49 protein-coding genes and 4 pseudogenes are annotated in these 57,213 nt (G+C 60.5%); 34 read left to right on the forward strand and 19 right to left on the reverse strand.

Annotation, left to right across the window (positions count from 1 at the left end; genetic code table 11):
• A pseudogene (locus AXW79_RS22955) lies at window positions 1-112 on the forward strand (IS630 family transposase); the annotation flags it as partial.
• A gap of 115 nt (window positions 113-227) precedes the next feature.
• Complete coding sequence (locus AXW79_RS13810; RefSeq protein ID WP_005313062.1) at window positions 228-1,136, forward strand: hydrogen peroxide-inducible genes activator; 909 nt, start codon at window positions 228-230, stop codon at window positions 1,134-1,136.
• Window positions 1,137-1,205: 69 nt separating this feature from the next.
• On the opposite strand, the gene ahh1 is transcribed toward AXW79_RS13810, so the two are convergent.
• A complete protein-coding gene (gene ahh1 / locus AXW79_RS13815) occupies window positions 1,206-3,071 on the reverse strand; it encodes a hemolysin Ahh1 (protein ID WP_005313060.1) in 1,866 nt (621 codons plus the stop codon).
• An 884-nt stretch (window positions 3,072-3,955) separates the two neighbouring features.
• On the opposite strand from ahh1, the gene AXW79_RS13820 reads away from it, so the two are divergent.
• Entirely contained in the window at window positions 3,956-4,393 is a 438-nt protein-coding gene (locus tag AXW79_RS13820) for a C40 family peptidase (protein ID WP_005313057.1), read from the forward strand.
• A gap of 69 nt (window positions 4,394-4,462) precedes the next feature.
• Here the strand turns inward: AXW79_RS13820 and AXW79_RS13825 are convergent, their stop codons facing one another.
• On the reverse strand, window positions 4,463-4,756 hold the full coding sequence (locus tag AXW79_RS13825; protein ID WP_005313055.1) for a hypothetical protein: 294 nt from the start codon (window positions 4,754-4,756) through the stop codon (window positions 4,463-4,465).
• A 213-nt stretch (window positions 4,757-4,969) separates the two neighbouring features.
• Here AXW79_RS13825 and AXW79_RS13830 point away from each other — a divergent pair, with 213 nt between their 5' ends.
• The 4 genes from AXW79_RS13830 to AXW79_RS13845 are packed head-to-tail and all read left to right on the forward strand — an operon-like array spanning window position 4,970 to window position 8,727.
• Window positions 4,970-6,403: a coniferyl aldehyde dehydrogenase gene (locus tag AXW79_RS13830; RefSeq protein ID WP_005313052.1), complete on the forward strand. Its 1,434-nt coding sequence runs from the start codon at window positions 4,970-4,972 to the stop codon at window positions 6,401-6,403.
• Between the two features lie 20 nt (window positions 6,404-6,423).
• Window positions 6,424-7,026 (forward strand): TetR/AcrR family transcriptional regulator, encoded by a 603-nt coding sequence (locus tag AXW79_RS13835; protein WP_005313049.1) that lies wholly within the window; start codon window positions 6,424-6,426, stop codon window positions 7,024-7,026.
• Window positions 7,007-7,525 (forward strand): SCP2 sterol-binding domain-containing protein, encoded by a 519-nt coding sequence (locus AXW79_RS13840; protein WP_005313047.1) that lies wholly within the window; start codon window positions 7,007-7,009, stop codon window positions 7,523-7,525. Before AXW79_RS13835 ends, AXW79_RS13840 begins: the two co-directional genes overlap by 20 nt.
• A gap of 17 nt (window positions 7,526-7,542) precedes the next feature.
• Entirely contained in the window at window positions 7,543-8,727 is a 1,185-nt protein-coding gene (locus AXW79_RS13845; RefSeq protein WP_005313044.1) for an iron-containing alcohol dehydrogenase, read from the forward strand.
• A gap of 34 nt (window positions 8,728-8,761) precedes the next feature.
• On the opposite strand, the gene AXW79_RS13850 is transcribed toward AXW79_RS13845, so the two are convergent.
• Complete coding sequence (locus AXW79_RS13850; protein ID WP_005313042.1) at window positions 8,762-9,043, reverse strand: hypothetical protein; 282 nt, start codon at window positions 9,041-9,043, stop codon at window positions 8,762-8,764.
• Window positions 9,044-9,211: 168 nt separating this feature from the next.
• A complete protein-coding gene (cysM, locus tag AXW79_RS13855) occupies window positions 9,212-10,126 on the reverse strand; it encodes a cysteine synthase CysM (RefSeq protein ID WP_011898927.1) in 915 nt (304 codons plus the stop codon).
• 134 nt (window positions 10,127-10,260) lie between these two features.
• On the opposite strand from cysM, the gene AXW79_RS13860 reads away from it, so the two are divergent.
• From AXW79_RS13860 to AXW79_RS22305, 6 genes are all read left to right on the forward strand, one after another.
• Window positions 10,261-10,518, forward strand: coding sequence for a GNAT family N-acetyltransferase (locus tag AXW79_RS13860; RefSeq protein WP_005313036.1), 258 nt, complete (start codon window positions 10,261-10,263; stop codon window positions 10,516-10,518).
• Window positions 10,508-11,101, forward strand: a complete 594-nt coding sequence (locus AXW79_RS13865) for a nucleotidyltransferase family protein (protein ID WP_005313033.1) — start codon at window positions 10,508-10,510, stop codon at window positions 11,099-11,101. The genes AXW79_RS13860 and AXW79_RS13865 overlap by 11 nt, the downstream gene beginning before the upstream one ends.
• Window positions 11,102-11,171: 70 nt before the next feature.
• Window positions 11,172-12,890: a SulP family inorganic anion transporter gene (locus AXW79_RS13870; protein WP_005313031.1), complete on the forward strand. Its 1,719-nt coding sequence runs from the start codon at window positions 11,172-11,174 to the stop codon at window positions 12,888-12,890.
• A 135-nt stretch (window positions 12,891-13,025) separates the two neighbouring features.
• On the forward strand, window positions 13,026-14,372 hold the full coding sequence (locus AXW79_RS13875) for an MATE family efflux transporter (protein WP_005313025.1): 1,347 nt from the start codon (window positions 13,026-13,028) through the stop codon (window positions 14,370-14,372).
• Window positions 14,373-14,383: 11 nt separating this feature from the next.
• On the forward strand, window positions 14,384-14,974 hold the full coding sequence (locus AXW79_RS13880) for a hypothetical protein (RefSeq protein ID WP_005313022.1): 591 nt from the start codon (window positions 14,384-14,386) through the stop codon (window positions 14,972-14,974).
• A 285-nt stretch (window positions 14,975-15,259) separates the two neighbouring features.
• Window positions 15,260-15,475: a YdcH family protein gene (locus AXW79_RS22305; protein ID WP_005313020.1), complete on the forward strand. Its 216-nt coding sequence runs from the start codon at window positions 15,260-15,262 to the stop codon at window positions 15,473-15,475.
• A gap of 180 nt (window positions 15,476-15,655) precedes the next feature.
• Here AXW79_RS22305 and nifJ read toward each other — a convergent pair.
• Window positions 15,656-19,250 (reverse strand): annotated as a pseudogene (gene nifJ, locus AXW79_RS13890) (pyruvate:ferredoxin (flavodoxin) oxidoreductase).
• Window positions 19,247-20,844, reverse strand: a pseudogene (locus AXW79_RS13895) (NAD(P)-binding protein). Before AXW79_RS13895 ends, nifJ begins: the two co-directional pseudogenes overlap by 4 nt.
• A 352-nt stretch (window positions 20,845-21,196) precedes the next feature.
• Between AXW79_RS13895 and AXW79_RS13900 the strand changes: the two are divergent.
• Complete coding sequence (locus AXW79_RS13900; RefSeq protein WP_005313017.1) at window positions 21,197-23,032, forward strand: MOSC N-terminal beta barrel domain-containing protein; 1,836 nt, start codon at window positions 21,197-21,199, stop codon at window positions 23,030-23,032.
• 210 nt (window positions 23,033-23,242) lie between these two features.
• Complete coding sequence (locus AXW79_RS13905; protein WP_005313015.1) at window positions 23,243-24,955, forward strand: methyl-accepting chemotaxis protein; 1,713 nt, start codon at window positions 23,243-23,245, stop codon at window positions 24,953-24,955.
• 76 nt (window positions 24,956-25,031) lie between these two features.
• Here the strand turns inward: AXW79_RS13905 and htpX are convergent, their stop codons facing one another.
• The 5 genes from htpX to bioB form a co-directional block, all read right to left on the reverse strand.
• Window positions 25,032-25,904 (reverse strand): protease HtpX, encoded by an 873-nt coding sequence (gene htpX, locus AXW79_RS13910; RefSeq protein WP_005313012.1) that lies wholly within the window; start codon window positions 25,902-25,904, stop codon window positions 25,032-25,034.
• A 114-nt stretch (window positions 25,905-26,018) separates the two neighbouring features.
• Window positions 26,019-26,699: a dethiobiotin synthase gene (bioD, locus tag AXW79_RS13915; RefSeq protein ID WP_005313009.1), complete on the reverse strand. Its 681-nt coding sequence runs from the start codon at window positions 26,697-26,699 to the stop codon at window positions 26,019-26,021.
• Window positions 26,700-26,842: 143 nt separating this feature from the next.
• Window positions 26,843-27,658: a malonyl-ACP O-methyltransferase BioC gene (gene bioC / locus AXW79_RS13920; protein WP_085941631.1), complete on the reverse strand. Its 816-nt coding sequence runs from the start codon at window positions 27,656-27,658 to the stop codon at window positions 26,843-26,845.
• A complete protein-coding gene (gene bioF, locus AXW79_RS13925) occupies window positions 27,648-28,844 on the reverse strand; it encodes an 8-amino-7-oxononanoate synthase (protein ID WP_005313003.1) in 1,197 nt (398 codons plus the stop codon). The genes bioC and bioF overlap by 11 nt, the downstream gene beginning before the upstream one ends.
• Window positions 28,841-29,929 (reverse strand): biotin synthase BioB, encoded by a 1,089-nt coding sequence (bioB, locus tag AXW79_RS13930; RefSeq protein ID WP_005313000.1) that lies wholly within the window; start codon window positions 29,927-29,929, stop codon window positions 28,841-28,843. Before bioB ends, bioF begins: the two co-directional genes overlap by 4 nt.
• A gap of 192 nt (window positions 29,930-30,121) precedes the next feature.
• On the opposite strand from bioB, the gene bioA reads away from it, so the two are divergent.
• Window positions 30,122-31,396, forward strand: coding sequence for an adenosylmethionine--8-amino-7-oxononanoate transaminase (gene bioA / locus AXW79_RS13935; protein ID WP_005312997.1), 1,275 nt, complete (start codon window positions 30,122-30,124; stop codon window positions 31,394-31,396).
• 135 nt (window positions 31,397-31,531) lie between these two features.
• Window positions 31,532-32,344 (forward strand): HAMP domain-containing protein, encoded by an 813-nt coding sequence (locus AXW79_RS13940; protein ID WP_005312995.1) that lies wholly within the window; start codon window positions 31,532-31,534, stop codon window positions 32,342-32,344.
• Here the strand turns inward: AXW79_RS13940 and AXW79_RS13945 are convergent.
• Window positions 32,341-32,691: a hypothetical protein gene (locus tag AXW79_RS13945; protein ID WP_011898929.1), complete on the reverse strand. Its 351-nt coding sequence runs from the start codon at window positions 32,689-32,691 to the stop codon at window positions 32,341-32,343. The genes AXW79_RS13940 and AXW79_RS13945 overlap by 4 nt on opposite strands.
• Before the next feature lie 194 nt (window positions 32,692-32,885).
• On the opposite strand from AXW79_RS13945, the gene asnS reads away from it, so the two are divergent.
• The 12 genes from asnS to AXW79_RS14000 all read left to right on the forward strand — a co-directional run bounded on the left by asnS (window position 32,886) and on the right by AXW79_RS14000 (window position 45,651).
• On the forward strand, window positions 32,886-34,286 hold the full coding sequence (gene asnS / locus AXW79_RS13950; protein ID WP_005312990.1) for an asparagine--tRNA ligase: 1,401 nt from the start codon (window positions 32,886-32,888) through the stop codon (window positions 34,284-34,286).
• A gap of 367 nt (window positions 34,287-34,653) precedes the next feature.
• Entirely contained in the window at window positions 34,654-35,997 is a 1,344-nt protein-coding gene (locus tag AXW79_RS13955; protein WP_005312988.1) for an anaerobic C4-dicarboxylate transporter, read from the forward strand.
• Window positions 35,998-36,158: 161 nt separating this feature from the next.
• Window positions 36,159-36,815 carry a Dph6-related ATP pyrophosphatase gene (locus tag AXW79_RS13960; RefSeq protein WP_005312985.1) on the forward strand — a complete coding sequence of 219 codons (657 nt, stop codon included), beginning with the start codon at window positions 36,159-36,161 and terminating at the stop codon, window positions 36,813-36,815.
• A gap of 359 nt (window positions 36,816-37,174) precedes the next feature.
• Window positions 37,175-37,489 (forward strand): hypothetical protein, encoded by a 315-nt coding sequence (locus AXW79_RS13965; protein WP_005312982.1) that lies wholly within the window; start codon window positions 37,175-37,177, stop codon window positions 37,487-37,489.
• Between the two features lie 314 nt (window positions 37,490-37,803).
• Entirely contained in the window at window positions 37,804-38,715 is a 912-nt protein-coding gene (locus AXW79_RS13970; protein ID WP_011898932.1) for a LysR family transcriptional regulator, read from the forward strand.
• A gap of 216 nt (window positions 38,716-38,931) precedes the next feature.
• Entirely contained in the window at window positions 38,932-39,282 is a 351-nt protein-coding gene (locus AXW79_RS13975) for an ArsC family reductase (RefSeq protein WP_005312972.1), read from the forward strand.
• A gap of 19 nt (window positions 39,283-39,301) precedes the next feature.
• Entirely contained in the window at window positions 39,302-40,429 is a 1,128-nt protein-coding gene (dapE, locus tag AXW79_RS13980) for a succinyl-diaminopimelate desuccinylase (RefSeq protein WP_005312969.1), read from the forward strand.
• Window positions 40,426-41,115: a M15 family metallopeptidase gene (locus AXW79_RS13985; RefSeq protein WP_005312966.1), complete on the forward strand. Its 690-nt coding sequence runs from the start codon at window positions 40,426-40,428 to the stop codon at window positions 41,113-41,115. The genes dapE and AXW79_RS13985 overlap by 4 nt, the downstream gene beginning before the upstream one ends.
• A complete protein-coding gene (locus tag AXW79_RS23345) occupies window positions 41,112-41,258 on the forward strand; it encodes a hypothetical protein (protein ID WP_005312963.1) in 147 nt (48 codons plus the stop codon). Before AXW79_RS13985 ends, AXW79_RS23345 begins: the two co-directional genes overlap by 4 nt.
• 279 nt (window positions 41,259-41,537) lie before the next feature.
• Window positions 41,538-43,265 carry a potassium/proton antiporter gene (locus AXW79_RS13990; RefSeq protein ID WP_005312960.1) on the forward strand — a complete coding sequence of 576 codons (1,728 nt, stop codon included), beginning with the start codon at window positions 41,538-41,540 and terminating at the stop codon, window positions 43,263-43,265.
• A 41-nt stretch (window positions 43,266-43,306) separates the two neighbouring features.
• Window positions 43,307-44,410 (forward strand): beta-N-acetylglucosaminidase domain-containing protein, encoded by a 1,104-nt coding sequence (locus AXW79_RS13995; RefSeq protein ID WP_005312957.1) that lies wholly within the window; start codon window positions 43,307-43,309, stop codon window positions 44,408-44,410.
• Window positions 44,411-44,442: 32 nt separating this feature from the next.
• Window positions 44,443-45,651 (forward strand): cation:proton antiporter, encoded by a 1,209-nt coding sequence (locus AXW79_RS14000; protein ID WP_005312954.1) that lies wholly within the window; start codon window positions 44,443-44,445, stop codon window positions 45,649-45,651.
• A 181-nt stretch (window positions 45,652-45,832) separates the two neighbouring features.
• Here AXW79_RS14000 and AXW79_RS14005 read toward each other — a convergent pair.
• Both AXW79_RS14005 and AXW79_RS14010 read right to left on the reverse strand, forming a co-directional pair.
• Window positions 45,833-46,625 (reverse strand): annotated as a pseudogene (locus AXW79_RS14005) (DUF1460 domain-containing protein).
• A gap of 363 nt (window positions 46,626-46,988) precedes the next feature.
• Window positions 46,989-47,621 (reverse strand): LysE family translocator, encoded by a 633-nt coding sequence (locus tag AXW79_RS14010; protein ID WP_005312948.1) that lies wholly within the window; start codon window positions 47,619-47,621, stop codon window positions 46,989-46,991.
• A 165-nt stretch (window positions 47,622-47,786) separates the two neighbouring features.
• On the opposite strand from AXW79_RS14010, the gene AXW79_RS14015 reads away from it, so the two are divergent.
• The 3 genes from AXW79_RS14015 to AXW79_RS14025 all read left to right on the forward strand — a co-directional run bounded on the left by AXW79_RS14015 (window position 47,787) and on the right by AXW79_RS14025 (window position 50,410).
• Complete coding sequence (locus AXW79_RS14015; protein WP_005312940.1) at window positions 47,787-49,409, forward strand: methyl-accepting chemotaxis protein; 1,623 nt, start codon at window positions 47,787-47,789, stop codon at window positions 49,407-49,409.
• A 177-nt stretch (window positions 49,410-49,586) separates the two neighbouring features.
• The gene (locus AXW79_RS14020) at window positions 49,587-50,117 is read left to right on the forward strand and encodes a DUF1523 family protein (RefSeq protein ID WP_005312938.1); all 531 of its coding nucleotides are present in this window, start codon (window positions 49,587-49,589) and stop codon (window positions 50,115-50,117) included.
• The gene (locus AXW79_RS14025) at window positions 50,114-50,410 is read left to right on the forward strand and encodes a winged helix-turn-helix domain-containing protein (protein WP_005312935.1); all 297 of its coding nucleotides are present in this window, start codon (window positions 50,114-50,116) and stop codon (window positions 50,408-50,410) included. Before AXW79_RS14020 ends, AXW79_RS14025 begins: the two co-directional genes overlap by 4 nt.
• A gap of 97 nt (window positions 50,411-50,507) precedes the next feature.
• Here AXW79_RS14025 and AXW79_RS14030 read toward each other — a convergent pair whose 3' ends face one another.
• Together AXW79_RS14030 and rihA are read right to left on the reverse strand one after the other, a co-directional pair.
• Complete coding sequence (locus tag AXW79_RS14030; protein ID WP_005312932.1) at window positions 50,508-50,978, reverse strand: hypothetical protein; 471 nt, start codon at window positions 50,976-50,978, stop codon at window positions 50,508-50,510.
• 33 nt (window positions 50,979-51,011) lie between these two features.
• Window positions 51,012-51,947 (reverse strand): pyrimidine-specific ribonucleoside hydrolase RihA, encoded by a 936-nt coding sequence (gene rihA / locus AXW79_RS14035; RefSeq protein ID WP_005312929.1) that lies wholly within the window; start codon window positions 51,945-51,947, stop codon window positions 51,012-51,014.
• 175 nt (window positions 51,948-52,122) lie between these two features.
• On the opposite strand from rihA, the gene AXW79_RS14040 reads away from it, so the two are divergent.
• Window positions 52,123-52,854: an RluA family pseudouridine synthase gene (locus AXW79_RS14040; RefSeq protein ID WP_170321057.1), complete on the forward strand. Its 732-nt coding sequence runs from the start codon at window positions 52,123-52,125 to the stop codon at window positions 52,852-52,854.
• A 150-nt stretch (window positions 52,855-53,004) separates the two neighbouring features.
• Here the strand turns inward: AXW79_RS14040 and udp are convergent, their stop codons facing one another.
• Entirely contained in the window at window positions 53,005-53,760 is a 756-nt protein-coding gene (gene udp, locus AXW79_RS14045; protein WP_005312923.1) for a uridine phosphorylase, read from the reverse strand.
• 392 nt (window positions 53,761-54,152) lie between these two features.
• On the opposite strand from udp, the gene yiaY reads away from it, so the two are divergent.
• Window positions 54,153-55,304, forward strand: coding sequence for an L-threonine dehydrogenase (gene yiaY, locus AXW79_RS14050; protein ID WP_005312915.1), 1,152 nt, complete (start codon window positions 54,153-54,155; stop codon window positions 55,302-55,304).
• A gap of 53 nt (window positions 55,305-55,357) precedes the next feature.
• Here the strand turns inward: yiaY and AXW79_RS14055 are convergent, their stop codons facing one another.
• Together AXW79_RS14055 and AXW79_RS14060 are read right to left on the reverse strand one after the other, a co-directional pair.
• Complete coding sequence (locus AXW79_RS14055) at window positions 55,358-56,740, reverse strand: vWA domain-containing protein (protein WP_005312912.1); 1,383 nt, start codon at window positions 56,738-56,740, stop codon at window positions 55,358-55,360.
• Window positions 56,741-57,213, reverse strand: a 473-nt coding sequence (locus tag AXW79_RS14060) for a pilus assembly protein FlpK (protein ID WP_155736221.1), incomplete at its 5' end; no start/stop codon positions are given.

Raw genomic sequence — 57,213 nt, forward strand, 5'->3', positions numbered from 1 at the left:
CACGCGCAATAATCAATGCAGAGGGATGGCCAACCTGCTGGCTCGAGTGAAATACTTCATGGATACCGTGTCTCCTTTCCCAGGGAATGTCTATGGCACAGCGAAGGTGTAGCACTAGTAGGATCAGTTATTTAGAGCCAAGTCCGTCTAATTCAAGCGACAAACCCTATACCCAGTGGTAGATTAGTTAAATCAAATTAAATAGATAGCATTCATCGGGTTTTCCTATGCAACGTTGGCCCAGCCTGAAACAGCTGCAATATCTGGTCGCTCTCGACGAGCACAAGAACTTCAATCGCGCCGCCAAGGCCTGTCATGTCAGCCAGTCCACCCTGAGTACCGGGATCCAGACGCTGGAAGACATGATGAACCTGCAACTGGTGGAGCGGGACCACAAGAGCTTCATTATGACCCCGGTCGGCATGGAAATCGTCGAGCGAGCTCGCAATTTGCTCTCGGATGCGCGAGATCTGATGGAGCTGGGGCAACATCAGGGCGGCGTCATGCACGGCACAGTCCGGCTCGGCTGCATCCCCACCATAGCCCCCTTCCTGCTCAGCAAGCTGCTGCAGGAGTGCGGCAAGGCTTATCCTGAACTGGAATTGTTGCTGCGTGAAGACACCACCACCAACCTGCTCAAGCAACTGGAGCAGGGTCAGCTCGACTTGCTGATCCTGGCGTTGCCGGTGGAGATCGGCGGCTTCCACTGCAAGATGGTTGGCCAGGATCCCTTCCACATGGTGATGCCCGCCAGCATGGCGGCCGGTCTGCATACGCCGTTCGACTACAAGGAGCTGCCCAACCAGAGCATCTTCCTGCTGGAACGGGAGCACTGCCTCACCGAACATGCGGTCAGCGCCTGTCGGCTGCGGGACAAGAGCAAGATAAACCCCTTTGCCGCCACCAGCCTGCACACCCTGGTACAGATGGTCGGTGCCGGGCTTGGCACCACCTTCCTGCCCCAGATGGCAATAGATTCCGGCATTCTCGACAACACCGACCTGGTGGCCATTCCCCTGCCGGGTGAAAAGCCGTATCGCGAGATAGGCCTGGTGTGGCGCCCCAGCACCACCCGGGTACAGACCTTCTACAAGCTGGCCGAGCTGCTCACTCCGCTCATAGAGCCCAAGACCTGAGTCACATTTTGACCCACAAAAACGCCGGCAGCTTGCCGGCGTTTTCATTGGTTCAGACACATCGGCAGATCAGTTGCCGGCCGGTGGCCCGAAGATGCGGGTATAGGAGGTCAGGGTCCGTACGCTCACATCCGCCGGATTGCCGTTCTCGTCATAGAGCGCCAGCTCACCGGTCTGCTTGTTGTGGCCGAGCAGCTGATGAGCACTCAGGTTGCTCAGCGCATCGCTGTCCGCCTTCCACTCCCAGCGCTGGCCCAGACTCAGACTGCAGCTCTGCAACTGGCCGAGGTTGTTGCCATCGAGGCAGCGACGGGTATCCAGCGCACTGACATAACGGCCGTACTGGTCATAGATAAAGGACTGGGCTGCCGAAGTCTCGTCACAGGTCACGGCACTCAGGCCATGCTCGGCGCCGGCGCTCAGGCAACGGTTGTCAAAGCCCCCCAGCTGCAGGTTGACCGGGCGTCCGCCGGTAAATACCGGATGGTTCCAATCCACCTTGAAGCTGGTTGAGGCGGTCACCCGTCTGCGCTTGTCGACATCCTCGAACCCCTGGAAGGAGACATGCCCTCCCACCACGTAATAGTGCTTGTAGATACCGGTGTAGATGGGGCGGATGTTGACCGAAGAGTCGATCTTGAACTCGGTACTGCCCGTCTCGTCGGGCGCCGCCTTGTAGATGACATCCAGATTCGGCACGAAGCCCTTGTAACTCAGCGGCTGGATGCGGTTGTGATCCACATCGTACCCCATGCCCCAGACGGTGGCGGTCTTGGAGGAGAGCAGTGACTCCGCCGTCGCGTATTGATCCCGCACCCAACTGAAACTCACCTTCTGGGCACTCGGCGCCGAGCGTTCGACCCGATAATCCTGAGTGTTGTAGGCAAGCTGACGCTGCTGGCTGAACTTGGCTGACGCCTCCAGCTTGGCCTTGGGCCCATCCTTGTTCACTTCAACCCCGCCGGTCACCCCCACCTCGAAACCCGAGATCTCGCGATGCTCATACTTGCTGTTGAGGTTGGTCGGCAGACTCTTGAGCACAGCCGCCTTGGTATTGGAAGCGTCGATGGTGAAGCGATAATCCTGGGCGATGGCATCGGTGGCATAGTCCCGCGCCCAGCCATCGAGCAGCAGATAATCTGCGATGTTCTCGCTCCAGGTGAGGTCCTCATTGAGCTGAATACCGGCACCTGCCGACTCGTCATCCAGCGAGATCCGCACTATCTTGGCATCCGGCGTAGCTGACCCCGTGTTGCCAAATTGCAGGGAGCGCTCCAGATTCACCCGATAGACCAGCGAGATGTTTGGCGAGTCACAAAAGAGGCGAGCCCCCCGATCCCAGGTGCGTGAGCGCAGGAAGGTACACTCGCCATCGCTGATCTTGCGATTGACGTTGAGATAAAAAGCCACGTGAGGCAGGCCCGCTTCCGCCGTCGCGGTTTGCGTCAGGGAGCGCTTGTGGCGTTTGCCCTGCCCTGCCAAGGTGTCGATTCGCTCCATCACCTGATAGAAGGCAGGATCATCCGCGCCCCCCAGCGGGGTAAACAGCAGCTCCCCCTTGTAGGCGGAGACCAGCACCCAGTCGGCATCAAACGAGATGCCTGCCAGCTGCTCCATGGCTTTTCTGGCCTGTTGCCGTTCGGCCTTGTCAGTGATGCCGCTGAAATCGATGAAGATACGCTCCCCCTGCCCCAGCACACGCTCGCGCAACTGGTCACGGGTCAACGCCTTGGCGGCCTGTTGTTCATCCAGCCAGCTGCTGGCGTTGAGGTAGACCAGTCCCTGCTCCGATTGCAGGCTGGCCAGCATGGCGGTGCCCTGATCGGTGCGTTCACCTATGTCTTCGGCATGAACGCTGCCAGCCAGCAAGGCCAGCGCGAGCAGACTGAGGGCGGGAATATGAGTGACTAATTTGCGTGGTTTATTGTTTTTCATTGTTATCTCCTGATCGAATCCCGCCAGACTATTTCCCCATGCAGTGAAATAGCATAACCCTGTTATCAATGGTTATATGGAGGCGTTATTCTCTTTGCCAGCCAAGCTATATCTTCCATTTTTCTCGCTGTGAATTAACAACGGATTGATGGGTGATATTTCATATGGCAGCGCAAGGACCGCAATGCAGTCCAGGGTGGACGACTCGGCGTTCGCCGATGCTATTACACGGTTGTCGCGCTCTGGTGCGCGCCCCATTTATGATGCGGGTGACATCTGTCATGAATCTCGCCATCACGGATATGACATACTGGCCTGACTCATATGTCTATCGTGTCTGCCTTGCCTGTAACCCTGATTGCACGGGCGACAGGGTGCGAGGAAACACTGACTGCTATGGGCTTGCGATCATGATGCTGCCCTCCTCTTTGCTGGTGGAATTATTCCTCTGGCGCCATAATTAATCAATGCCAGCCAGGGGTTAATATTATTTACAGCCTGTTACAAAATAATTCCCTATATATCCAGCTTGACACTGTCATTTCTTCATTCAGGTAATCCGCATGACTATATATATTACGCAGGAACATCATAACGAATTAACCTGAAATCAGAACGTGACACAGATCACGCAGTGACGTCAACAAGGATAATAATATACTTATTTAAATCGTATTAGAATAAACGCGTTAATATTGAAATGCTCATTCAAGTAAGCCAGATGATATTATTCAATTAGTGGTACTTGATGGTATAAATGAAATCCATACGACCCCCTTTATACTCGACATGCCTTGTTAAAATGGGTTTTATCACGGCCAAGGCTATGTTCGAGCCCCAAACCCCGTTTATGATGAGCGAGTCGTCGAGTCGAAGGAGCCCCCATGCATTGCAAGTTACTGCTGGCCCTGTTGCTGGCCGCCTGTTCCAGCACGCCCGAACCGCCGCCACCTCGTCAAAGCAGTGCCTTCGACAGCTTTTATCAGCAGTGGCGTGGTGTGCCCTATCGCATGGGCGGATCCAGCCGGGCGGGCCTCGACTGCTCCGCCTTCACCCAGCTTGCCTACAGCCAGGTACTGGGCTTCAACCTGCCCAGAACCACAGAATCCCAGGCCAGTCTCGGCACGCCGGTCGATCGCTACCGGCTGCAACACGGGGATCTGGTCTTCTTCAAGACCGGCTGGCAGCAATACCATGTCGGTGTCTATACCGGTGCCGGAGAGTTTATCCACGCCTCCACCAGCAAGGGCGTGATCCGCTCGCGCCTCGACAATGTCTACTGGAACAGTCGCTACTGGCAGGCTCGCCGCCTGACGCAGTGAGCCCCGCTCGCCATGAGAAATGAGAAAGGCCCGTGACGGGCCTTTCTCATTGTTTGTCTGTTTGCAGACTCAGTGCTTGCGATGCCAGCGCGGCGAGGTGGCTTTCTCACCCCAGGGGGTCACGCATGGCAAGAGTGCCCCCTCGATCACCACATCGCTGCTGGCCAGCGCCTCGGCAATCTTCTGGTGCAGCACCCGCAACAGACGCCCCTCCTGCTCGGCCAGGGAGTGGCCCGCGGCAAAGAACTCGCGCTGATGTTGCAGTGCCAGCTTCTGGGCAAACTCATAGGTATTGAAGCAATCAGGCATCCGCTCGACCACATCATCAAGCCGGGCCAACAAGCTGTTCAGTTCCCTGGTCATATCGCTCACTCCTTGTAGGTTGATAATCAAAAACTACCCCTTATTGGATAAACCACCAACCCTCAAACCCTGAAAGTGTGGTGGGTCGCACAGTTAACAGGTGAGTCATCCGCGACCCTGTGCCAAGCCAGATGAGATAACTTTACAGCCGGTTAACAAGCCGCTAGATTTAGACCGACCAATCAGTCGGTCAATTAACACGCGGGGTAGGCCATGGACCTGGTTCAGTTGCAAGAGAGCACCACAGACAAGTTGTCGCTACCAAACAAGCTGGCCAGGCTCAGACAAGCCTGTCAGGCCAATCCCATGCCTGGCCTGAGTGAACGTAGAGCCCATCTGAATCAGCTCAAGCGCGCCCTGCTCGACCACAAGCAGCAACTGTGCGACGCCCTGGCCCGGGATTATGGCCAGCGCAGCGACTACGACAGCCTGATCGCCGATATCCTGCCCTGTGTCATGCAGATCAACTACACCCAGAAGCGGATCAAACGCTGGATGCGCCCGCACCGCCGCCACACCGGGCTGCTGCTGGCCCCGGCCAGGGTCGAGGTGTTCTATCAACCCCTTGGCGTAGTCGGCATCATAGTGCCTTGGAACTTCCCCGTGATGCTGAGCCTGGGACCTCTCATCAGCGCCATCGCCGCCGGCAACCGGGCCATGCTCAAGCTATCCGAATTCACCCCTCACACCAATGCCGTGCTGCGCGAGTTGCTGGACGGCGTGTTCGACGAAGAGGAGGTGACGGTCGTCGAGGGGGATGCGCAAGTGGCCGCCGCGTTCAGCGCCCTCCCCTTCGATCACCTGCTGTTCACCGGCTCGACCGCGGTGGGCAAGCTGGTGATGGCCGCGGCCGCCCCCCAGCTCACCCCGCTCACCCTGGAGCTTGGCGGCAAGAGTCCCTGCCTCATCGCCCCCGACATGCCCATCGCACTCGCAGTAGAACGGATGATCTTCGGCAAGAGCCTCAACGCCGGCCAGATCTGCGTGGCCCCCGACTATGTGTTGCTGCCACGGGGCCAGGAGCAGGCCTTCATCGAGGCCTATCGCAACCACTTTGCTCGCATTTATCCCAAGGGACTGGCCAGCAAGGATTACGGCTCCATCATCAATGGGCGCCAATATGAGCGGATCACCGGCTGGCTGGCCGAGGCCGAACAGGCGGGTGCCCAGGTGCACCCTTGCGGCAGCCCGGCCCGGGACGACATAGCCCACCGGCTGGTGCCTCACCTCCTGACCGAGGTACCCAACCACTGTCAGGTGATGCAACAGGAGATCTTCGGCCCCCTGCTGCCGCTGGTGCCCTACGACAGCATCGACGAGGCGCTCGCCTACATAGGTGCCCGCCCTCGCCCACTCGCCTTCTATCTGATGAGCCTGGATCCGGCCCTGCAAGCCAGGGTGACCCGGGAGACCCACTCCGGCGGCATGGCCATCAACGAGAGTCTGTTCCAGGTGGCGGCCGATGATGTGCCCTTTGGCGGCATAGGTGCCTCCGGCATGGGCCACTACCACGGCCATGAAGGCTTTCTCACCTTCTCCAAGGCCAAAACCGTGCTCAGCCGTGGCAAATTCAGTACCGGCTCCCTGGTTCATCCCCCTTATCGGCGCTGGCACCAGCGGCTGATGATGGCACTGTTTTTACGCTAACCGCCCGTGACGAGGCCTGTATGAGCAAACCCATGACCGACAAACGCCGCCAGATCCTGGATGCCGCCCTTGCCCTGTGTGCAGAGGATGGGCTGCAAGGCGCCGCCACCGCCCGCATCGCCAAGGCAGCAGGGGTGGCTAATGGCACCCTGTTTCACCACTTCCCCAGCAAGGAGGTGCTGATCCAGTGCCTCTATCAGGACATCAAACTGCGCCTCGGCGCCGCCATCACGGAGGCGGACGCCGCCCTGCCCCTGTGCGAGCAGGCCCGTCATTACTGGCAGCAAGCCATGCAGTGGATGCAGGCCCATCCCAACGAGCTCAAGTTCGTGCTGGGCTTCTTCCACTCTCCCCTGCTTGCGCGCTCCCTGCGCAGCCAGATCCTGAGCGAAACCTTGCGTTTTCTGCCGCAACTGCTGACCCAGGGCCAGGCCAGCGGGGTGCTGATGCAAGCCCCGCCGGCCCTGATGCTGGAGGTATGCCAGAGCCAGTTTCTGGCGTGTGCCTCCCTGTTTGTCGATCAACCTGAACTGGGGCAGGATGCCCACTGGCAAGCCAGTGCCTTCGCCCTCTTCTGGTCTGCCATCTCGGGAGTGAATCCTCATGCAAAACCGGACGCTTGAATCCCTGGCGGCCCTTGGCCGCCGTCTCTGGATAGCCACCCTGCTCTGGGTCATAGGGCGCACCCTGTGCCGCGCCGCCCGGGTCGATGAGGCGGTGCGGCATGAACTCGCCCCCCTGCCCGACGGCCTCACCATACGGCTGGAGGTAGCGGGCCTCACCCAGGCGCTGATCATCCATAAAGCAGCTGGTCGCTGGCAGTGTGGCGTACCGACACATCCCAGCAGCGATCTGCACCCGCTGCGGGTGCGCTTCAAACATCCGGGTATCGCCTTTCGCGCCCTCAGCTTTCGGCTCGGTGTCAATCAGGCGTTCAGTGAAAACCGCCTGCTGGTGGAAGGGGATCTCACCGTCGCCATGCACCTGGTACGGGCACTGGAGCAGTTGCAGGCCCTGATCCTGCCCGCCTTCATAGCGCGGCCGCTGCTGCGCCACTATCCGAACCCGCGCAACAAGCTGACGCGTGCCTGCCACATCTACCTGGGTCTGCTGACCGGCTGAATAAAAGGATGAACAACATGAGTCGCTATTACGATTTCTTCTGTCCGGTCAAACTGATAGCGGGCGAGCAGGCGCTGGAACAGCTGGCTGGCGAATTGGCGGGTCTGGGGGCACGCCGTCCGCTGCTGCTCACTGACAAGGGGGTCAGCGGCACAGGGCTCGCCACCCTGCTGGCCAATGTGCTGGCCGAGGGGGAGCTGCCGGTCGCCGACATCTGGGACGAGATCCCGGCCGACTCCTCCACCGCCGTGGTGGAGCGGATCGCGGCCCGCTATCGGGAGCTCGAATGCGACAGCCTGGTGGCGCTGGGCGGCGGCTCCGTCATCGACACCGCCAAGGCGGTCAACATCCTCGCCTCCATGGGCGGGGATCGGCTGCTGGATTACGCCGGAGCAGGCTGTCTGACCCGGCCCCTGCAGCCACTGGCGGTGGTGCCCACCACGGCAGGTACGGGATCCGAGGTGACGCTGGTGGCGGTGATCAAGGATGAGGCGAGCGGGCGCAAAGTGCCCTTCACCTCCCCCTTCCTGCTGCCCCAGCTGGCGGTGCTGGATCCGCGCCTCACTCAGGGCTTGCCCCTCAACATCACGGCCGCCACCGCCATGGATGCCATGACCCACGCCATCGAGGCCTTCATCGGCAATGCCAAGAATCCGGTCAGCGACGCCCTGGCCCTGATGGCGATAGAGAAAATTGCCAACGCCTTGCCCAAGGTGCTGCAAAGCCCGCAAGACAAGCAGCTGCGGCTGCAACTGGCGGAAGGATCCACCCTGGCGGGGATGGCGTTTTCCAACTCCATGGTGGGGTTGGTGCATGCCCTCGGCCACAGCCTGGGGGCCCGCTGTCACCTGCCCCACGGTCTGTGCATGAACCTCTTCCTGCCGACCGTGCTCGACTACAACCGCCCGGGCATAGACCCTGAGCTGGCCCGCCTGCTGCTGCCCCTGGTCGGTGCCGAGCGCTTTGCGGCAACCCCGGCCACAGAACAGGCACAAGCAAGCATTCAGGCACTGTGCGCCCTGCGCGATAGCCTGTGGCAGGCGGTGAAGCTGCCGCGCACCTTGCGTGAAGCGGGCGTCACCGACAAGGGGTTGCTGCCCGAGATCCGGGATCTCGCCATCAATGACGGCGCCCTGCTCTATAACCGCAAGGATGCCGACCGGGCTCAACTGCTCGACCTGCTGGAACGGGCGTGGGAGTAATCTGGCTGGAGGCCCCGCATCGCGGGGCCCTCAGTTACCAGCGGATGGTGGCACCGGCGCCGTAGTTGCCGCTCTCTTCAGGCGTTTTTTCGCGCCAGATGGACTCCTTGTTGCGGCGGATGGCCTCTTCCCGCTCCTGGTTGCGCTCCCAGACGGGTTTCATCTCATCCTGCGGCCGCTCATGTTTCTGCCCCTTGTGATCGATGACGGAGCAGTGCTTTTCGCCGCACTGGTAGGCGTAGGGTTCGACGGCGCAGCCTGTCAGGGCCAGACTCAGGCCAATAAGAGAAATGCTCAGAGAGGAAGGCAAGATCATGTGACGCTCCTGTTTGCATCGGTGACGAGAGGGCGCCGAGTGTCAAACAGGAGAGAGAGGGATTCAACCTTGCGAACAGGATGGATTGTTACAAGTTGTACATGAAGAAAATTATCAGCAAGGTACTGATTAATAACATCTTGGTGTCAGGAAGCACCGAGCGCCACGCTAGGTGGCCACCTGCTCTGGCGGCGTGAAGACCCCGGTGGAGAGATAGCGGTCCCCCCGATCACAGATGATGGCCACCACCACCCCCTGCTTGATCTCTGCCGCCACCCGCAGGGCTCCGGCCACGGCACCACCGGAGCTGACTCCGCAGCAGATCCCCTCCTCCCGCGCCAGTCGGCGCATCATGACCAGCGCCTCCTCTTGCGTCACATCCAGCACCCGATCGACTCGTTGTGGCTCGAAGATGGCGGGCAGATAGGCTGCAGGCCAACGGCGAATGCCCGGGATCTGGCTCCCCTCTGCCGGTTGCAGGCCTATCACCTGCACCGCCGGGTTCTGCTCCTTCAGATAACGGGAGACCCCCATTATGGTGCCAGTGGTGCCCATGGCGGAGACGAAGTGAGTGACTGCCCCCTCGCTCTGGCGCCAAATTTCGGGGCCGGTTGACTGATAGTGGGCATCCGGGTTGGCCGGGTTGTTGAACTGAACGAGCACCAGCCCCTCGCCGCGGGCCTCCATGGCCAGCGCCAGATCCCGCGCCTCTTCCATGCCGTTTTCCACCAGCACCAGCTCGGCGCCATAGGCCTGCATGGCATCTCGCCGCTCCTGGCTCATGGTACGCGGCATGATGAGCCGCATCCGGTAACCTCGCGCCGCCGCCACCATGGCAAGGGCGATGCCTGTGTTGCCGGAGGTGGCCTCAATCAGCCTGGCTCCCGCGCGCAACTTGCCACTCGCTTCCGCCGCCCTGATTAGGTTCAGCGCCGGCCTGTCCTTGACCGAACCAGCAGGGTTGTTGCCCTCCAGCTTCACCAGCAGGGTGACGTCGGGCCAGGGATTGATGCGGCGCAGGGCCAGCAAGGGGGTATTGCCAATCAGATCTTCCAGCGTGGCGAAGGCCATAATGGGATCCATCCTCTGTTAACTGTTCTATACCTTGGCTAGCGGGTATGCACCCGATGGGGTTCGCAGTGTAAGCGAGCCCGCACAGTTGGCAAAGGGTTGCCAACATGGTCAGATAGCCCCATCCCCCGTATCGAGGAGCAAGCATGAGCGAGATCATTCATCAGGCCAACCAGCAACAATTCATCTGTGTGGTGGATGGCAAGGAGTCCAGGCTGCGTTACCGCCGGCTCGATGCCAAGACCATAGATGCCTACAGCACCTTCGTCCCGCCAGAGCTCAGGATACAGGGCATCGCCGATCAGCTGGCGCGCACCTTCTACGACTGGACCCAGGCCGAGGGGCTCACCATAGTGCCCAGCTGCAGCTACATAGACGTCTGGCTGCGCCGCAATGCAGGTTGAGGCGCTGGCCCCGTTGGCACTAGACGACGCTGACTTGAAAGCGCAGACAGAGCGCCTGCTGCGGGCCGATCGCCAGCGGATGGCCTGTTTGCAGGCCGCCGCCGAGCTGGCCCTGCCCGACTGGGCGCTGGGGGCCGGTTTTATCCGCAACCTGATCTGGGATCACCTGCACGGCAAAGCCGTACCTACCCCACTCAACGATATCGATCTCATCTACCTCGCCCCCCTTGACCCGCAAGGGTTGGCAGAGTCTGAACATGAGCAGTGGCTGACGGCCCGCCTGCCCGGCCAGCGCTGGGAAGTGCGCAATCAGGCCCGCATGCACCAGCGCCAGCGGGTTTCCCCCTTTGCCAGCAGTCTGGAAGCCCTCAGCCACTGGGTGGAGGTACCTACCTGCATCGGGGTCAGGCTGCTGCCAGACGAGGAGTTCGAGTGGCTGGCCCCCTACGGTTTTGCCCACAACTGGTCCCTGCAGGTGAGTGCCAATCCGCGCTGTCGTCAGGAGAGCCAGGTGTTTGTGCAGCGCATCCAGGAAAAACGTTGGCTGAGCATCTGGCCTGACCTTGTAGTGAACTGGCCATAACCGCATTGCAATGTTTCGGCAACCTTGGGCACACTAGGGAAAAGCTGTTTGTAACTCAATGGGTTAAATAATGCGCGACTTCTTCTCTCTCGAACGCTGGCTACCGGGCCTCGCCGGCGTGGGGCCCCTGGTTGGCCTCTACTCCTGCATACTGCCCATGCTGGTCTATGCCCTGTTTGGCACCTCCCGCCAGCTCATCGTCGGCCCGGATGCCGCCACCTGCGCAGTGATCGCCGCCGTGGTGACCCCGCTAGCCGCCGGTGATGCTACCCGCCACTGGCAACTGGTGATGACCATGACCGCCATGACGGGTTTCTGGTGCCTCATCGCCAGCCGCTTCAAGCTGGGGGTGCTGGCGGACTTTCTCTCCCGTCCCATACTGATGGGGCTGCTCAACGGGGTGGCCATCACCATCATGGTGGGGCAGCTCTCCAAGATCTTCGGATTTACCTTCGATGAGCGTTACCTCATAGAGCGGATCGCCAGCGGGGCCTACTACATCACTCAAACCCATCTGCCGACCCTGGCCATGAGCCTGACCGCCTTGCTCACCCTGCTGCTGGCCAAACGTTACAAGCCTGCCTGGCCCTCCTCCATGGTGGCCATGGTGGTGACGGGGGCGCTGGTATGGGGTTTCAGCCTTGGGGATCACGAAATCGCCACCCTCGGTCTGGTGGGTTCGGGCCTGCCCGCGTTTCAGCTCCCCCAGTTTCCTCCCGGCCTGATGCGCGAACTGGTGCTGCCCGCCTTGAACCTTGCCATGGTGAGCTTCGTCTCCATGATGCTCACCGCCCGCAGCTTCGCCGCCAAAAACGGCTACGAAATAGATGCGGACAAGGAGTTTCGGGCCCTTGGCATGGCCAATCTGGCGGCCGCCGCCTCCCAGGGCTTTGCCATCAGTGGCGCCGATTCTCGCACCGCGGTCAACGATGCCAACGGCGGCAAGAGCCAGCTGGTCTCCATCATAGCCGCCGCCGTGATCGCCATCATCACCTTCTACCTGACGGCGCCGCTGCAATACATACCCACGGCCGCCCTCGGCGTTGTGCTGGTGATGGCGGCGCTGTCGCTCACCGACTTTCGCAGCCTGTGGGCCCTGCGCCATTCCGACAGATCCGCCTTCTGGCTCGCGCTCATCACCTTCATCAGCGTGCTGGCCATGGGGGTGATCCCGGGGATCACCCTCGCCGTCTTGCTGGGTCTGTTCCAGTTCCTGCGCAACGTGATGCGCCCCACCGATCAACTGCTCGGCATGGATGACGAGGGGGTAGTACGCACCCTGGGGGACAACGAACAGGCCAAGGCCATTCCCGGCATCCTGGTCTATCGCTTCAACTCGCCGCTCACCTACTTCAACGCCCCCTACTTCAAACGGCGGGTATTGGCGCTGCTGGTACAGGATCCCCACAATCCCAAGTGCCTGGTGGTGGATGCGGTGGCCTGTTTCACCCATCAGGACATCAGCGTGATGAGCATGGTGGGGGAGCTGCACAGGGATCTGAAACGGCGCGGCATTCACATGGTGATGGCGGGTCGCCACGGCCAGATGAGCCAGTGGCTCAAGCAGGCGGGGATCCGGGTGGGCGACGAGGGTGTCATCCTCTGCCCCGACATGTATCAGGCGCTGCGCATGACCCGCTGCTACCGCGAGCCTGTGTTCAAGGATGACGCCGTGGTGGAGAGCACCACTGACGCCATCCTCTCCCACTGGCCCCAGGATGATGCCCTGCCGGACTCGGCGCGGCTCACCCTGCCCTCCGAGCAGGAGGCGGGCGCCACCCTAGCCTGATCGGTTGCCAGACCATGCCCAGGGCTGGTCTGGCACACTCTCCTCCCAAGGCAAGATTGCACCCCGCAGGCTCTTGGTGTTAAATGCCCGTCCAGATGGCGCTGACGAGGGCCATCCCCAGTATTTGGACATCCCATGCAAACTCAACCCCACGCGGGCCCGGGCACACTTTTCTCCCTGACCTGGCCGCTGTTTATCGATCTCGCCCTGCACTTTCTGACCGGGGCCCTCAACACCTTCATGGTGGGCCACGTCTCCTATCAGGGCGTCGCCGCACTGGCGGTCGGCAACCAGGTGTTCGATCTGGCCATCACCTTGTTCAGCTTCGTCAGCATAGGCACCAGCGTGGTGATCACCCAGTATCTGGGGGCTGGCGATCGGGAAAAAGCCCGCATCGTCATCCACACCGCCATCGGCTTCAACCTGCTGGTGGGGCTGGTGGCCGCGGTCGGCGTGCTCGCCGGTGCCGGCACCATGCTCTCCCTGATGAACCTGCCCGCCCACCTGATGGGCGATGCCACCCTTTATTTGCAGATCATCGGTCTGTGCCTGTTGCCGGAGGCGGCAGCCCTCTGTCTGGCCGCCACCCTGCGCGCCCACGGTCATACCCGTCAGGCCATGTACGTGACCCTGACCGTCAACCTCATCACCTTCGTCGGCAACCTGCTGCTGCTCTACGGCGGGTTCGGCCTGCCCCAGCTTGGGGTGGCCGGAGTCGCCATCAGCACTGTGGCGGGTCGCATCGTTGGTGTAGTGCTGCTGGTGTGGCTGGTGACGCGCAAGACAGGCATCCGCTTGCGTCTGCCCGAGATTGTCCGTCCCAGCAAGGTCATGCTGGACAAGGTGCTGCACATAGGCCTGCCGGCGGCGGGGGAGAACCTATCCTGGATGCTGCAGTTCATGGTGGTCACCGCCTTCGTCGGCCTGCTCGGCGACAAGGCGCTGGCAACCCAGTCCTACTTCTTCCAGATCTGCCTGTTCATTCTGCTGTTCGGCCTCTCCATCGGCCTTGGCAACGAGATCATCATCGGCCATCTGGCGGGAGCGCGCCGCTTCGAGCAGGCCTATAACCAGCTGATGAAGAGCCTCAAGTTGGGCCTCATCGTCACTACCCTGATCGCCATCGCCGCCGCCCTGAACGGCCGCGCCATCATCAGCCTGTTCACCGACGATCCGGACATCATCACCCAGGTGGCACAGCTGTTTCTCATCAGCCTCATCCTCGAACCCGGCCGCACCTTCAATCTGGTGGTGATCAACGCCCTGCGTGCCACCGGGGATGCCCGTTTCCCGCTCTACATGGCGCTCGTCTCCATGTGGGGGATTGCCGTTCCGCTCGCCTATTTCCTTGGTATCATGCAGGGTTATGGACTGGTCGGCATCTGGTTGGCGCTCGCCTGCGATGAGTGGGTGCGCGGTCTGGCCATGTTCTGGCGCTGGCGCAGTCGTCGCTGGCAAAACAAAATTCTTGTTGAAACATAAGCGGAATCACAATGAAGAAAATCGGACTCTTGTTGGCTGCCATCCTGCTCAGCCCGCTGGCCATGGCGCAAACCGCGCCCGCGGCTCCCAAGGCGCAGGCCTCCAAAATCTGGTATGTGGCGCCCATCGCCATCGACGAGACGAGCGAAGCCCAGAAAGCATTGACCAAAGATTTTATGGCCCAGATGATCAAGACCATCAAGATCAACGAATACCAGACCGGCAAAGCACTCGGCAAGACCAAGGATCCCAAGTGGCTGATCCGCACCAAGTTGATGCCTGCCAGCACGGAGCCGCTGGTCGGCAAGAAGCACCCGCAGGGTCTCACCTACGGCAAGGGCATCCCCACCCAGGAAATCGTCGGCGAGCTCATCATGAACGGCACGCTCGTTGCGCATGTCGGGCAGGGCTGGCGTGAGCCCATAGTGCCGGGCACCCCGGTGGCCGAGAAGATCACCATAGCCAACTACCAGTACGCCATCGGCAACGAAGCCAAGGCGCCGGATCTGGAAGAGCTGGCAGCGCAGATAGGCTTCGAAGTGGGCAAGGTCATCGCCCGCGATGGCAAGCCGCTGCCCGAGAAGAAAAAGAAAAAAGAGTAAACGCCATACCCGTTACGAAAAGGGGCCTTGCGCCCCTTTTTGCTACCCTCTTGCCAACCCGCCGCCGTCATCAAACCGTCACAACTGTGATCGAGATTCCAGTTTGAAGCTCAAAACCTTACTTACAAATGACTTATCAGCTTGTGATTCAATGAGTTAAAAATCATCTTCCCCATGCAGCAAATCATTGGTCCCGAATTCGATCGGGATCACATTTATCTCTGGGGGGAAGGGGTACTTTTGTTTTGAAGGCACAATCAAACGAAACCAAGGAGGCTTCATTACATGTTCCCAGAGTACAGAGATCTCATCTCGAAACTGAAGAGCAGTGATGTCCATTTCCAGAAGAAGTTTGACTTGCACAACGACCTGGATGCGGAGATTAGAAAGTTGGAAAAGCATCATGCCAGCGACTACAGCTCCGAGGTGAAGGATCTGAAAAAACAGAAACTCAAACTGAAAGAGGAGATATACGACATCCTCAAACAACATCCACATTAGACGCCTCGACGAATACCAGGATAAGCAACTTATCCCTCCAGCCCGGCTCAAGCCGGGCTTTTTATTGCCAGCAGTTCAGGGAATCCGGGGCATCTGCGGCCTTGTCTCGCTTGCGCCTGCTTTTTCGATAAGAAAATGCGGGCCAATGGCCCGCTTGGTTATATCGATTTCACCCCACACTCACACCGGCGAATGGAAATGGCTGGCCTCACGGGTCGCCATCTCCTCGTAGGTGGCCCACTTCTGCCAGGCGACCTGTTGCGCCACCTGCATCAGCCGTTCGGCTTCCTCGGGGTGGCTCTGGGCCAGCACCTGATAGCGGTTCTCCTCTGCCCTGTACTCGGCGAGGGGAATGGAGGGGCGCAGGCTGTCGAGGCTGAAGGGGTTCTGCCCCGCACTGCGCAGTACCGGGTTGTAGCGCAGCAGCGGCCAGTGACCCGAGTCCACCGCCCGTTTTTGCTGGGTCAGCCCCAGCTCCATATCGATACCGTGGGCGATGCAGTGGCTGTAGGCGATGATAAGCGACGGGCCATGGTAGGCCTCGGCCTCGCGCAGCGCTTGCAGCGTCTGCTGCGGGTTGGCGCCAAAGGCGATGCGGGCAACATAGACGTTGCCATAAGAGATAGCCTGCAACGCCACATCCTTCTTGGCGAGCGTCTTGCCCCCCGCCGCGAACTTGGCGACGGCACCGAGCGGGGTCGATTTCGACATCTGGCCACCGGTGTTGGAGTAGACCTCGGTATCCATCACCAGCACGTTCACATCGCGCCCGGAGGCGAGCACATGATCGAGCCCCGCCGAGCCTATGTCATAGGCCCAGCCGTCGCCGCCAACGATCCAGACCGAGCGGCGCACTAGCTGATCAATCAAGGAGAGCAGCTCGCGGGCCTTGCCAGATCGCACCTCTTCCAGCCGTTCCCGCACTTGCGCTACCCGATTTCGCTGGGCGCGGATCTCCGACTCCAGCCGCTGCGGGGCGCTGATAAGCGACTCGACCAGCGCCTCCCCCAGCTCCCCCTTCATCGCCTGCAAGGCCGCCACCGCCTGACCATGATGCTGGTCAGCCGTGAGACGAAAGCCAAAGCCGAACTCGGCGTTGTCCTCGAACAAGGAGTTGGACCAGGCCGGCCCCTTGCCTTCGCCGTTCTTGGCCCAGGGGGTGGTCGGCAGGTTGCCGCCATAGATGGAGGAGCAACCGGTGGCGTTGGCCACCAGCATGCGATCGCCAAACAGCTGGGTCAGCAGCTTGAGATACGGGGTCTCGCCACAACCGGCGCAAGCGCCGGAGAACTCGAACAGGGGTTCGAGGAACTGGGCACCGCGCACGGTGGAGAAGTCCACCCGCTCGCGGGCAGGCCAGGGCAGGCTCTCGAACCAGCGCAGCGCCTGTTTCTGACCCTCGAGGTGTGGCGCCTTGTCCAGCATGGCGATGGCTCGCTCGCCTTCGTGCGACTCATCTGCCCCGACCCGTACCGGACAGGCCTGCACACACTGGCCGCAGCCGGTGCAATCCTCCGGATAGAGCTGCAGGGTGTAGCGGCTGTCGGGGAAGCCTTTGGCGGTGACGGGCACCGACTGGGCTGCCTCGGGGGCGGTCACCAGCCAGTCCTGATGGTAGAACTTGGATCGCAGCGCCGCATGGGGGCAGACGAAGACGCAGTTACCGCACTGAATGCAGATATCGGATTGCCAGACAGGGATCTCGCGGGCGATATCGCGCTTCTCGAAGCGGCTGGTAGCGGTGGGGTAAGTGCCATCCACCGGCAGCATGGAGACAGGGATCAAATCGCCGCGCCCCGCCAGCATCTCGCCGGTGACCCGCTGGACAAACTCGCTGCCCCCCGGTGCCAGTGGCAGCGGATAGTCGCTGATCTGCTCATCTCCGGCCGGAATTGCCACCTTGCTTAAGTGAGCCAGGGTATCGTCCACCGCCGCGAAGTTGCGCGCCACCACCTCGGGACCCTTGCGGGCATAACTCTTCTCGATGCTCTCCTTGATCAGCGCAATGGCTTCGTCCCGTGGCAGCACACCGGCCAGCGCGAAGAAGCAGGTCTGCATAATGGTGTTGATGCGATTGCCCATGCCGTTTTGCTCGGCCACCCTATCCCCGTCGATGCAGTAGAGCTGGATATTGAGGGTGCGGATACGGGCGCGCAGCCGCTCGGGCAGCTGGCCCCACACCTTGTCAGCCTCATAGGGGGCATTGAGCAGCATGGTCGCCCCTTGGGCGGCGTGCTCCAGCAGGTCCACCGATTCGACAAAGCCCCACTGGTGGCAGCCGATAAAGCTCGCCTGCTCGATAAGCCAGGGCGCGTCTATGGGCTCGGGGCCAAAGCGCAGGTGGGAGACGGTGCGCGAGCCGGACTTCTTGGAGTCGTAGACAAAGTAGCCCTGGGCGTGGAACCCCTCAAGCTCGCCGATGATCTTGATGCTGTTCTTGTTGGCGCCCACCGTGCCGTCGGCACCGAGGCCGAAGAAGAGCGCCCGCACCCGACTGGCGGGCTCCAGATCGCCGATGGGGTGCCAGGCCAGACTGAGACCCGACACGTCATCGACAATCCCCACGGTAAAGCGGGGGCGCGGCGCATCGGATGCCAGCTCCTCAAACACCGCCGCGCACATGGCCGGGGTGAACTCCTTGGAAGAGAGACCGTAGCGGCAGCCGCTTGAGAAGGCCGCGCTGCAAGCCATCGATCAGGGCGCTCTGCACATCCAGCAGCAGCGGCTCACCGCCAGCGCCCGGCTCCTTGGTGCGATCCAGCACGGCTATGCGCCGCACACTCTGCGGCAGCGCATCGAGCAGCGCCTGTACCGGGAAGGGGCGATAGAGGCGAATGACCAGCACCCCGGTCTTGCGATCCTGCCGGTTGAGCCAATCCACGGTAGTACGGGCGGTGGCTGCTCCCGAGCCCATCAGCAAGATGACGTCGGTCGCATCGCTGGCACCATGGTACTCCACCAGCCGGTAGTGGCGGCCGGTGAGGGATCCCAGCTTGTCCATGCACTGCTGCACCCGCGCCGGCACCGCTTCGTAGAAGGGGTTGACGCTCTCGCGGGACTGGAAATAGGTGTCCGGGTTCTGGGCCGTGCCGCGCATCACGGGGTGATCCGGGTTGAGGGCCGTGCCGCGCATCACGGGGTGATCCGGGTTGAGGGCCCGGGCACGGTGGGCCCGCACCCAGTCGTTGTCGATAAGGGCGCGAATTTCGTCCCGATGCAGGGCCGTGATCTTGTTTACCTCGTGGGAGGTACGAAAGCCGTCGAAGAAGTGGATAAAGGGCACCCGGCACTGCAGGGTGACGCTGTGGGCGACCAAGGCCAAGTCCTGCGCCTCCTGCACCGAGCCGGAGGCGAGCATGGCAAAACCAGTGCTGCGCGCCGCCATCACATCCTGATGATCGCCAAAAATCGAGAGCCCCTGCGCCGCCAGCGAGCGGGCCGCCACATGGAACACTGCCGCGGTCAATTCACCGGCGATCTTGTACATGTTGGGCAGCATCAGCATCAACCCCTGACTGGCGGTGAAGGTGGTGGCGAGCGCCCCCGCCTGCAGGGCGCCGTGTACAGTACCAGCCGCGCCCCCTTCACTCTGCATCTCAACGACTGTGGGAATGTTGCCCCACAGGTTGGTCTGCCCCTCGTCCGCCCAGGCGTCGGCCAGCTCGGCCATGGTCGAGGAGGGGGTGATGGGATAGATGGCGCACACTTCGCTCAGCTGATACGCCACCCGGGCCGCGGCTTCGTTGCCGTCGACCATGATCAGTTCATGTTTCATTGGGACTCCTCCGGTTGGCGCAGCTCGATGGCGTGACAAGGGCATTGATCGTGACAGGCACCGCAGCCGGTGCAGCGCGTCGCATCCACTTGATAACCCTTGCCCGGCCCCAGCTTCTCGATGGCCTGCTCGGGACAACTGCCGTAGCAGCCGTCGCACTCGAAGCAGTTGCCGCAGGAGTAGCAGCGCGCCGCCTCGTAACGGGCGGCCGTCTCATCCAGTCCGCCTATGATCTCGCCAAAATCGTCCCGCGCCCACGCCGGTTTGACCGGCTGACTGCTGGCCGGGGCGTGGGTCTGGAACCAGAGTTGCAACTACTCTGGCCCCACCAGCGGGTAGGAGACCATCTTCTGGTAGTGGCGACCGCGCAGCCAGGCATCCATATGGCGTGCAGCCTTCTTGCCGTGCCCGGTGGCTATGGTGACGGTGTGCTCGGAGGGCACCATGTCGCCGCCGGCAAAGAGGCCCGGCACATCCGTCATCAGGTTTTCGCCAACCTGCACCACTCCCTCCTTGTTGACCCGCACGCCGGGGATGCTCTCCAGCACGCTCAAATCAACTTCCTGACCGAGCGCCAGAATCAGGGAATCCGCTTCAAGGGTTTCAAACTTGCCGGTGGGCACCGGCTTGCCCTCGGCATCCAGCGCCATCACCTCCACCTCGATATTGGTGTTGTCGAGCTGGCGAATGCTGCGCAGCCAGTTGATCTTGATCCCCTCCTCCTCGGCCTCGTCGGCTTCAAAGGCGTGAGCGGGCATATGCTCCCGGTCGCGGCGGTAGATAATCATCGCCTCTTCCACACCGAGGCGACGAGCGGTACGGGCCGCATCCATGGCGGTATTGCCGCCACCGTAGATCGCCACCCGCCGTCCCAGTTTGGGGGGCGGCAAGCCCTGCTCTTCGGCCAGACTGGCCTGTTCGAGGAAACTCACTGCATCGAGGATCTTGCCCGCCTCCCGGGCCGGAATATCGACCCGCTTGGCCAAATGGGCGCCAATGGCCATAAAGACGGCGTCAAAGCCCCCTTCATCGCGCTCACGCAGCACATCCTCCACCTTGTGGTTGAGGGTCAGCGTCACCCCGGCCGCCACGATACGGGCCACCTCCCGATCCAGCACATCGCGAGGCAGACGGTAAGCGGGAATACCGAAGCGCAGCATGCCGCCAGCCAGTGGCCCCGCTTCGCGGATCTCCACCTGATGGCCGAGCCGGTTGAGGTGCCAGGCGCAGGAGAGGCCGGAGGGGCCGGCACCGATCACCAGCACCTTCTTGCCGCTGGCAGGGGCAGGTGGCGCTGGCTGCCAACCACGGGCCAACGCTTCGTCGCCGAGGAAACGCTCGATGGCGTGGATGGAGACGGCGTCGTCCACCTGGGCGTGATTGCAGGCGCTCTCGCAGGGGTGATAGCAGACCCGGCCATGAATGGCGGGCAGGGGATTTTCTTCGATCAAGGTCTGCCAGGCTGCTTCAAAGCGGCCCGCTTCGGCGAGGGAGAGCCAGGCCTGGATGTTCTCGCCAGCCGGGTAAGGACCGGGCCTGTTCCCGTTTTCTGGGAGAGATCCGGCTGTGGGGTCATATCCAGTTGTTTGCTCATACATTGCTTTCTTCTTTTTGTGTGACAGGCCCCATCCGATGGCACTTGATACCGTTTAGCCGAAGCGGACGGTGGCCGGAGAGGGAAGAAGCGAAAGCGTTAGAAACTGGAAGCTGGTTCGATAGTGGACTGATTTTTGTACTGATTGACGGATCAGGATCAAATAATGTTGCACTTTATGGGGTATGGAGAACAGAACGTGACCCCTGTAACATCTTGTCCGATTGAAGATGTGATTGGGTTGACCATGTCGCACCTTCGACAACCGCCGCAGTACACTGCAGGGATAGCTGCCACGACAGTCACAGCGCACTTCCCCTGGTTAACACAGGGCACTTCACAGGATCAGGACATGCCAACACTCGACAGCATTCATCTCTACCCCATCAAATCAACGGCAGGCATGCCACTGACTCGCGCTCTGGTGACCGAAGAGGGATTGCAAGGAGATCGCCGCTACATGGTGGTCAAACCGGACGGCACCTTTATCACAGCCCGTACCCATCCCCAGCTACAGCAAGTAGTGGCGACCCCCATAGAGGGCGGCTTGCAGTTGCGCTATCCGAGATTTGAACCGCTCACGCTGCGAGAACAGGATTTTTCCCGCACTCCTCGGACTACCGGCGTCTGGCGCGACAGCTTCACCGCCCTGCATACCGATATCAGCGCCGATCTCTGGCTGAGCAAGGTCACGGGTGAGCCGGTCGCCTTGCTCTGGCTCGGCGAGCAATCGGATCGTTTCCGGGAAAAAACCGGCACACGGGTCAGCTTCGCCGACGGTTATCCGCTGCTGCTCATCAGTCAGGCTTCGCTCGATGATCTCAACCTGCGCTCCGATGCCCTGCACCAGATGAGCCAGTTTCGTACCAACCTGGTGGCAACCGGTACCCGGCCGTTCGAGGAGGACAGCTGGGTGCGCATCCGCATCGGCGAGGTGGAATTCAGTGTGGCCAAGCCCTGCAGCCGCTGCATCATGACTACTGTGGAAGCGGGCACGGATCGCTTCAATGCCCTCAAGGAGCCACTGGCCACCCTCACCCGTTACCGGCGTGGCGAGGATGGGGATGTCTATTTCGGCCAGAATCTGGTGGCACTGAACGAGGGCTGGATTGAGGCGGGCAGCGAGATAGAGGTGCTGGAAACCGCCAGGGCGGTGGTCTATCCCAATGCGGCGCCGAAGAAGCGGGAGCTGGTCTGCGTCGCCCGCGAGCCGCTGGCACGGGATCTGGAAACCTTCTGGTTCGAAGCCGCCGACGGCGAGCCGCTGCCCGACTACCTGCCGGGCCAGCACCTGCCCATCAGTCTGGATATCAAGGGCGAGCGGCTGCAACGGCGCTATACCCTGAGCTCCACGCCGGAGCTGCCGGAGCTGCCGGAGCTGCCGGAGCTGCCGGAGCGCTACAGCATCAGCGTCAAGCGCCTGGGTGAAGGGCGCATCTCCCCCTGGCTGCACCACCAGCTGCGGGTGGGGGATACCCTGCTGGCGGCCGCACCGGCTGGCGAGTTTCACCTCGGCACCGAGCGCAGCCTGCTGCTGATCTCGGCCGGCTCGGGCGTGACTCCCATGCTCTCCATCGCCCGTACCCTGGCCCTGCGCGGCGAGCTCGAGGATGTGCACTTCATGCACCTGTGCCGCAGCGAAGCAGACATACCGGCCGCCGCCGAGCTACACGCCCTGAGCCGGGCAGGCATGCAACTGACCCTGATCCTGAGCCAGCCGGATGCTCACTGGCAGGGGCTCAAAGGGCGGCTGTGCGATGATCATCTGGCCCAGGTCAAGGGGTTGACCGGGCGCGAGGTATTTATCTGCGGTCCTCACGGGTTTATGGCCGATGCGGCCGCCAGATTGTGCGCACTCGGCGTGGCTGCGGACCGCATCAAGCAGGAGAGCTTTGGCGGCGCCATTCTTTCGGTGGCTCGCCCTCATCAGGCGGTACAACTGCGTATCGGTGAAGAGACCTTTGACGGCAACAATCAGGGCACCATACTGGATCAGGCCCACAAGCAGGGAGTGGAGCTGCCCTGGAGCTGCCGCGCCGGCATCTGCGGCAGTTGCAAGCAGACCCTCGTTTCAGGGGAAGTGGATCACCCGGATGCCCCGGCCATCACGGCAGCCGAGCGGGCCGAAGGCAAGATCCTCACCTGCTGCGCCGTGCCATTGACCGATCTGGTGATCGGGCCGCGATAATAGTGCGGGCCGGGAGCATCATGGGTTAAGCGCCTCCCGGCCCTTATTTTCCCCGCTGTTTTTACCCCCTTCCCTTTTCTCGGCATACCCGAGCCATGCTGCTCCTCCGGCCCCCTATACTCACTGCAGAACAATAAAAACCCTCAGAAGTACCGGCCTTCGCCGTGTGACAAAGGGGGTTATTCTGGTGAGAATAAGGACGCTCAAACCATGGAACAGAACAGACCTGCCTTTCAACTCAATCTCTTGCTCTCCGTTGTTACCCTGATCCTGCTATCGCTGGTATTTTTTGCCTACACCTGGTCAGGGACAAAACTCGAGCAGAGTTATCAACAACGCTACCAATCCTATCTGCTGGCCGATGAGCTAAGGCAATCCTCCGACGATCTGACCCGGCTCGGTCGCACCTATGTGATCACCAAGGATCCCGCCTATGAGCAGCAGTACATGCGGATCCTGGCCATACGCAACGGCGAACAGAACAGACCGGAAGGCTACAACCGCATCTATTGGGATTTCGTGGCGGCCAGTGGTCAAAACCCCAGACCCGACACCTCGCTGCGGCGTGGCCTCATCGACCTGATGAAGGATGCCGGCTTTACCGATGGTGAGCTGGCCAAGCTCAACGAGGCCAAGAACAACTCGGATGCCCTGGTCAGTACCGAAGTCGCTGCCTTCAAGCTGGTACAACAGCAGGAGGGGGATCTCGCGGTCAACCAGCAAAAAGCCATCGCCATGATGCATGACAAGGCCTATCACCAGAACAAGGGGCGCATCATGGCCCCCATCGATGACTTCTACGTCATGATGGAGACCCGCACCCAGCAGGCGGTGGACGATGCCACCAGCCAGTCTGCCATGTTGCGCTATCTGTTTATCGCCCTGGGCCTGGTATTGATGTTCTTCCTGTGGCGCACCTATCGTGCCCTGCTCGACTTGACCGGTACCTCGGTCAGCCAGCTCAGAAGCGATCTCAACAGTCTGGCGCAAGGGGATTTCTCCCGTCAGATCCAGGTACCCGTTGGCGCACAAGAGAGCCTGATCGGCCTGCTGGCCACCATGCAGTCAACCCTCAAGGGGATCATCGCCCAGGTCTCCCACTCCAGCGAGGAGCTGTCAGGATCGGCCGACAGCATAGCCCAGATAGCGGAGCGGACAGCCCAGTTTGCTACCTCCCAGCAGACCAGTACCCAGACAATGGCGGCCGCCATCGAGGAGCTGGTAGTGAGCATCAGCCACCTCTCCGACAACGCCACCCATGCCGACGAATTGAGCAAGGTGTCGGCCAACACCTTGGAAGAGGGTTCCGGCGTCATCAAGCAGACCCTGGACAGCATAGAGAACATCTCCAGCACAGTGGGAGATGCGGCCAGCAGCCTCTCCGAGCTCAACAGCCACACCCAGCAGATTTCGGACATCATAGAGGTGATCCGCGGCATCGCCGATCAGACCAACCTGCTGGCCCTCAACGCCGCCATAGAGGCAGCGCGGGCGGGAGAACAGGGACGGGGCTTTGCGGTGGTGGCCGACGAGGTGCGCAATCTCGCCAGCCGCTCGGCGGCCTCTACCCAGCAGATCACCGGCATGATCAGCAAGATCCAGAGCGGGGCGGATGCCTCCATCCGCAGCATGGAGAATACGGTCAACAACGTCTCTCGCGGCGTGAGTCTGGCCAACCAGACCGGCGAGGCCATCACCAGCATCAAGAGTCATGCAGCCAACCTGACCGGATTGATGGGGGAGATAAGCCACACACTGCGCGAGCAATCCACCGCCGCCAACGAGGTAGTTTCCACCGTCGGCCACATCACCTCCCTCTCCGAACAGTCGGGGGATGCGGCCCGTCACGTATCGCAGGAGGCCGCCAAACTCAAACAGCTGTCACGGCTGCTGCGCCAGGAGATGGGTCGCTTCAAATTGTAAGCAGCTCCTGCAAAGCAAAACGGCTGCCCAAGGGCAGCCGTTTGTTTGGCAAGGCCTTTTTCAAGACCGGATGGCATCAACCACGCAGGGCGGCGATGCGCTGTTCGATGGGCGGGTGGCTCATGAACAGCTCGCTCATGGAGCGCTTGCCGTTGATGCCAAACGCCATCATGGAGCCTTCCATCTGTGGCTCGGCACCGCGAGAGAGGCGCTGCAGCGCAGCAATCATCTTGTCACGACCCGCCAGCTTGGCAGCACCTGCGTCGGCGCGGAACTCACGCTGACGGCTGAACCACATGACGATCATGGAGGCCAGCACACCGAATGCCATCTCCAGCACGAACACGGTGATCATGTAGGCAAAACCACCGGAGCTGCTGCTCTCTTCGTCGTTGTTGGAGCTGAAGAAGTTGCTGATGACACCGGCCACGATACGGGCGAAGAACATCACGAAGGTGTTTACCACCCCCTGGATCAGGGTCAGAGTCACCATGTCACCGTTGGCCACATGGCTCACTTCGTGAGCCAGCACTGCTTCCGCCTCGTCGCGGCTCATGCTGTAGAGCAGGCCGGACGAAACAGCGACGAGGGAGTCGTCACGACGGGCACCGGTCGCAAAAGCGTTCATCTCCGGTGAGTCGTAGATCCCCACTTCCGGCATCTTGATACCCGCTTCACGGGCCTGACGGGCAACGGTGCTGACCAGCCAGTGCTCTGTCTCGTTACGGGGTTGCTCGATGACCTGGACGCCATAGCTGCGCTTGGCCATCCACTTGGACATCAGCAAGGAGATAAAGGAACCCCCAAAACCGAACACGGCACAGAACATCAACAGACCGGAAATGCTGGACTTGTTGATCCCCAGAACCGAGAACAGGATATTGAGTACCACCCCCAGCACCAGCATGACGGCCAGGTTGGTCACCAGGAATAGCATAATTCGCTTCATATAGACTCCTTGTGAGATATGGATAGGTGCCTCCCGTTCCGGTTCACAGCCGGTCGGTATCACACCTGTTCCGCATAATAGATAGATTCGATGAATGTTCGCTGAATGTCGGGTTCAGAGCAGAGGGGATATATCGAGACGCCCGCGCAAATCAGCCTCAAGTGGATTGTTTACAAAGGGTATTTCACCCAAAAACGGCGCGGGGAGCAAGCCCCTCAAGGTGTCCAGGTTTTCCTGGTAATGACTCATGGATCCGTACAGCCGATTCATGACCCAGCCTGCTACCGGCAGATTGTCGTTTCGAATGGCGGCAAAGGTGAGCAGCGCATGGTTGAGACAACCCAGCTTGGCCCCCACCACCATGATCACCGGTATGTTCTCCTGCTTGACCCAATCCGATAGCAAATGCTTGCGATCCAGCGGCAGAAACCAGCCGCCCGCCCCCTCTACCACGACAAGCTCGGCCCCCGCCTGCTCTATCTGGCGCAGACCGTCGGACAGTCCCTTCAGGGTAATGGCATCACGGGCCTCGCTGGCAGCGATATGGGGCGCAATGGGCGGTTCAAAGGCATACGGATTGACCATATCGTAAGGCAGCGACAGGTTGGCCGCCTCTTGCAGCAAGACGGCATCCAGGTTGCGCAACCCATCCGGGGTGCGAGCGCAGCCAGCGGAGATCGGCTTGTAACCGGCGCACTGAATGCCATGGGCGACAAACTCCAGCAGCAGGGTGCGGGCGACCAGCGTCTTGCCCACATCGGTATCTGTGCCGGTGATAAAGAAGGATTTAACCATGATGACTCCTCAACACAAATCAGGCGACAGCCCGCAGTTTATAGGGGCAGATCACCTGCATATCAAGTATCCGGGACAGAAGATGAGTTCAGCCCGACTTGTTCGCACATCGCATCCCCCGGACAGACCAGGCAAGTGGCGGCTTATCGGCGGATCAGGCGCCCCAGGCACACCTGATAGCTGGCGGCCAGCAGGCCATCCGGCTGACGGTAGGCTTCATAAGCCTCCGTCAGGCGCTGCAAGCGCAGCCGACTGCTCAGACCCGACTGACGCGCATCGTTGAGCTGGCTGGCTCCTATGCCCTTGAGGTCGCGCAGCAGACCGCTCAACTCGTGATAGGAGAGCGCCCAGGCCAGACTCTCAAGGCAAGGCGCTGTGAAGCCCCCTGCGGCAACGGCATCTTGCAATTGTGGCAGGCTGAGGAAGCGATTGACATGGGGATGGTCGTCAACCGTGCGCCAGGCCTCACGCAACTGCCAGAGCGAATCGACAAGCAGGGTCGAGAACAGCAGTTGTCCACCGGGTTTGAGTACTCTGTGGAGTTCGGCAAACGCCTGCGCCGGTCGTTCACACCACTGCAGGGCGAGGCTGGAGAAGACCCAGTCCAGGCTCCCGTCTGCAAACGGCAGACGCTCGGCATCGCCGCACACAAGTTGCGCACCGCTGCCACGCAGAGCCGCCTGCTGCAACATGCCGGGGGCAAGATCCAGTCCATGCAACTGGTGGCAACGACTGGCGAGGTGGGGCAGGAAGAATCCGGTACCACAACCCAGATCCAGCCCGGATATGGAAGAGGTCGACAAGGAAGCGGGTGTCACTGGCTCCCCAGTCATACGATCCAATAGCGCCAAACCGACTTCCTGCTGAAAACGGGCATGGGCATCGTAGTGACGGGCGGCCGCCCCGAAACGGCGAGCTAGCTGCGCCTTGTCGACCTGCTGGAAACGCTCATCCATGATGTATCCCCTCCCAACTGGCACTGCCCGAGCAAGGGCCGAGGGCCTTGAGCAGGCGGTCCACATCCTGCTCGCGGTGGGCCGCGCTTAACGTGATGCGCAGCCGTGCCGTGCCCACCGGCACAGTGGGCGGGCGGATGGCGCTCACCCAGACGCCGCGATCCCGCAGCCGCGCAGCCAGTTGCAAGGCAGCACTGCTCTCCCCCACCAGCAGCGGCTGTATGGGGGTGTCACTTGCCCCAAGCTGCCAGCCAAGGGCTGCGGTCCCCTGCCGAAAGCGGGTGATAAGGCGGGCAAGATGGGCGCGGGACTCGTCGGCAGCGCGCACCAATTCGATGCTTTTGCTCACGGCGCACGCCTGGGCGGTGGGCATATGGGTGCTGTAGACATAGTGACGAGCAAAGTTGACCAGATAATCCACCAGCTCGCGACTGCCGCCGACAAAGGCGCCGGCTACCCCGAGCGCCTTGCCGAAAGTGCCCATCTGGATGTGTACAGATGCCGGAGCCACCCCTTGCGCCGCCAGAGTGCCGCGCCCCTCCGGCCCCAGCACGCCGAGGCCGTGGGCATCGTCGATCATCAGCCAGTTGCCGCTCTGGGCGGCCAGACGGGCAAGCTCAGGCCAGGGGCCCTGATCCCCATCCATGCTGAACACCCCTTCCGAGACGATCAAGCCCCGGTTTGGTTCGAGTTGGCGCTCGAGAGCAGTCATATCGTTGTGACCGAAGCGCTTCATCTTGCAGGGGAGCTGGCTGCCCATCTCCTGCAAGGAGGCATGGTTGAGCCTGTCTTGCCACAGCAGATGATCCTTGCCGAGCAAGGCCTTCAGCACAGCCTGATTGGCGGAAAAGCCGCAGTTGAACAGCAGCACCGCCTCCACCCCGAGCCAGTCGGCCAGAGTCTCTTCCAGCTGTTGGTGAGCACGGCTGTAGCCGGTCACCAGGGGCGAGGCGCCAGATCCCGTGCCATAGCAGTCAATCCCCTCTTTGAAGGCGGCTTTGATGGTGCTGTGATCCGCCAGCCCCAGATAGTCGTTGGCGGAAAAATTGAGGTAGTCGCGCCCCGCGACCTGCAGCCTCCCCCCCACGCTGCCATCGGTGGCAGTGCGGCGGCGAAGCAGCGCTGCCAACTCTCGCTCGGCCAGAGCCGCGCCCAATACAAAGGGGCCTTTTACCGCCAGGCCATTCATGACCGCGCAACCCCTGCGCGAGGACGGGTAGCATCGTAAAACATCTCATCCGGCGCGTTCTGGCGGCTCACCTCGGCCAGGATCTCTTCTTCCTGAATCTGATCCGGCTTCTGGGCTCGCTGAGCGGGACGAATGCCGAGCCGTTTGAACAGCTGCATGTCGCTGTTCTCATCCGGGTTTGGCGTGGTCAGCAGCTTGCAGCCATAAAAAATCGAATTTGCACCTGCCATAAAGCACATGGCCTGCATCTGTTCGTTCATCTTCTCCCGCCCGGCGGAGAGGCGCACATGGGAGGCAGGCATCATGATCCGTGCCACGGCTATGGTGCGGATGAATTCGAACGAATCGAGATTCGCTTCGTTTTCAAGCGGCGTCCCCTTCACCTTCACCAGCATGTTGATGGGCACGCTCTCCGGGTGGCGCGGCAGGTTGGCGAGCGCCATCAAAAGACCCGCCCGATCTTTTGCCTGCTCACCCATGCCGACGATGCCGCCGGAGCAGACCTTCATGCCGGCGCCGCGCACATGCTCCAGGGTATCGAGCCTGTCCTGATAGGTACGGGTAGAAATGATCTCGCCATAGAACTCCGGCGAGGTGTCGAGGTTGTGGTTGTAGTAGTCAAGACCTGCGGCACCAAGGCGGGCGGCCTGATCCGCGGTGAGCATGCCAAGGGTCATGCAGGTCTCCATGCCCAACCCTCGCACCTCTTCGATCATTCGCAGTATGTAGGGCATGTCCCTCTCTTTTGGGTTGCGCCAGGCGGCTCCCATGCAAAAGCGCGACGAACCGTTGGCCCTGGCCTCACGGGCCCGCTCCAGTACCTTCTCCACCTCCATCAGCCGCTCGGTCTCGAGCCCTGTGTGATAGCGGGCACTCTGGGGACAATATTTGCAATCCTCCGGGCAGGCACCCGTCTTGATGGAGAGCAGGGTGCTCACTTGCACCTCGTTGGGATCGAAATGGGCACGGTGTATCGTCTGGGCCTGGAACAGCAGATCGTTGAATGGCAGGGCAAACAGGGCCTGAACCTCGGACAGGGTCCAGTCGTGACGAAGGGCGTGGCCGCCCGCGGTGTGAGCATTCATACATGGCTTCCGGTTGTTATAAGTGGGATCCTGCGCCCGCCATCCTGGATGGCCGAGCCCCGGACCCGCCACTTTGCCCCCGCGCCATCCAGCGAGTGAGGAGCCAAGTGGCTGAAATTGTTGGCTAGTGTAGAGAGCGCGCGTAGACTGTCAACACCGACCAGATCAGACCAATTGACAATAGAACACAAAATGACCAACCAAGAATTCGACCTGAATCACATCTGGCACCCCTATACCTCTCTCACCCATCCCCTGCCCTGCTATGAAGTGGACAGCGCCAAAGGAGTCACCATCACTCTCGCCGATGGTCGCGAACTGGTGGATGGCATGAGCTCCTGGTGGGCCTGTATTCACGGCTATCAGGTGCCTGAACTCGACGCGGCCGCCACCGCCCAGCTCAGCAAGATGTCCCATGTCATGTTTGGCGGCCTGACCCATGCCCCGGCGGTCGAGCTGTGCCGGAAGCTGGTGGAGATCACCCCGGCCGGTTTGGACCGGGTGTTTCTGGCCGACTCGGGATCGGTGGCGGTGGAAGTGGCGCTCAAGATGGCCCAGCAGTACTGGCACGCCAAAGGCACCCCCAGAGCCAAGTTCGTCACACTGCGCGGCGGCTATCACGGCGACACCTTCGGTGCCATGAGCGTTTGTGACCCGGATGGCGGCATGCACGAGCTCTACCAGGGCTTCCTGCCCGAGCACTACTTTGCCCCGGCCCCCAGCTGCCGTTTCCACGCCCAGTGGGACGAAGAGTGTGTGGTGGATCTCGCCACGCTCGTCGCTGACCATCATGAAGAGATCGCAGCCATCATCCTCGAACCCATAGTGCAGGGAGCGGGCGGCATGCGCTTCTACCACCCCCGCTATCTGCAATGGGTACGCGCTTTGTGCGACGAGTTCGGCCTGCTGCTGATTGCCGACGAGATTGCCACCGGGTTTGGTCGCACAGGCCAGCTGTTTGCCTGTGACTGGGCTGGCATCAGCCCCGACATCATGTGCCTTGGCAAGGCGCTCACCGGCGGTTACATGACCCTCTCAGCCACCCTCACCACTGAGCATGTCGCCCGCACGATTTGCGACGGGAAAGCGGGGGTCTTTATGCACGGACCCACCTTTATGGGCAATCCGCTGGCCTGCGCCGTGGCCTGTGCCTCCATCGATCTGCTGCTGGCCTCGCCGTGGCAGGAGTGGGTGCAGGCCATCGAGCATCAGCTCAAAACCGAGCTGGTGCGGCTAACCCTGAACCCTTTGGTTGCCGATGTGAGAGTACTTGGCGCCATCGGCGTGGTGGAGATGAAGGAGCGGGTAGATGTGGCCCGTATCCAGCGCAAGTTTGTGGAGTTAGGTGCCTGGATCCGGCCATTTGGCAAACTCATCTACCTGATGCCCCCCTTCGTCATCACACCGGCACAATTGAGTGTGCTGACCCAGGCCATCCATGAAGCCATCGCCAGCAGCGAGTTCTAAGCCGGCATGAAAAGGCCCTGCATGAGAATGCAGGGCCTTTTGACTCTTTTTTATCAGAATGTGAGCAAGACACCAGACCCGGGCGACCATGACGAGTAGACTGCGCGGGTTTTACCCAACAGATGTACTGCTCCCATGCGCCTCTCCATTGCTGCCAAAATCAACTTCTTCCTGCTGTTCATCTTCTCCATGGTACTGGTCTTCTCCGCGGCCTATCAGGCGGTGCGTGAGCGCGATCTGATACTGACGCTTATCAAAGAGCAGAGCCGCGAGCAGACTGAAGCTTATTTCGACGGCCTCAACATGCTGATGCTGACCGGCAAGATGGACGCTCGCGACACACTGCGAAACAAGTTCCTCGATCACGCCCACGTGGAAGATGCCCGCATCGTCCGCGGTGATGCAATCAGCAAGCAATACGGGCCGGGCCGCGAAACAGAGCAGGGCAAGGATGAGTACGATCGACTGGCGCTGGCGGGCAAGGGCAGCCTGGAGGTGGTGCACGACGGCATGCACAGCAAGCTGGTGGTAACCCGACCGCTGTTGGCCAAGAAAGATTTTCGCGGCACAGACTGCACCAGTTGCCATCTGGTACCGGAGAACACTGTGCTGGGGGCGGTGCGCTTTGACTACTCCCTCGACACCCTCTTTACCCGGGTCGAACAGAACATTCTCACATCGGCGCTTATTCTCACCGGTATCTTCGGGCTGGGGCTGCTGTTGACCCTCTGGGTCATTCGCACCTGGATAGTTCGCCCCCTCAACCAGTTGACCCGTTCCATGGAAGAGGCCACCGACCTGCATGACTTCGGTCACCGTTTGGAAGGGGATGAAGGGGACGAGATTGGCCGGGTGGCACTGGCTTACAACCAGATGCTCGACAGCGTGGAACGCCAGCTCGGCAAGCGCCCTGCCGCGCAGGCGAAGCCGGACAAAAAGCAGGATTAGCCCGCATAGTAGAACAGCAAACTGGCGATGAAAATCAGCAGCAGTATGGTCAGATTGACGTGCAGTGAGTCCTCCCGTCGTCGGCTGCGTTTACGCTCCAGCAAAAACACAGCCAGGGTCAACAGGCAACAACCCCAGAGCCAATAAACCAGCCAGGGAGTCAGTACGGGATCCCAATAATCGCGAACTGCTATCCCCCCGTAGACCAGAAAACCGTACGCCACTTCCGGGCGCGCATAGTGATAGAGGGAGAGCAGCACGATAAAGCCCGCCCAGCAGAGGATCACCAAGCCCTGCAGCCCTCTGGTCAACCAGTCCGGTCCCTGTCGCCGCTCTTTCACGTCCATCCCCTGCCCCACTGGCCCGGCCATGAGGTGATCCGGGCATAAATCCCCTCCAGAGTCCGACATTTTTGCTTGTTTATCAAACCCGCGCGGGTAAGATTGTCGGCTTAGTCTGCCATGATGGGCCAGTGAATGCCCGGGCCAGACCCCTAGTGTTTCAAATAGCGCTGCAAGAACAAGCTGGAGACAATATTTCGATGACGCACGCATCCGTAGTAGATGTGCTGACCGGTAAATATGCGGTTGGCACCACCCAGACAGTAAAAGGGTGGATCCGGACTCGCCGTGATTCCAAGGCGGGGATCTCATTTTTGGCCGTATCCGACGGCTCCTGTTTCCATCCGGTACAGGCAGTTGTCCCCAATACCTTGGCCAATTATGAGAATGAAGTGCTGCGTCTGACCACAGCTTGCTCCGTGGAAGTGAGCGGTGTGGTTGCCGCCTCCCAGGGCAGCGGTCAGGCTTTCGAACTGCAAGCCACCGACGTCAAGGTCGTAGGCTGGGTCGAAGATCCGGACACCTACCCCATGGCCGCCAAGCGCCACAGCATAGAGTACCTGCGTGAACAGGCCCACCTGCGTCCGCGCACCAACATAGTCGGCGCCGTGACCCGGGTGCGCAACTGCCTGGCCCAGGCCATCCACCGCTTCTTCCATGAAGAGGGTTATCTGTGGATTGCGGCTCCGCTCATCACCGCCTCTGACACCGAAGGTGCCGGCGAGATGTTCCGCGTCTCCACCCTGGATCTGGAAAACCTGCCGCGCACCGACGCTGGCAAGGTCGATTACGACAAGGACTTCTTCGGCAAGGAGACCTTCCTGACCGTATCTGGCCAGCTCAACGTCGAAACCTACGCCTGTGCCCTCTCCAAGGTCTACACCTTCGGGCCCACCTTCCGCGCCGAGAATTCCAACACCAGCCGCCATTTGGCCGAGTTCTGGATGGTTGAGCCGGAAATTGCCTTCGCCAACCTGGACGATAACGCCGCCCTGGCCGAAGCCATGCTCAAATACGTCTTCAACGCCGTACTGGCAGAGCGCCGCGACGATCTGGAGTTCTTTGCCCAGCACGTCGACAAGGATGCCATCGGTCGTCTGGAACGCTTCGTCTCCTCCGACTTTGCCCAGATCGACTACACAGATGCCATCGAAGTGCTGAAAAACTGTGGCAAGAAGTTCGAGTTCCCTGTCTCCTGGGGCATCGATCTCTCCTCCGAGCACGAGCGCTATCTGGCCGAGGAGCACTTCAAGTCTCCTGTGGTGGTGAAGAACTACCCGAAAGACATCAAAGCCTTCTACATGCGTCTCAACGATGACGGCAAGACAGTTGCCGCCATGGACGTATTGGCACCGGGGATCGGCGAGATCATCGGTGGTGCCCAGCGTGAAGAGCGCCTCGAGGTACTCGATCAGCGCATGGCCGAGATGGGTCTGAACAAGGAAGATTACTGGTGGTATCGCGATCTGCGCCGCTTCGGCACAGTCCCGCACGCCGGTTTCGGCCTCGGTTTCGAGCGTCTGGTAGTCTATGTGACTGGTATGGGCAACGTCCGTGACGTTATCCCCTTCCCCCGTACACCCCGTACCGCCGAATTCTGATAACGGCCCTTTGCCGACAAAGCCGACCCCAGGGTCGGCTTTTTGTTGCCCGCACCACGGCATTCGCCCCTCGCAGCCACCACAATTAATCACACTTCCCCTTCTGGCTGCAGCCTTGCTGCACTGCCCCTCAAGATACCAGCCCCGTATGATACCAACCAGAACCCCTTCAAATAACAATCATGTTAATACGTGGTTTTTATGCAGTTAAATCAAAAACCGATGAGTTATTGAAGTACCTCAATTTTTTGCCCCTTTGAGAAGGGCACAATACCCACTAACCCTTTAGGGCTAAATAAAAACAGACAATCCCGGTCCATGAGCTCAACACAGCACAGATATGGATTAAATCACGCGAGGTAATGGAATGATCTTGATGGAATTTATGGTGGTACTCGGCTGCTTGTTGCTGGGTACCCGATTTGGGGGCATGGGACTGGGTCTCATCAGTGGCATAGGCCTGTTCCTGCTGACCTTCGTGTTCGGCCTGACACCGGGCGAACCGCCGGTGCAAGTCATGCTGACCATACTCGCGGTGATCGGCTGCGCCGCCACCCTGCAGACCGCCGGTGGCCTCAACCTGATGATGCAGGTGGCCGAGCGTCTGCTGCGCCGTCACCCGCAATACATCACCATACTGGCCCCGCTCACCACCTGGACCCTCACCTTCCTGTGCGGTACCGGCCACGTGGTTTACACCATGTTCCCCATCATCTCCGACATAGCGCTGCAAAAGAACATCCGCCCGGAACGGCCGATGGCGGTCGCCTCCGTCGCCTCCCAGATGGCGATTTGCGCCTCGCCAGTCTCGGTCGCCGTGGTCTCCATGGTCTCCATATTGGCAGCCGGACACGGTATCGGTGAGGCTTACGGCCTGCTGGATATCCTGATGATTGCCATCCCCTCCTCGTTGACCGGCGTGATGATGGCGGCCCTGTGGAGCCTGCGTCGCGGCAAGGATCTGGACAAGGATGAAGAGTTTCAGGCCAGGATCAAGGATCCGGAGCAGCACGCCTTCATCTATGGCGGCGGTGAAACCCTGCTCAACACCAAGTTCCCGAAAGAGGCCTACTGGTCTACCTGGATCTTCTTCGCCGCCATCGCTGCCGTGGTATTGCTTGGCGCCAACGAAGGGCTGCGCCCCGTCTTCACCATCAAGGACAAGACAGGCCCTCTCTCCATGAACCTGGTGATCCAGATGATGATGCTGATCGCCGGTGCCATCATTCTGATGCGCTGCAAGGTCAAACCGGGCGAGATCGCCAACGGGGCTGTCTTCAAGGCCGGCATGGTCGCCATCTTCTCCGTGTTCGGGGTTGCATGGATGAGCGAAACCTTCTTCCAGGCCCACATGCCCCTGCTGAAAGAAACCCTGTCCCACGTGGTACAGGCCCAGCCCTGGACCTACGCCCTGGTGCTGTTCCTCATCTCCAAGCTGGTCAACAGCCAGGCTGCCGCCCTGACCGCCATCGCCCCCATGGGTCTGGCGCTGGGGGTGGAACCCAAGCTGCTGATCGCCTTCCTGCCGGCCAGCTACGGTTACTTCGTGCTGCCGACCTACCCGAGCGATCTGGCCTGCATCGGTTTCGACCGTTCCGGCACCACCCGCATCGGCAAGTTCATCATCAACCACAGCTTCATCATTCCGGGGCTGATCGGGGTGAGCAGCTCCTGCGCCCTGGGTTACGTACTGACCAGCATACTGCTGTAATCCCAGCCGCGTTTATCACGCCATTGCCACACAGGCCCCCAACTTCGGGGGCCTGCTCTTTTCTCCCCCTGCCTATTCCCGTTACGATTTCACGCCACGGCTTTACCTGCGACCCCGCCACTGGGTAGCATGCTCCCTCTTTCACCATCGGAATCGACTCCATGTCTCGCGTCATCCTGCTCTGGAGCGGCGGCAAAGATGCCATGCAGGCCCTCTGTCATGCCCGTGAGCAGGGGCATCAGGTGGTGGCTCTGGTCACCTTTGCCCCCCCTGCGCCCCGCTTTCTCGCTCATCCCCTGCCACTGGTACGCCGTCAGGCCGAGGCGCTGGGCCTGCCCCACCAGCTGGTTACCATAGAAGCGCCATTCGATCAGAGCTATGAAAGGGCACTGGCCGACTTGCGGCAGGAGTGGAAACTCGATGGGGTGGTCACCGGCGATATCGACAGTGTGGGAGGTGCCAGCAACTGGATCCGCGAACGCTGCCGCCCGCTGGGGCTTGAGGTACACACACCGCTCTGGCAGCAATCTCGCGAAGCGTTGCTGAGCGACATGCTTGAGCGCGGCATCGTCGCCCACCTCTCCTGCGTCGATACCCGCACGCTGGCACCCGACTGGGTCGGACGAGTGCTGGACGCATCCGCCATCACTGAATTGAAGGCGCTGGCAGACCGGCAGGGGTTCGATCTGTGCGGGGAACAAGGGGAATACCACACCATGGTGACCGACGGCCCGGGCTTTGCCGCCCCTCTTGGGCTCGATGGCTGGCATCTGGCAGCGCAGGCACACCTGGCCTACCTGGCAAAAGAGGAGGAGTAGCCGAGCGGCGGTGAAGGCAGGCTCTTCTGCTGGCGGCAAACAAGCGGGTTCAATCGTTGGTCCTGTCGCGGTTTGGTAAAGGGCCATATGAGCCAGTAACAGGAGGATACAGACATAGACGGCACTGTTTTTCCTTGCTCCTGGTCGCCAACCATGACGGAGCCTCACTTCGCCAGAACAAAACTCCAAAAAAACAATAAAAAATGGAAATTTAAACTAATAGCAAAGCTTTAGAATCCCTTTGCCAAGCATTCTGGCGAGGAACCTCAGGCTTTTTTGCTCTGGATCAACGTCAGGGGCCAGTGAACTGGCCAAGATGCCCATCGACATACAGCGACCATTTCGCGCCGGAGAGAGTTATGACAAACCAAGCCACTGCAGGCACCACAACCTGCGACTACAAGCTATGGGACATCCTCGTCGAGTCAGCAAAGGAACGCACTACCATTCGTTACTCCAAACTGGCCAGGCAGGCCGGGCTGGAGAATAGCCAGGATGAGCTGCGCACCCTGCTGCAACGCATCCGCATGTACTGCACCGAACACCAGTTGCCGATCCTCTCCACCATAGTGGTGGACGATGTGGGCAAATACACCGGCCTCTCCTCCGGCCTGCCGGACGCTCCTTGGGAGCGTGCCAGGGTGTTTGACTACCAATGGCCTGTTGCCCCCTGATCCAGACATTCATCACCATAACGCGCCCGCTGGCGCGTTTTGTACTTCTTCGGGCCCGCTTTCCTGAAGCGCAGGCAAAAAAAAACCGCCTCAAAGGCGGGTACTAAGCAAGCAACGCTCTGGATGACCAGAGTAAAGAGTTCAGGCTGTCGAATCTTGCCACCCCCGGCACCACGCGAAAGAGGTAACAGGACAACATGGGTTTGTATAAATCGCTGATTTATCCAAGCTTCATGCTGACCATCGACGGGAGTGAGACTAAAGTGAAGGCCCTGCTTAAGGAAATGATTTATTAGTATTCCATTATGCACAGAATGAATTTACGAGGCGTCGACCTCAACCTGCTGGTGGTGCTCAAGGCCCTGCTGGAGGAACGCAACACCACCAAGGCCGCCGAGCGACTCGCCATGAGCCAGCCAGCCGTCAGTCGGGCTCTGGCCCGCCTGCGACTGCTCTATGACGATCCCCTGCTGATCCGCACCCCCCTGGGAATGGAGCCTACCGCAAGGGCACAGGCACTCTTGCTGCCACTGCGGGAAATACTGCACGACATAGAGCAGACCTTCAGCCAGCCCGAACAGCACGACCCGAGCCAGTTCGAGGGAGTACTGCGCATCGGTGCCCACACCTATGTGGAATATGTGATGATGCCAAGCCTGCTGGGGCGCCTGCAGCAGCAAGCGCCCAACCTGCGCATCCACATGGTGCCCCTCAATGCAGATTACGAGGACCAGCTCGACGAAGGGGTTGTCAGCATGGTGATCAGCAAGCAGGACGAGGTACCCGGTCGCTTTCGCCGCATCCCGCTGTTTGAAGACAAGCTGATCTGCGCCGCCCACAGCAGCCATCCCTTTCAGGGTCAGGTGCTCTGCATAGAGTCTTTCGCCAAGGCACAGCATCTGCTGGTCGCCCCCCGTGGCAGCGAAGGTGGCATAGTCGATGACCTGCTCGCAGCGCACGGCATGACCCGCCATACCCCCTTGATAGTGCAGAGCTTTCTGGCAGCGCCCTTCATACTGCCCTATGCCCCCCTGCTGCTGACCTCGCCAGCCAGGGTGCTGCGCCCGCTGATGCCGCTGCTGGATCTGGTGGAGTACGAGACCCGCTTTACCCTGCCGACCTTCGAGGTCAGCCTCATCCGCCATCGCCGCGACGACAACCACGCCATGCTCAACTGGTTCGAGTCAGAATTGCATCTCTGGTGCCAATCCCTCTGCGAGCTATGATCCCCTCCGGCGCCCCGTGCGCCGGGCTCTTTTCCCCTCGCCACTGCGTTTGACTCTGGCCCTTTGGCTGGCGACTCCCCTGGTAAAATCCCCCGAGTCGCAGCGCCAGCGTTGCCTTGAGATCGCCACAATGCCAGAATCGGGCCTTTCCTTGATTTCATGTTCAGATCTCAAGTTTCAGCTTTCAGGGCCCACGCCCGCAGACAAGGACTCCCCATGGCCACCACCCTCTATGGCATCAAGAACTGCGACACCATCAAGAAAGCCCGCAAGTGGCTGGACGAGGCTGGCATCGACTACCGCTTTCACGACCACAGGGCCGATGGCCTGGATCCCGCCGCGCTGGATAGCTGGCTGGAAAAGCTTGGCTGGGAAGCTCTGCTCAACAGCCGTGGCACCACCTTCCGCGCCCTGCCGGATGAAGCAAAGCAGGGGCTGGATACCGCAAAAGCGCGCGCACTGCTGCTGGAACATCCCGCCATGATCAAGCGCCCGCTGCTGGATCGGGACGGCGAGCTGACCCTGGGTTTCAAGGCTGATCACTATCAATCCCTCTTCTCTCGTTAAACTTTTTTAAGGAACGCTGATGTCGGACGTCATCGCACTGGCCAAGGATCTGATCCGCCGCCCCTCCGTTACCCCGCAGGATGAAGGGTGTCAGACCCTGATGAGCGAACGCCTGGCGCGTCTTGGCTTCGTCATCGAACCCATGGTGTTTGAAGACACCACCAACCTCTGGGCGCGCCGTGGCAGCGAAGGCCCCCTGTTCTGCTTCGCCGGCCACACCGATGTGGTACCGGCCGGGCCGCTGGAGAAGTGGCACACACCGCCGTTCGAACCGACCATCCAGGATGGCGTGCTCTACGGTCGCGGCGCCGCCGACATGAAGGGATCCCTCGCCGCCATGGTGGTGGCCGTCGAACGCTTCGTGGCCGAGCATCCGGATCACAAGGGGTCCATCGCCTTTCTCATCACCTCGGATGAAGAGGGCCCCTTCATCAATGGCACAGTGCGTGTCATCGACACCCTTGAAGCGCGCAACGAGAAGATCCGCTGGTGCATCGTCGGCGAGCCCTCCTCCACCCATGTGGTGGGGGACGTGGTAAAGAACGGTCGACGTGGCTCCATCACAGGTGATCTGCTGGTACGTGGCGTGCAGGGGCATGTGGCCTATCCCCATCTGGCGGACAACCCCATCCACAAGGCGGCGCCTGCATTGACTGAGCTCGCCGCGACGGTATGGGATGAAGGCAACGCCTACTTCCCCCCCACCAGCTTCCAGATTGCCAATATCCAGGCCGGCACCGGCGCCTCCAACGTCATTCCGGGGGAGTTGCAGGTTCAATTCAACTTCCGCTTCAGCACACAACTGACCGACATGGATATTCGTGAACGCGTCCAGGCCCTGCTCGACAAACACGGTCTGGACTACGAGCTGACATGGACCCTCTCCGGCCAGCCCTTCCTGACCGATACCGGCGCCCTGCTGGAGGCCACAGTGGCGGCGGTAGCGGCGGTCAACGGCCAGCAACCGGCCCTGCTCACCACGGGCGGCACCTCGGATGGGCGCTTTATTGCCCCCACAGGGGCCGAAGTGATCGAACTCGGGCCCGTCAATGCCACCATCCACAAGGTGAACGAGTGCGTGAAGGCCGAGGATCTGGATCTGCTGGCAGAGATGTACCAAGGGGTACTCGAGAGATTGCTGGCATGACACAGGAACAACTGCTGGGGCTCGACGAGAGTCACCTTGTTCTGGTGGGACGCGGGCCCCATCGCCTGACCGCTGCCACTGCAGCAGCCTTCAACGATATGCAGGTGGCTGCCGCCCATGAAGGGCACAACCTGCAGGCGGCCTCCAGCTGGCGCAGCTTCGAGCGTCAGCTCGCCATCTGGAATGGCAAGTGGCGCGGTGAGCGCCCCCTGCTGGATGCCGACAACCAGCCTATGGATACGCTGCAACTGAGCGAGTGCGAACGGCTGCACGCCATACTGCGCTGGAGCGCCCTGCCCGGCACCAGCCGCCATCACTGGGGCACGGATCTGGACATCTATGATCCCGACTGCCTGCCAGCCGGTACCAAGCTGGCGCTGGAGCCCTGGGAGTATGAAGCCGGTGGCTGGTTTAGCGACCTCGGCGACTGGCTGACCGACCACATGAATGACTTCGGCTTCTTCCTGCCTTATGCCAGACCTGTGGGTAGCGAAAGCGGTGTCGCCTACGAACCCTGGCATATCAGCTTCGCGCTGGAATCCCGGGAGCAGCGGCTGGATCCGGATGCGCTGGCGCTTTGCCTGCAACAGGCGGATATTGAAGGCAAGTCAACCATATTGGCCCATCTTGACGAGATTTTGGCCCGTTATGTCACCACCTGTCCTGACGAAAGGAAAACCCCATGAATCTCTGGCTGTGGATTGGTTTGCCACTGCTCTTCCTGCTTGGCATGTTTCTCAATGCCATCAAGGACATGAAGCAGCTGGAGAAACAGCTGCCCAAATACAAGGACAAGATACGGGAAGTCAAGGATGACGAGGACGACTGATCGTCCTCTCAGCCCGCCAGGGGCGCCACTATGGCGCCCCTGCTGCTTTTCACGAGGGCGGAATTCTCCCTCCCCATCCTGATGATGGCTCAGTGATCCCGTTCACATAGAACAGGACTTCTTTCTCCCTTCCTTCCCGCCATCTTCAAGGTAAAAACCCAGTTCCTGGCAGCACTGAAAATGTAAAAAACTGCAAATAAATGCACAATTAAGCCACACCGCGCCCAACAAACTGCATATAATGTGCCTGTTTTGCATTTTGACAGAAGGAGTTCGCCATTGGATGCCGTCACCATCAACAGTTTCTTTTTAGTCGCGGCCTTGTTGGTGGGAGCCAGTGTCCTGTTGAGCGCGCTCTCCTCTCGCCTTGGTATCCCCATTTTGGTGATATTTCTCGCGGTCGGCATGCTGGCCGGGGAAGATGGGCCGGGGGGCATTCACTTCGCTGACTACTCGGTCGCCTATCTGGTGGGCAACCTGGCGCTCGCCATCATATTGCTCGACGGCGGCATGCGTACCCGGGTTTCTTCTTTTCGGGTCGCACTCTGGCCAGCGCTCTCGCTGGCAACCGTCGGCGTGGCCATCACCACAGGGCTGACCGGTCTGGCCGCCGCCTGGTTGTTCGACCTCAATCTGATGCAGGGCATGCTGATCGGCGCCATCGTCGGCTCCACCGATGCGGCGGCTGTTTTCTCCCTGCTCGGCGGGCGCAGCCTCAACGAGCGGGTCAGTGCCACCCTGGAGATAGAGTCCGGCAGCAACGACCCCATGGCGGTGTTTCTCACCGTCACCCTGATCGAAATTCTTGCCACCAACCAACAGGGGCTGGACTGGTTCTTCCTGCTGCTGCAACTGGGCAAGCAGTTTGGCCTCGGTGCCGGCATAGGTCTGGGCGGCGGCTGGCTGTTGTGGAAACTCATCAACAGCGCCAGGCTGGCTCCGGGCCTCTATCCCCTGCTGACCGTCAGTGGTGGCCTGCTCATCTTCGCCCTCACCACGGCCATCGGAGGCAGCGGCATACTCGCCATCTATCTCACCGGCCTGCTGCTCGGCAACCTCTCCCTGCGCAGTCGCAGTACCACGCTGTCGGTACTCGATGGCCTGACCTGGCTCAGCCAGATCGGCATGTTCCTGGTGCTGGGACTGCTGGCCTCCCCCCACAAGCTGCTGCCCATCGCCCTGCCGGCGCTGGCACTCGCCGCCTGGATGATACTGTTTGCCCGTCCCGTCTCTGTCTGGATTGGCCTCTTGCCGTTCAAGAACTTCGCCCCCCGCGAGCGCTGGTTCATCTCCTGGGTGGGGCTGCGCGGCGCCGTGCCCATCATACTGGCGGTCTTCCCCATGATGGCCGGGCTGCCCAACGCCCAGCTCTACTTCAATGTCGCCTTCTTCGTGGTGCTGGTCTCCCTCATACTGCAAGGCAGCTCGCTGCCGCTGGCATCAAAGCTGGCCAGGGTTGAGGTACCGGCACCGCCGTCACCCATCAACCGATCCGGGCTTGAGATAGATCTGGACAGCCAGTGGGAGACCTTCGTCTACCGCCTCAGCGCCGAGAAGTGGTGCATCGGCTCGCCCCTGCGGGATCTGCGCATGCCCAAGGGTACCCGCATCTGCGCCCTGTTCCGGGATCAGGAGTTGCTGCACCCCTCGGGCAGTACCTGCCTGCAATCCAATGACATCCTCTGCGTCATAGGACACGAGCGAGATTTGCCGGCTCTCGGCCAGCTGTTCAGTCAGGCTCCTGAGCAGGATCTGGGTCCGCGCTTCTTCGGTGACTTCCTGCTGGAGGCGGCCGCCAATATGGTGGACCTGGCTCCGCTCTACGGGCTGGATGTGAGCGAGGTGGCGGATCAGACACTTGGCGATTTTCTTGCCGACCAGTTGGGCGATAATCTGGTAGTCGGCGATCAGGTCGAATGGCAGGGCCTGATCTGGACAGTGGCCGAAATGGAAGAGGGCAAGCCCCGCAAGATAGGGGTGCGCTTTCAGGAAGAAGACCCGGTCTGACGCACATCGTCTGACCCGCCTTTGCGAGCAGGGAGTTCATTATGCCTTACCAAACCGAGTTGTCTGGCCTGCAACCCCCTTTTCCCAATCTGGGATTGATAGAGGGATTCTTTGGCAAGGGCTGGAGCTGGGAAGCCCGCGCCCGCTACGCTCAATGGCTGCCACGCCACGGCTACGGCTTCTACATCTATGCCCCGAAAGAAGATGGCTATCTGCGCAAGCACTGGGCCCTGCCCTGGCCAGAAGCCGAGCTCGAGGCTCTGCGCCAGCTGGCCCGCCAGTGCCGCGACAACGGCCTCGCCTTCGGGGTGGGCTTGAGCCCCATGGGTGCCCACCACGACTATGATCGCAAGCGCCCGGCCCTGTTGGAGAAGGTGCGCCTCATCGACGAAGCGCTGCAGCCTGACATACTGGCTGTGCTGTTCGACGACATGAAGGGGGATACCCCGGATCTGGCCCACCACCAGCTCACCATAGCCCACGACATTGCGGCCCACAGCAAGGCCGGCCGTCTCATCTTCTGCCCCAGCTACTACTCCACGGATCCCGTGCTGGAAAAGGTGTTCGGCGCCATGCCCCCCCGCTATCTGGAGGATATAGGCCAGCAACTCGACCGCCGTTTCGAGATCTTCTGGACAGGCCCCAGGGTCTGCTCCAGCGAATACCCGGCCCCCCACCTCAAACAGGTGACCGAGCTGCTCGGGCGCAAACCCTTTTTGTGGGACAACTACCCGGTCAACGATGGTAGCAAGGCCAGCAGCTTCCTGCACCTGCGCGCCTTCGAGAATCGTCCGGCAGAACTTGTGGAGCTGGTCGCGGGCCACGCAGTCAACCCCATGAAGCAGGCGGCGCTCTCTGTGCTGCCGCTCGCCACCCTGCCCATGAGCTACCGGCTCGGCAAGCAGTATGATGCTGACAAGGCGCTGCACGCCTCCCTCAATGCCACCTGCGGGCCGCAGATTTCGGCGATGATAGAGGCAGACCTGCCGCTGTTTCAGGACATGGGGCTGGCCCTGCTCACCCAGGAGCAGATCGCCCATCTCAAGCGCCGTTACCTGCCGTTTCAGGATCAGGTGTGTGTAAACGAAATCTTGCGCTGGCTGGCCGGTGAATATGTGTTTGATCCTGACTGCCTGACCGACTGAGACAAGCCACGCCAGATGCCACAGGAGGCTGCATGGACGCATCCCTGATCTACCAGAACCTGGCGGTGCTTGCCGCCTTCTTGCTGATCTACAGCCTGCTCGCAGGTCGCTTCGAATCCAGATTGATCAATGGCCCCTTGCTGTTCCTGCTGATGGGCTGGCTGCTGGGGCCAGGCGGGCTCGGTCTGATGTCACTCTCGGTCGACAGCGAGGGGATAAAGCTGCTGGCAGAGCTCACCCTGGTCATAGTGCTGTTCAATGACGCCGCCAACACCAACTGGCAAGTATTGGCAGCCAACCGCGCCCTCCCCATACGATTGCTGCTCATCGGCCTGCCACTCACCCTGCTGGGGGGCACCCTGTTCGGCCTCTGGCTCTACCCGGATCTGCCGCTGCTGGAGCTGGCCATCCTCTCCACCATTCTCGCCCCCACAGATGCGGCGCTCGGCAAGGCCGTGGTCAGCAATCCGGCCGTGCCCGCGCCCATCAGGGAGGGGCTCAATCAGGAGAGCGGCCTCAACGACGGTATCTGCGTGCCAGTGCTCTTGCTGCTGCTCGCCCTCATCGCCCCCACCGAACAACACGCCGGCACGGGCATGCTGGCCATAACCTTGCTGCTGGAAGAGATAGGCATAGGCCTGCTGGTGGCCCTGGTGCTCACCAGCCTCACCATACGGCTGCTGAAAACCTCCTACCTCAACGGCTGGCAACTGCCGCTCTGGCGCCAGCTCACCATGCCAGGGCTGGCCCTGCTCTGCTTTGCGCTTGCCCAGACCCTGGGGGGCAGCGGTTTTATCGCCGCCTTCGTCGGGGGTCTCTTGATGGGCCGCAGACTGGGGGATCACAAACACGCTTACATGGATAGCTGCGAAGGGTATGGGGACCTGCTCTCCGTGGTGATCTGGATGGTGTTCGGCGCCACCCTGATGCCCATGCTGCCGGATCTGCTGCACTGGCAATACTGGCTCTATGCCGTCGCCAGCCTGACCCTGCTGCGCATGCTGCCGGTCTGGCTGAGCCTGCTGGGGACAGGACTAAAACCCGAGTTGATACTCTTCATCGGATGGTTCGGACCAAGGGGGCTCGCCAGCATTGTCTTTGCCGTCATGGTGTTGCAACACGAGCCAGCGCTGCTGGGACAAGAACCCATCATAGCCACTGTGCTTTGCACCATCATACTGAGCGTCATCTTGCACGGTATCAGTGCCAACCCCTGGGTCAGGCGCTTCAAGACGGCGTAAATACCCGACAGTGGCCAAAGGTATGGCAGAGGGGATAAACAACCTCATCACCATTGCGGTATAAAACAATACCCCCAGTCAGGACTGGGGGTATTGTGGATAGACCAAGACATGTATGAGCGGCGCATTTCAAGGTGCCATGACAATCACGGCTGACCTGGTCCCCTAGTGGCCGCCCTCATCATGACCGGATATTGCCCTCTGTTGCGCGGTAAACCAGAATGCCCGGCTTGTTTTTCACATAGTCAATAAAAGGCGAATCCACTACCTTCATATTCGTCGAAACAGAAGAGGCATTGCGAAGTACGGGGCCATTTTCACCCCGAATGAAAATACCGGTATGGGTCACATCCAGACCGGCAATATTGGTATAGATACCGATATAATCGCCATCTTCCAGCAAGCTCAGCATGTCTTCGTCCACGCGATCACCAGGAATATAAGTGATGTCGCGGTCCTTCACCGCCAGCCCCGGAATATAGTGACTGCCATCTTCTTTTTGATTCAATACTTTGGCGGCGGTCACCACATAGTTGCCGACCAGATGGGTCACATCCTTCACCTGATTGCCACCATGGACCCAATCAGAGAAAAAATGCTTTCTAGTCAGGTAGTTGACTTCACCATTTACATAACGAGTGTACATGACATTCTCGATGAAATTATGCACACTCGTTGAGTGTCGCAGTGACTCAACGTAATCCAGATAGGTGAAGCAATCCAGCTCACCAAAATCCACCACCAGTTTTTCCTGCCGGTCGCTCGATCCCACCAGGCGATTGGCAACATAAGGATTCTCGAGAAACAGTTGCGAGAAATCCTTTATTGACTGACCCGGTGCCACATTCTGATGTTGAGCAAACATCCTGGTGAGTTGCTGCTCCTTTAATATTGTAAAAATCCAGGTTTTTCCCGTTGCCGGCCGCAACCCCGCCAGAAAAAGCGAGCAAAGCGGCGCCTATAACCTTCACCATTGAGTACCATCCTTGACCATAAAAACGAGCTGCAGGGGGTACCCCTGTCGCGAACAGAGTCGACAATATGCATCTAATGCCATTCGAGACTGATGAATTAAGGGCCGATTGAAAACAAAAAAAATGTAAGTAAATGTACCCGGCTTACCAGATATTGGCCTGATACAAACTCACTCTGGTATGAATACCCGCTGGTGGAAAATAACCTCGATGGCTACCAAACAGAGAAGCCCCGACACGGCCGGGGCTTCTCTGTTGGCTTTCGTTTTGGGTTTTCGTTGCTCGTCATGGCCTTGCTGTCACTGTCTGACGAGACACGTTACCCGCCCCATCACGGGACTGCGTTCACTGGCCGACAGGCACTCAGCCGAGCGCCAGCCAGACACCGACACCGAACATCAGGGAACCGGCGATCTGGTTCATCAGGGTCACATTGCCGCTCTTGGCGAGGAAGTGGCGCAGGGTACGGCCACCGCCCGCGTAGAGCAGCAGACAGGAGAACTCGATCACCAGGATCAGGGCCACCAGGGCACTGATCTGGGGCGTCATCGGCTTGGCTGCATTGATGAAAGGAGGCAGCAGGGAGACCATGAAGGCCCACCCCTTGGGATTGGCGATGGCAGTGACAAAACCCTGCATGGCCAGACCAAGGGGGCGTGTCTCCTGTCCGGCCGACAGATCCGCCGGTATGGCCATCTTGCCTTTGGCCTGCCACATCTGGATGCCGAGCCAGATGAGATAGGCGCCACCCACGTATTTGAAGGCAGAGAAGAGCGCCGGATAGTTGAGCATGACAGCCGCCACTCCGATCACCGACAGCACAGAGACCAGCGCGACCCCGACCAGTTCACCCCACATCATGTGGAGGGTACGGCGCACCCCCAGACTCATGCCGAGGGTCATCGCCAGCGTCATGCACATGCCGGGGGTAACAGAGACAAAAAAGAACGTAGGCACAAACAGCGCCAGAATCGCGGGATCAATCCAGTCGGACACACTACACCTCCATGGTAACAAGCTTGAGATCTTGCCTATCACACTCTTTTAACACAAGAAAAAACCTTTTCGTTCAGCATGATTTCAGCAATAAAAACCCTGTGACAATAGTTGTCGCGCCTGTGTAATATGCCGCCTCACTCCTCTTTTGGGTTAGGACCTGCCATGTCGTTGAGTAACCTGTCCATCCGTCTTCAAGTGCTTGTTCCACTCCTGCTCGCCAGCCTCTTGATGGTCCTGATGGCCGGGATCAGCAAGCAGGAGATAGACAGCGCCATTGCGGACATGAACCAGACCACCACCAGTGTGACGCGCCACAAGGACGACATCGCTGCCCTGATCCACGCCACCTACCGGATGCGCACCAACGCCATCTATGGCCTGTACGATCCGGCGCGCTTCGCCCAGTTGCCAAACGATCTCAATGCGGCGGAACAGGAAATAGGGACCATCTTGTCCCGACTGGTGATCTCAGGTGCCGAGCAGGACAACAGCCAGGTGGCCGCCAGCCTGCAGGCTTATCTCGGCCACACCCGCAACAACATGCTGCCGCTGCTGGCCCAGAAACATCAGGGAGGTGGCGATGCCGCCGCCTACGAGCAGTCACGGCTGCGTTTTCGTGAGCTGGGGGAGCAGTTGATCAAGCAGATCGATACCATGTCAGCGCGCATCAACCAGCTGATCCAGACCGAAATTGCCGAGGAAGAGGCGCACTACAACGCCACCCTGTTGCGAACCCTGCTGATGATGAGTGCCACCCTGATAGCGGCGCTGCTCGGTGGCTGGTGGTTGTCCGGCCAGATAGTCCGCCCCATAGGCCAGTTGCAGGAGGTGATGCGCGCCGTCGCCCAGGGGCGCTTCAACGTGCGGGCCAACGCCGATGGCAGCAACGAACTGAGCCAGCTGGCCAAAGATATCAACCAGACACTGACGCAGCTTGGCAGCACAATCCACACCCTGACCGGTATCAGCGGCAACGTGGCCTCTGCCGCCACCGAGCTCGCCGCCGTCATGACCCAGTCCGAGACCAATGCCCAGCAGCAGCGCAGCGAGACAGAACAGGTGGCCTCCGCCGTGACCGAGCTGGCCAGCACGGCCGACAACGTCAACCACAACGCCGCCCTGGCAGATGGGCTGGCGCGGGATGCCAATAGCCGGGTCGAACAGGGGCTGGCTCTGTTCGCGGAGAGTATCGCTGCCAACAGCCGCATGGCGGGCAGCCTGGAAAGCGCCGCCGCCGTGGTGGCGCGCCTCAAGTCCCAGTCCGAGCAGATCGGCAAGGTGATCGAAGTGATCCAGAGCATCTCGGAGCAGACCAACCTGCTGGCCCTGAATGCCGCCATCGAGGCTGCTCGCGCCGGCGAAACCGGTCGCGGCTTCGCGGTCGTGGCCGACGAGGTACGCCTGCTGGCGGCCCGCACGCAGGACTCCACCAAGGAGATCCAGACCATCATAGAGCAGTTGCAGAGCCAGTCCCAATCCGCCAACAACGGCATGCAGGAGACCCTCACCATCCTTGAGCACAACCAGCAGCTCTCCGGCGAGGTGCAGGCGCTGCTCGGTGGCATCACGGAGGCGGTCAACCAGATCAATGGCGCCAATGCCCAGGTGGCCACCGCCGCCGAAGAGCAGTCGTGCGTCACCGCCGACATCAACCGCAACATCACCAATATTTACGAAATAGTGAACCAGAGTGTGGCCGGCATCAGCCAGAGTGCCGCCGCCAGTCACGAACTGTCACAGCTCGCCGAGCTGCAGCGCAAACAGCTGGCCCAGTTCCAGTTGTGACGTCCGCTTGCGCGATCGACACAAAGGCCCCGCTTGCGGGGCCTTTGTGTTAATGAATGGACACATTTGTTATTGTTTTAAACGGCTTTTTTATAATGTGGCTTCATTGGGGGCTGGGCTGGCGCACCAAATGTGAGTATGGTAGAGGCACGTCACTTCCCCTCACATGAGATCACCATGAAGCTGCATTTCAAGAAACCGGCCTTCATCGGCCTGGGCCTCATCGCCCTCGTCTCCGCCATCTGGCTCGACTACTACCTGCCGGAGCACACCATAGCCACCATCACAGGGGTGGAAGTGAAGCGCACCGACAAGGATGGCCCCATCAGCCAGAAAAACCCGGCTGACGGTCCCACTACGGATGTCTACTACATCTATACCGAACGCCCAGGCGAACAGATCCGGGTATTTCGCAATGAAGATACCGGCTGGGGCTGGCCTTTCTACTTCAAGTTCAACGCGGCCGATGTGCAGGCAAAAGCCAAGTCCATGGAGTTCGAGAAGCGTCTGGCCATCATTACCTCCTACGGCTGGCGCGTGAACATGTTCACCATGTTCCCCAACGTCACCAAGATTGAGAGTACGGGTCCTGAGGCCTCCACCTGGAGTTTCTTCCGCTGGTTCTGGTTCGGTATCTGGGCACTGGTGATGGGCAAAGCCGCCATCGCGACCTGGCGCTACTTCGACCGGCTCGAGGACGAGATATGACAGAGCCGAGCAAGACTCGCACCAGTTTCTACCGACGGCTTTACGTTGCCTGGCTGATAAGCAGCGGCACGGACACAATCCCGGCCATCATGGCGGCCACCGGCATGCCGCGGCGCACCGCCCAGGACACGCTGGCGGCACTGGCTGATCTCGATATCAGCTGCGGCTTCGAGCAGACGGAAGGGGCACGCCACCTGCAGGGGCACTATCGCATCAGCGACTGGGGTCCCATCAATCCGGCCTGGATCAAGGCCCAGCTACCTGCCATCAAGCAAACGCTGGGTTATCCATAGCACTATCGCACCGGTGACGATCAACAGAGGCCAGCCGCAAGGCTGGCCTCTTTTTATATTGCCCGGGCAGACACAGGTCTCGGCACACGGAAACGACTTACTCCGGGAAGGGCTCTTCCGGCAGCGGTTCCTGGGTCTCAGCCTGGGTGCAGTCGATGATGGAGCGCTTGGGGTTGTTGGGGTCGCGCAGCAACAAGGGGGCCAATCCCTCATTGTGCTTCTGCTCGTCGGCAAACTCGCTGCCATAGGCATTGTGGGTCAGCCTGCGTGCATTGGCGATGGGGGTGTCCACAAACAGGGCGTGCACTTCGAAAGTGGACGAGGGGATGAGAAAGCCACTGATGGGCAGACCATGCAACTCTTCATGGGTCTTGTACCAGGCAAACCCGTCCGTCACCTTGTAGGGGGTGAAGTGCTTGAGCTGAGGGTGGGCCGACTCGCCGGTCTCGCTGTCGAGGTAGAGATGGTCGAGATCGCAGGTCGCCAACCCCTGCCACATGGATTCGAACGGCGTGGAGCAGGCCGTCAATTGCAACCCGGCCAGCAGTGCCAGCGACGCTTTGTACATTTCCCGTCCCTTCTCTCAATAGTGCAATAGCCGTCAGCCAAAAAACCGCAGTCGCTCGACCAGCAAGTCGATAAAACCCGGGCGATCCAGTCCCAGCAGCACCAGCGCATTGGCCGGTTTGCCGGTCAGGCCATAGCGATCCACCACCGTCATCCCCACGGTATGCTCACCTCTGGTTTCGATATCAACCCGGCACTCGACCCCGTGGAACAGCTCGGGGGCCAGCAACCAGGCAATTGTACAGGGGTCGTGCAGCGGCGCACCAGCAAATCCCCACTTGGGATCCCTATGGTAGATCATGAAAAAGTCGAGCAGACCGGCCACGCAACGGGCCACCGGATTGGCAATGGCGCGCACCCGCGCTATGTCCTCGTCCATCACCTGAGCCTCATGGGTTACATCCAGCCCGCACATTGTGATGGGGATGCCTGACTGGAACACCATATCGGCCGCTTCCGGGTCTACATAAATGTTGAATTCCGCCGCCGGGGTCCAGTTACCCGCCCCCGCGGCGCCCCCCATCAATACGATACGGGCGATGTTGGGCTTGAGTTCGGGGTGCGCCGCCAGCAGCAGGGCGATATTGGTGAGCGGGCCGGTCGGCACCAGGGTCACGGGCTCCGGACTCTCGCGCAAGCACTTGACCATCAGCTCAAGCGCCGTCATGGCCTGGGGCGCAAAGGCGGGATCCGGCAATGTGGGGCCATCGAGGCCAGACTCGCCGTGGACGTTGTCGGCGATGATAAGCTCGCGGGCCAGTGGTTTGGGCGCCCCTGCCGCCACCGGAATGTCGTCACGGCCGAGCAGAGTGAGAATGCGCAGAGCATTGTTGAGGGTCTTCTCCTGTGTCTGATTGCCAGCACTGGTGGTGACCGCCAACACCTTGAGTTCGGGACTCGCCAGCGCCAGTATGAGGGCGATGGCATCATCGTGGCCGGGATCACAATCGAGAATAACGGGCAACGCCATGGACAGACTCCTTACAACATGACAGGGAGCCATACCTTAACAACCCGTGACGAGATTAACTCGGGAGGGTGTCACAAAACGGACTCAGCCCATCTTATCAAGCAGTTGCTGCCAAACTCGCCGTAATGGCCGTCGACGGCTCACCCTCGATTCGCCCCGCGCAGCCGGTTCGAGTATGATCGCCCCCCGTTTCCAGCCCGTGTGCCCTATGTCCGTCATCGTCGATACCTTCATCGCCCCGCCCTGCGAGGCTGCCATCGAGATCCTGTTTGAAGATGAGCACCTGCTGCTCATCAACAAGCCGAGCGGCCTGCTCAGCCTCTCTGGCAAAAATCCGCAGAACCTCGACTCTGTCCATTACCGGCTGGTGCAGGATTATCCCGGCTGCACCCTGGTGCACCGTCTCGACTTTGGCACTTCCGGCATCATGGTAGTGGCCAGAAACAAGGCCATCAACGCCCTGCTCTGCCAGCAATTCAGCCAGCGGGCGGTAAGCAAGGCCTACAGCGCCCTGCTGTGCGATCATCTGACCGACGATGAGGGGATGATCGATGCCCCCATCGCCAAGGATCCGGCGCTGTTTCCCCTGATGAAGATCTGCGCCGCCAGCGGCAAACCTGCTCGCTCCCGCTATGAGGTGGAAGATCGCCTCTGTCGTGAAAGCGAACATGGGGAAACCCAGCTACTGACTCGGGTTAGACTGGTACCGGAGACCGGCCGTACTCATCAACTGCGCATCCACTGCCAGCTCGTGGGTCACCCCATCCTCGGCTGCGATCTCTATGGTGGCCTGCTGTTGCCCGGCTGCGAACAGGCACCGCGGCTGATGCTGCATGCGAGCGAGCTGGATTTGGTGCATCCGGTGAGCGGCGAGCCGATGGCGGTCAGATGTGCCAGCCCCTTCTAGCGAGACGCAGCATCAAGACGGGGTGTGAGAACAGGCGAAGGCAACAAGAGAGGGAACAGAGGACCAACTGGAGTAAAACGGGGCAAACGGCAGATAAAAGATAGGGGCCGTGCTTTCGCAACGGCCCCCACCCCCCACTCGGTGTGGCTATCAGATCAGCTTGCGGGCGGCGCCCAGCACGATCTTGATGGCATCAGATTCAGTTCTCGCCATGGTTTCGGCGTTCGGGATTTCCTGCTGGGTACGGTTGACGATAACACCGGCTACCATACCGGCACGCAGGCCCTGGCTGGTGCACATGGTCAGCAGGGTGGCAGATTCCATCTCATAGTTCAGCACGCCCATGGCTTGCCACTCTTTCATGGAACCCTGGAAACGGCTTACTACGCGGCCAGATACAGTGTCGTAACGCTCCTGACCCGGGTAGAAGGTATCGGAAGAAGCAGTCACACCGATGTGCAGCTTGGAGCCCATCTCTTTGGCGGTGTTGACCAGCGCCGTGGTGCAGTCGAAGTCGGCAACAGCCGGGAACTCCATCGGTGCAAAGTGCAGGCTGGCACCGTCAAGGCGAACGGAACCGGTAGTCACGATCACGTCGCCCACGTTCAGGTGCGGCTGGATGGCGCCTGTGGTGCCGATACGCAGGAAGGTATTGATACCCAGCTGGGCCAGCTCTTCTACCGCGATGGAGGTGGACGGGCCACCGATACCGGTAGAGCAGATGATCACGGCCTTGCCGTCCATCTCGCCGCGCCAGGTAGTGAATTCACGATGGCTGGCCAGGTGCACCGGGTTATCCAACAGCTCTGCGATGCGCTTGACGCGCTCGGGGTCACCGGGGACGATCGCCAGGGTGGCGCCTTGCAGATCAGCTTTCTTCAAACCCAAGTGAAAAACATCAGACATAGTGGACTCCTGGTTGCTCCCGGCCGACATGGTCAGGGCGCAAGTTAAGATGATTCTTGATGGTACTTTCAAACCTTCACTCCCCTCTCTGGGGAGGCGCCAACTATGGTCGAAAGCGCTTTCCAATTCCTTGAAGCACCTCACACTTCCACGCATTGAAAGTGACAAATCCAGAGCAAAACGTTTGCTAACTTGATGAATTTCTTGAAAAACGTTTTTCTGCCAAGAAAGGGGCAATCGGCCTTGTCAATCCCTGTCTCGCCCCGGTTTATCGGTACGTGATCGAGTCCATAAAGTTGCAAACAGGATACCATTGACCCCTTTTCATCCCCACTGACGATGCTATTTTGACGTCCGCATACCACTTAATGGCTAATCATACGGAGTCCATCATGGCGACATTCAAGTTCTATATTCCCGCAATCAACCTGATGGGAGCGGGCTGTCTGCAAGAGGCAGCGGCCGATATCAAGGGTTATGGCTATCGCAAGGCGCTCATCGTCACCGACAAGATCCTCAACCAGATAGGCGTGGTCGCCAAGCTCACCACCCTGCTGGCAGAACATGGCATTGAAAGCGTGGTTTTCGATGAAACCAAGCCGAACCCCACCATGACCAACGTCGAGTCGGGTCTGGCCATGATCAGGGCCAACGGCTGCGACTGCGTCATCTCGCTGGGGGGCGGCTCACCCCATGACTGCGCCAAGGGCATCGCCCTGGTGGCCGCCAACGGTGGCAGCATCCAGGACTACGAAGGGGTGGATCGCTCCGCCAAACCGCAACTGCCGCTCATCGCCATCAACACCACAGCCGGCACTGCCTCCGAAATGACCCGTTTTTGCATCATCACGGACGAGGCGCGCCAGGTGAAGATGGCCATCATCGACAAGCACGTCACCCCGCTGATGTCGGTCAACGATCCCGAGCTGATGCTGGCCAAACCGGCCGGCCTCACCGCCGCCACCGGCATGGATGCGCTGACCCACGCCATCGAGGCCTATGTCTCCACCATCGCCACCCCTGTGACCGATGCCAGCGCCATCATGGCGATCCAGCTCATCGCCAAACACCTGCGCACCGCGGTCAATCAGGGTGATGACCTGCACGCCCGCGAGCAGATGGCCTATGCCCAGTTCCTGGCCGGCATGGCCTTCAACAACGCAAGCCTGGGTTATGTGCACGCCATGGCGCACCAGCTGGGGGGCTTTTATGACCTGCCCCACGGTGTCTGCAACGCCGTGCTGCTGCCCCACGTTCAGGCATACAACGCCCAGGTGAATGCCGCTCGCCTTAAAGATGTGGCCCGCTACATGGGCGTTGACGTGAGCACCATGAACGACGAACAGGGCGCCGCTGCCGCCATTGCCGCCATCAAGCAGCTGGCGCTGGACGTGAAGATCCCGGCCGGTCTGGAGCAACTTGGCGTCAAGGCCGATGATTTCGACGTGCTGGCCAGCAACGCCCTGAAAGATGCCTGCGGCTTCACCAACCCGAAACAGGCGAGCCACGAAGAGATAGTCGCCATCTTCCGCGCCGCCATGTAAACCGCATTGCCAATGGATAGGAAAAGGGGCCTGATCTGGCCCCTTTTTTCGCACTATTTCGTCAGCACCACATCGTTGATGGCGCTGGCCAATCGGGTCAACACGGTGCGAATGTTGCCACTGGTCGCCTTGTAGGCGTGCGAACGGTCGCTGGCACACTGCGCCACGAAGCGGGCATCTCCCTCGAATGCCACCGTGTAGACCTGGATCCCCTTGCGTTTCATCTCCCGGCACAGCAGCAGTTGCTTGCGATCACGCAGCGCCGCCTCGGGCCCCATGTGTTCGCCGTCCGAGAACAGCACCATGATTTTGCGGTTGTCCGCTTGTCCGTAAGGGCGCGGCAGTTCGGCTGCCCCCTGGCCCCAGCGCCCCTGCCACTGGGGTGACAGCAGGCGCCAGCCCCACATCACGCCCTCAGCCGTATTGGTGTTGAAGGCGGCGTAGAGGGTATCGAGCGCCTGGCGGTACTCGGCCCGGGTCGACAGATGCGCCTGAATGGGGCTCACCCCACAGTCGGCATCATCGAAGATGCCGAGCTTGTCACGCCGGTTCTCCAGGTAACGCTCAAGGGGGTTCTCCCTCGGGGCGAATGCCCGCAGGGGAGTGCCATCTTCATACTGCTTGATGGCTGGCGGCTTGGTGCTGTAGTGCAACCTGGGTTGCGTCTCGCCAACGGGAGCCTGCTCCAGCTTGCGGATCCAGCCCGGGGTGAGTTCCGCCAGCCGGTCTATGCCGTCCACATGCTCAGGCAAGCGGGCACAGAAGGCCTTGCGCTGGCGCCCCGGTACGTCACGGGTCAGCAAGTTGCTCCAGCCTCGCTCATGGGCCAGCGTCTGCAACCCGAAGGGAAATGCCAGGCTCTCTGGATGAAACAGTTCAGGATGATCCCCGATATTGACCAGTCCGGTGGCGGGGATGATGCTGACAACCCTGTCCTGATTACGCCGCTCGCGGCCAAACAGCACCTCACCAAACTCTGTCAGCCCCTGCTTGATCGCTTTCATCGGCGCCCCGGACATGGAGTTGGAAACATCCAGCACCAGGGCAATCTCAATACGGGTACGGGCACTGCTGGCACGGGCCGCCGCAGCCACCGGCATGTCACCCCCTTCGCCAATGACTGAGAGATCCATCAGTGCGGGCACATGCCCCTGCAGAATAACCCGGGCTCCCTGTTCGCTCTGGCTCAAGCTGGGGGGGCCCACCTGCAAGGGGCGGCCCGCCAGATTGGCCTGCACCAGAGCAACGGCATCCTCAGCGGCAGTGTCACTGTCGGCGGCAGAGTAAAGCACCGCATCGGCGGCGGCGCTTAGCAGGCTCTGGCCGCTGTAGCCACGGACCAGTTCGATGACAACGCCGGTCAGTGCCAGTATGCCTGTCAACATAAGGGCAAAGGCGGGAGAGAGCCCGCCCCCTTGGCGCAAGGGCAGTCCCATTCAATGGATCTCCTGAATAAAGTGGGTGACCAGGGTGCGGCCCGCCCAGAACCGGCTGAACATGCCGCCCTCCCCCTGCCCAAGGCGATAGCAGAGGGTCACCCGCATCAAGGTGCCCACCCGCAGCGGCGGCCAGCTGCCCTGGCCAGCGCAGCCAGTGCCCTGCAGCAGGGGAACCAATTCGCCATTGGCGCTGTTGTACTGCTCTATGGTCAGGGCAGCCTGCCCCTCTTGCAGAGCAGACAGCTGGCCCTGCACGAAGCGCTGATAGAAGGCCAGCTGCGACACGGCGGCGGCGTTTTGCCCCGTCCCCTGCTGGGTCACTATCTGGGTCACGTTGTAGGCCACATTGTGCAGGCGCTGCTCGAGGCGCAGCAGTTGCAGTGCCTCGCTGCCAAAACTGAGCAGGGCCAGCAAGACGGGAATGAACATCATTGCCTCTATGCTGATGCTGCCCCCCCCCCCCCCCCCCC

Source organism: Aeromonas salmonicida subsp. salmonicida, from assembly GCF_001643305.1.
Lineage (GTDB): Bacteria > Pseudomonadota > Gammaproteobacteria > Enterobacterales > Aeromonadaceae > Aeromonas > Aeromonas salmonicida.

Coding starts and splice junctions, on each gene's coding strand:
- bioA (WP_005312997.1), top strand. CDS start 30,122: ATGACCAACCAAGAATTCGACCTGAATCACATCTGGCACCCCTATACC.
- AXW79_RS14040 (WP_170321057.1), top strand. CDS start 52,123: ATGATCGCCCCCCGTTTCCAGCCCGTGTGCCCTATGTCCGTCATCGTC.
- yiaY (WP_005312915.1), top strand. CDS start 54,153: ATGGCGACATTCAAGTTCTATATTCCCGCAATCAACCTGATGGGAGCG.
- AXW79_RS14055 (WP_005312912.1), bottom strand. CDS start 56,740: ATGGGACTGCCCTTGCGCCAAGGGGGCGGGCTCTCTCCCGCCTTTGCC.
- bioB (WP_005313000.1), bottom strand. CDS start 29,929: ATGAATGCTCACACCGCGGGCGGCCACGCCCTTCGTCACGACTGGACC.
- AXW79_RS13820 (WP_005313057.1), top strand. CDS start 3,956: ATGCATTGCAAGTTACTGCTGGCCCTGTTGCTGGCCGCCTGTTCCAGC.
- AXW79_RS13830 (WP_005313052.1), top strand. CDS start 4,970: ATGGACCTGGTTCAGTTGCAAGAGAGCACCACAGACAAGTTGTCGCTA.
- htpX (WP_005313012.1), bottom strand. CDS start 25,904: ATGAAGCGAATTATGCTATTCCTGGTGACCAACCTGGCCGTCATGCTG.
- udp (WP_005312923.1), bottom strand. CDS start 53,760: ATGTCTGATGTTTTTCACTTGGGTTTGAAGAAAGCTGATCTGCAAGGC.
- dapE (WP_005312969.1), top strand. CDS start 39,302: ATGTCGGACGTCATCGCACTGGCCAAGGATCTGATCCGCCGCCCCTCC.
- AXW79_RS13940 (WP_005312995.1), top strand. CDS start 31,532: ATGCGCCTCTCCATTGCTGCCAAAATCAACTTCTTCCTGCTGTTCATC.
- AXW79_RS23345 (WP_005312963.1), top strand. CDS start 41,112: ATGAATCTCTGGCTGTGGATTGGTTTGCCACTGCTCTTCCTGCTTGGC.
- AXW79_RS13905 (WP_005313015.1), top strand. CDS start 23,243: ATGGAACAGAACAGACCTGCCTTTCAACTCAATCTCTTGCTCTCCGTT.
- AXW79_RS13875 (WP_005313025.1), top strand. CDS start 13,026: ATGCAAACTCAACCCCACGCGGGCCCGGGCACACTTTTCTCCCTGACC.
- AXW79_RS13865 (WP_005313033.1), top strand. CDS start 10,508: ATGCAGGTTGAGGCGCTGGCCCCGTTGGCACTAGACGACGCTGACTTG.
- ahh1 (WP_005313060.1), bottom strand. CDS start 3,071: ATGAAAAACAATAAACCACGCAAATTAGTCACTCATATTCCCGCCCTC.
- AXW79_RS13850 (WP_005313042.1), bottom strand. CDS start 9,043: ATGATCTTGCCTTCCTCTCTGAGCATTTCTCTTATTGGCCTGAGTCTG.
- AXW79_RS13995 (WP_005312957.1), top strand. CDS start 43,307: ATGCCTTACCAAACCGAGTTGTCTGGCCTGCAACCCCCTTTTCCCAAT.
- AXW79_RS13860 (WP_005313036.1), top strand. CDS start 10,261: ATGAGCGAGATCATTCATCAGGCCAACCAGCAACAATTCATCTGTGTG.
- AXW79_RS13900 (WP_005313017.1), top strand. CDS start 21,197: ATGCCAACACTCGACAGCATTCATCTCTACCCCATCAAATCAACGGCA.
- rihA (WP_005312929.1), bottom strand. CDS start 51,947: ATGGCGTTGCCCGTTATTCTCGATTGTGATCCCGGCCACGATGATGCC.
- AXW79_RS13945 (WP_011898929.1), bottom strand. CDS start 32,691: ATGGACGTGAAAGAGCGGCGACAGGGACCGGACTGGTTGACCAGAGGG.
- AXW79_RS22305 (WP_005313020.1), top strand. CDS start 15,260: ATGTTCCCAGAGTACAGAGATCTCATCTCGAAACTGAAGAGCAGTGAT.
- AXW79_RS14025 (WP_005312935.1), top strand. CDS start 50,114: ATGACAGAGCCGAGCAAGACTCGCACCAGTTTCTACCGACGGCTTTAC.
- AXW79_RS13985 (WP_005312966.1), top strand. CDS start 40,426: ATGACACAGGAACAACTGCTGGGGCTCGACGAGAGTCACCTTGTTCTG.
- AXW79_RS13840 (WP_005313047.1), top strand. CDS start 7,007: ATGCAAAACCGGACGCTTGAATCCCTGGCGGCCCTTGGCCGCCGTCTC.
- AXW79_RS13955 (WP_005312988.1), top strand. CDS start 34,654: ATGATCTTGATGGAATTTATGGTGGTACTCGGCTGCTTGTTGCTGGGT.
- AXW79_RS13870 (WP_005313031.1), top strand. CDS start 11,172: ATGCGCGACTTCTTCTCTCTCGAACGCTGGCTACCGGGCCTCGCCGGC.
- AXW79_RS14000 (WP_005312954.1), top strand. CDS start 44,443: ATGGACGCATCCCTGATCTACCAGAACCTGGCGGTGCTTGCCGCCTTC.
- AXW79_RS14020 (WP_005312938.1), top strand. CDS start 49,587: ATGAAGCTGCATTTCAAGAAACCGGCCTTCATCGGCCTGGGCCTCATC.
- asnS (WP_005312990.1), top strand. CDS start 32,886: ATGACGCACGCATCCGTAGTAGATGTGCTGACCGGTAAATATGCGGTT.
- AXW79_RS13970 (WP_011898932.1), top strand. CDS start 37,804: ATGAATTTACGAGGCGTCGACCTCAACCTGCTGGTGGTGCTCAAGGCC.
- AXW79_RS13810 (WP_005313062.1), top strand. CDS start 228: ATGCAACGTTGGCCCAGCCTGAAACAGCTGCAATATCTGGTCGCTCTC.
- AXW79_RS14015 (WP_005312940.1), top strand. CDS start 47,787: ATGTCGTTGAGTAACCTGTCCATCCGTCTTCAAGTGCTTGTTCCACTC.
- bioF (WP_005313003.1), bottom strand. CDS start 28,844: ATGAATGGCCTGGCGGTAAAAGGCCCCTTTGTATTGGGCGCGGCTCTG.
- bioD (WP_005313009.1), bottom strand. CDS start 26,699: ATGGTTAAATCCTTCTTTATCACCGGCACAGATACCGATGTGGGCAAG.
- AXW79_RS13845 (WP_005313044.1), top strand. CDS start 7,543: ATGAGTCGCTATTACGATTTCTTCTGTCCGGTCAAACTGATAGCGGGC.
- AXW79_RS14030 (WP_005312932.1), bottom strand. CDS start 50,978: ATGTACAAAGCGTCGCTGGCACTGCTGGCCGGGTTGCAATTGACGGCC.
- AXW79_RS13975 (WP_005312972.1), top strand. CDS start 38,932: ATGGCCACCACCCTCTATGGCATCAAGAACTGCGACACCATCAAGAAA.
- cysM (WP_011898927.1), bottom strand. CDS start 10,126: ATGGATCCCATTATGGCCTTCGCCACGCTGGAAGATCTGATTGGCAAT.
- AXW79_RS13965 (WP_005312982.1), top strand. CDS start 37,175: ATGACAAACCAAGCCACTGCAGGCACCACAACCTGCGACTACAAGCTA.
- AXW79_RS13960 (WP_005312985.1), top strand. CDS start 36,159: ATGTCTCGCGTCATCCTGCTCTGGAGCGGCGGCAAAGATGCCATGCAG.
- AXW79_RS13835 (WP_005313049.1), top strand. CDS start 6,424: ATGAGCAAACCCATGACCGACAAACGCCGCCAGATCCTGGATGCCGCC.
- AXW79_RS13880 (WP_005313022.1), top strand. CDS start 14,384: ATGAAGAAAATCGGACTCTTGTTGGCTGCCATCCTGCTCAGCCCGCTG.
- AXW79_RS13825 (WP_005313055.1), bottom strand. CDS start 4,756: ATGACCAGGGAACTGAACAGCTTGTTGGCCCGGCTTGATGATGTGGTC.